This is a genomic window from Paenibacillus sp. 2RAB27 (genome assembly GCF_052115445.1).
Classification (GTDB): Bacteria; Bacillota; Bacilli; order Paenibacillales; family NBRC-103111; genus Paenibacillus_E.
This window is the reverse complement of sequence record NZ_JBFRGR010000003.1, coordinates 288358-346028: the sequence shown is the minus strand read 5'-3', so window position 1 is coordinate 346028 and position 57671 is coordinate 288358. Positions and strand designations below refer to the sequence as shown.

The 57671-nt window shown below is 43.8% G+C and carries 42 protein-coding genes and 3 pseudogenes (1 of these 45 running past the window's edge); 4 read left to right on the top strand and 41 right to left on the bottom strand.

From position 1 onward, the window contains the following. Positions 1 to 477: 477 nt before the first annotated feature. The 15 genes and pseudogenes from AB4114_RS06650 to AB4114_RS06580 all read right to left on the bottom strand — a co-directional run bounded on the left by AB4114_RS06650 (position 478) and on the right by AB4114_RS06580 (position 15453). Positions 478 to 2073, bottom strand: coding sequence for a response regulator transcription factor (locus tag AB4114_RS06650; RefSeq protein ID WP_441987718.1), 1596 nt, complete (start codon positions 2071 to 2073; stop codon positions 478 to 480). 7 nt (positions 2074 to 2080) lie between these two features. Next, the gene (locus AB4114_RS06645) at positions 2081 to 3715 is read right to left on the bottom strand and encodes a sensor histidine kinase (RefSeq protein WP_441987717.1); all 1635 of its coding nucleotides are present in this window, start codon (positions 3713 to 3715) and stop codon (positions 2081 to 2083) included. Positions 3716 to 3915: 200 nt separating this feature from the next. Next, positions 3916 to 5265, bottom strand: a complete 1350-nt coding sequence (locus AB4114_RS06640) for an ABC transporter substrate-binding protein (RefSeq protein WP_441987716.1) — start codon at positions 5263 to 5265, stop codon at positions 3916 to 3918. A gap of 115 nt (positions 5266 to 5380) precedes the next feature. Next, on the bottom strand, positions 5381 to 6211 hold the full coding sequence (locus AB4114_RS06635) for a carbohydrate ABC transporter permease (protein ID WP_441987715.1): 831 nt from the start codon (positions 6209 to 6211) through the stop codon (positions 5381 to 5383). A 15-nt stretch (positions 6212 to 6226) separates the two neighbouring features. Then, the gene (locus tag AB4114_RS06630; protein ID WP_441987844.1) at positions 6227 to 7162 is read right to left on the bottom strand and encodes a carbohydrate ABC transporter permease; all 936 of its coding nucleotides are present in this window, start codon (positions 7160 to 7162) and stop codon (positions 6227 to 6229) included. 220 nt (positions 7163 to 7382) lie between these two features. Continuing rightward, positions 7383 to 8417 carry a glycoside hydrolase family protein gene (locus AB4114_RS06625; protein WP_441987714.1) on the bottom strand — a complete coding sequence of 345 codons (1035 nt, stop codon included), beginning with the start codon at positions 8415 to 8417 and terminating at the stop codon, positions 7383 to 7385. 80 nt (positions 8418 to 8497) lie between these two features. Beyond that, positions 8498 to 9445: an alpha-L-fucosidase gene (locus tag AB4114_RS06620; protein ID WP_441987713.1), complete on the bottom strand. Its 948-nt coding sequence runs from the start codon at positions 9443 to 9445 to the stop codon at positions 8498 to 8500. 317 nt (positions 9446 to 9762) lie between these two features. Next, the gene (locus AB4114_RS06615; RefSeq protein ID WP_441987712.1) at positions 9763 to 10236 is read right to left on the bottom strand and encodes a hypothetical protein; all 474 of its coding nucleotides are present in this window, start codon (positions 10234 to 10236) and stop codon (positions 9763 to 9765) included. 177 nt (positions 10237 to 10413) lie between these two features. Next, entirely contained in the window at positions 10414 to 11394 is a 981-nt protein-coding gene (locus AB4114_RS06610) for an aldo/keto reductase (protein ID WP_441987711.1), read from the bottom strand. A 66-nt stretch (positions 11395 to 11460) separates the two neighbouring features. Then, positions 11461 to 11610, bottom strand: a pseudogene (locus AB4114_RS06605) (cupin domain-containing protein); the annotation flags it as partial. 15 nt (positions 11611 to 11625) lie between these two features. Beyond that, positions 11626 to 11958: pseudogene (locus tag AB4114_RS06600) on the bottom strand (carboxymuconolactone decarboxylase family protein). A 72-nt stretch (positions 11959 to 12030) separates the two neighbouring features. Beyond that, complete coding sequence (locus AB4114_RS06595; protein WP_441987710.1) at positions 12031 to 13068, bottom strand: zinc-binding dehydrogenase; 1038 nt, start codon at positions 13066 to 13068, stop codon at positions 12031 to 12033. 190 nt (positions 13069 to 13258) lie between these two features. Beyond that, positions 13259 to 13384: pseudogene (locus AB4114_RS06590) on the bottom strand (aldo/keto reductase); the annotation flags it as partial. A 401-nt stretch (positions 13385 to 13785) separates the two neighbouring features. Then, positions 13786 to 14223 (bottom strand): dihydrofolate reductase family protein, encoded by a 438-nt coding sequence (locus AB4114_RS06585; protein WP_441987709.1) that lies wholly within the window; start codon positions 14221 to 14223, stop codon positions 13786 to 13788. A 54-nt stretch (positions 14224 to 14277) separates the two neighbouring features. After that, entirely contained in the window at positions 14278 to 15453 is a 1176-nt protein-coding gene (locus AB4114_RS06580) for an MFS transporter (protein ID WP_441987708.1), read from the bottom strand. Between the two features lie 383 nt (positions 15454 to 15836). Here AB4114_RS06580 and AB4114_RS06575 point away from each other — a divergent pair, with 383 nt between their 5' ends. Beyond that, positions 15837 to 16382: a TetR/AcrR family transcriptional regulator gene (locus tag AB4114_RS06575; RefSeq protein ID WP_441987707.1), complete on the top strand. Its 546-nt coding sequence runs from the start codon at positions 15837 to 15839 to the stop codon at positions 16380 to 16382. Between the two features lie 1192 nt (positions 16383 to 17574). On the opposite strand, the gene AB4114_RS06570 is transcribed toward AB4114_RS06575, so the two are convergent. The 25 genes from AB4114_RS06570 to AB4114_RS06450 form a co-directional block, all read right to left on the bottom strand. Beyond that, positions 17575 to 18018 carry a hypothetical protein gene (locus AB4114_RS06570; RefSeq protein WP_441987706.1) on the bottom strand — a complete coding sequence of 148 codons (444 nt, stop codon included), beginning with the start codon at positions 18016 to 18018 and terminating at the stop codon, positions 17575 to 17577. Between the two features lie 113 nt (positions 18019 to 18131). Then, entirely contained in the window at positions 18132 to 18560 is a 429-nt protein-coding gene (locus AB4114_RS06565; RefSeq protein WP_441987705.1) for an SRPBCC family protein, read from the bottom strand. 778 nt (positions 18561 to 19338) lie between these two features. Further along, on the bottom strand, positions 19339 to 25461 hold the full coding sequence (locus tag AB4114_RS06560) for a rhamnogalacturonan lyase family protein (RefSeq protein WP_441987704.1): 6123 nt from the start codon (positions 25459 to 25461) through the stop codon (positions 19339 to 19341). A gap of 387 nt (positions 25462 to 25848) precedes the next feature. Then, positions 25849 to 26910 carry a glycoside hydrolase family 88/105 protein gene (locus tag AB4114_RS06555; RefSeq protein WP_441987703.1) on the bottom strand — a complete coding sequence of 354 codons (1062 nt, stop codon included), beginning with the start codon at positions 26908 to 26910 and terminating at the stop codon, positions 25849 to 25851. Positions 26911 to 26979: 69 nt separating this feature from the next. Beyond that, the gene (locus AB4114_RS06550) at positions 26980 to 28620 is read right to left on the bottom strand and encodes an extracellular solute-binding protein (protein ID WP_441987702.1); all 1641 of its coding nucleotides are present in this window, start codon (positions 28618 to 28620) and stop codon (positions 26980 to 26982) included. 50 nt (positions 28621 to 28670) lie between these two features. Then, a complete protein-coding gene (locus tag AB4114_RS06545) occupies positions 28671 to 29570 on the bottom strand; it encodes a carbohydrate ABC transporter permease (protein WP_441987701.1) in 900 nt (299 codons plus the stop codon). A gap of 15 nt (positions 29571 to 29585) precedes the next feature. Beyond that, positions 29586 to 30545 (bottom strand): ABC transporter permease, encoded by a 960-nt coding sequence (locus AB4114_RS06540; protein ID WP_441987843.1) that lies wholly within the window; start codon positions 30543 to 30545, stop codon positions 29586 to 29588. Positions 30546 to 30835: 290 nt separating this feature from the next. Then, on the bottom strand, positions 30836 to 33106 hold the full coding sequence (locus AB4114_RS06535) for a helix-turn-helix domain-containing protein (RefSeq protein WP_441987700.1): 2271 nt from the start codon (positions 33104 to 33106) through the stop codon (positions 30836 to 30838). 423 nt (positions 33107 to 33529) lie between these two features. After that, on the bottom strand, positions 33530 to 35200 hold the full coding sequence (locus AB4114_RS06530) for a glycosyl hydrolase (protein ID WP_441987699.1): 1671 nt from the start codon (positions 35198 to 35200) through the stop codon (positions 33530 to 33532). 216 nt (positions 35201 to 35416) lie between these two features. Beyond that, positions 35417 to 36883, bottom strand: a complete 1467-nt coding sequence (locus AB4114_RS06525) for a response regulator transcription factor (RefSeq protein ID WP_441987698.1) — start codon at positions 36881 to 36883, stop codon at positions 35417 to 35419. Between the two features lie 24 nt (positions 36884 to 36907). Beyond that, positions 36908 to 38689, bottom strand: coding sequence for a sensor histidine kinase (locus tag AB4114_RS06520; protein ID WP_441987697.1), 1782 nt, complete (start codon positions 38687 to 38689; stop codon positions 36908 to 36910). A 29-nt stretch (positions 38690 to 38718) separates the two neighbouring features. Next, positions 38719 to 39735 carry an SGNH/GDSL hydrolase family protein gene (locus tag AB4114_RS06515; RefSeq protein ID WP_441987696.1) on the bottom strand — a complete coding sequence of 339 codons (1017 nt, stop codon included), beginning with the start codon at positions 39733 to 39735 and terminating at the stop codon, positions 38719 to 38721. A gap of 87 nt (positions 39736 to 39822) precedes the next feature. Beyond that, complete coding sequence (locus AB4114_RS06510; protein WP_441987695.1) at positions 39823 to 41367, bottom strand: extracellular solute-binding protein; 1545 nt, start codon at positions 41365 to 41367, stop codon at positions 39823 to 39825. An 86-nt stretch (positions 41368 to 41453) separates the two neighbouring features. Next, the gene (locus AB4114_RS06505) at positions 41454 to 42314 is read right to left on the bottom strand and encodes a carbohydrate ABC transporter permease (RefSeq protein WP_441987694.1); all 861 of its coding nucleotides are present in this window, start codon (positions 42312 to 42314) and stop codon (positions 41454 to 41456) included. Further along, positions 42308 to 43168 (bottom strand): ABC transporter permease, encoded by an 861-nt coding sequence (locus AB4114_RS06500; protein ID WP_441987842.1) that lies wholly within the window; start codon positions 43166 to 43168, stop codon positions 42308 to 42310. The genes AB4114_RS06505 and AB4114_RS06500 overlap by 7 nt, the downstream gene beginning before the upstream one ends. A 221-nt stretch (positions 43169 to 43389) precedes the next feature. Continuing rightward, the gene (locus AB4114_RS06495) at positions 43390 to 44946 is read right to left on the bottom strand and encodes an MGH1-like glycoside hydrolase domain-containing protein (RefSeq protein WP_441987693.1); all 1557 of its coding nucleotides are present in this window, start codon (positions 44944 to 44946) and stop codon (positions 43390 to 43392) included. 19 nt (positions 44947 to 44965) lie between these two features. After that, on the bottom strand, positions 44966 to 46693 hold the full coding sequence (locus AB4114_RS06490; protein WP_441987692.1) for an FAD-dependent oxidoreductase: 1728 nt from the start codon (positions 46691 to 46693) through the stop codon (positions 44966 to 44968). Positions 46694 to 46805: 112 nt separating this feature from the next. Beyond that, on the bottom strand, positions 46806 to 47243 hold the full coding sequence (locus AB4114_RS06485) for an alpha-L-rhamnosidase C-terminal domain-containing protein (RefSeq protein WP_441987691.1): 438 nt from the start codon (positions 47241 to 47243) through the stop codon (positions 46806 to 46808). After that, positions 47240 to 47515 carry a hypothetical protein gene (locus tag AB4114_RS06480; RefSeq protein WP_441987690.1) on the bottom strand — a complete coding sequence of 92 codons (276 nt, stop codon included), beginning with the start codon at positions 47513 to 47515 and terminating at the stop codon, positions 47240 to 47242. The genes AB4114_RS06485 and AB4114_RS06480 overlap by 4 nt, the downstream gene beginning before the upstream one ends. Before the next feature lie 274 nt (positions 47516 to 47789). Next, entirely contained in the window at positions 47790 to 48506 is a 717-nt protein-coding gene (locus AB4114_RS06475) for an SDR family oxidoreductase (protein ID WP_441987689.1), read from the bottom strand. Between the two features lie 24 nt (positions 48507 to 48530). Next, positions 48531 to 49562 (bottom strand): NADH:flavin oxidoreductase/NADH oxidase, encoded by a 1032-nt coding sequence (locus tag AB4114_RS06470; protein ID WP_441987688.1) that lies wholly within the window; start codon positions 49560 to 49562, stop codon positions 48531 to 48533. A 34-nt stretch (positions 49563 to 49596) separates the two neighbouring features. Continuing rightward, positions 49597 to 50040, bottom strand: a complete 444-nt coding sequence (locus AB4114_RS06465) for an ASCH domain-containing protein (protein WP_028557746.1) — start codon at positions 50038 to 50040, stop codon at positions 49597 to 49599. Between the two features lie 138 nt (positions 50041 to 50178). Continuing rightward, positions 50179 to 51045 carry an SDR family oxidoreductase gene (locus tag AB4114_RS06460; RefSeq protein WP_173193804.1) on the bottom strand — a complete coding sequence of 289 codons (867 nt, stop codon included), beginning with the start codon at positions 51043 to 51045 and terminating at the stop codon, positions 50179 to 50181. 92 nt (positions 51046 to 51137) lie between these two features. Further along, the gene (locus AB4114_RS06455; RefSeq protein WP_102711436.1) at positions 51138 to 51554 is read right to left on the bottom strand and encodes an Rrf2 family transcriptional regulator; all 417 of its coding nucleotides are present in this window, start codon (positions 51552 to 51554) and stop codon (positions 51138 to 51140) included. 108 nt (positions 51555 to 51662) lie between these two features. Beyond that, positions 51663 to 52382, bottom strand: coding sequence for a 3-ketoacyl-ACP reductase (locus AB4114_RS06450; protein WP_441987687.1), 720 nt, complete (start codon positions 52380 to 52382; stop codon positions 51663 to 51665). Positions 52383 to 53675: 1293 nt separating this feature from the next. Between AB4114_RS06450 and AB4114_RS06445 the strand changes: the two genes are divergently transcribed. Further along, positions 53676 to 53924, top strand: a complete 249-nt coding sequence (locus AB4114_RS06445; protein WP_441987686.1) for a DUF3231 family protein — start codon at positions 53676 to 53678, stop codon at positions 53922 to 53924. Positions 53925 to 55602: 1678 nt separating this feature from the next. Here AB4114_RS06445 and AB4114_RS06440 read toward each other — a convergent pair. Continuing rightward, positions 55603 to 56103 carry a CBO0543 family protein gene (locus tag AB4114_RS06440; protein WP_441987685.1) on the bottom strand — a complete coding sequence of 167 codons (501 nt, stop codon included), beginning with the start codon at positions 56101 to 56103 and terminating at the stop codon, positions 55603 to 55605. Positions 56104 to 56351: 248 nt separating this feature from the next. Here AB4114_RS06440 and AB4114_RS06435 point away from each other — a divergent pair, with 248 nt between their 5' ends. Next, positions 56352 to 57458, top strand: coding sequence for a GerAB/ArcD/ProY family transporter (locus AB4114_RS06435; protein ID WP_441987684.1), 1107 nt, complete (start codon positions 56352 to 56354; stop codon positions 57456 to 57458). 22 nt (positions 57459 to 57480) lie between these two features. Then, positions 57481 to 57671, top strand: the 5' end (the start) of a protein-coding gene (locus AB4114_RS06430) for a spore germination protein (RefSeq protein ID WP_441987683.1). 1378 nt of this gene lie beyond the right edge of the window; only the first 191 of its 1569 coding nucleotides appear in the window; its start codon is at positions 57481 to 57483; its stop codon lies beyond the right edge, outside the window.

The window sequence follows — 57671 nt, the reverse complement described above, 5'->3', positions numbered from 1 at the left end:
CCAACAGGTGGTTGTTGGGTGACAAATAAGTTTTGAAGTGCAAGAAGCCAGCAAACGCAAGGGTTTGCTGGCTATTCTAATAAAATAGATTTTTTACAAATTAATTTTTGAAGTGGTATTTTGGAGTCAAATAACCTGAATTTTTGCTGTCACCGTGGCACACCTGTATGCATTGCAAGAAGTCCATTGCCGGTAATTTTGGCTATATTCAGGTAGTTTCATTCACTGTAGTAAAACGCTTTCCAACATTCACCTCCGCATAATCATAGAATACAAAAAAAACTGCTTTATGAATGTGTGAATATTTTACCTGTATGTGCAATCTCAACCCTTTCTGCTTTAGCAAAAGTCATATAAAAGAGAAGATTTGCAACAAAAGAAAATGCACCTCGCATTTGGTTAATAGGGATGGTCTAGCAACTTCCATTTCCCTATTTCATGCGTCGGTGCATTTTTTTTCGAATCTGTACGATCGGATCAAAGCCTTCCATGCTTCCCCTTATAGTCAACCGGGCTTATTCCATTATATTTCTTAAAAACCTTCGAAAAATACGTGCGATCGGAATAACCAAGCTTGGCAGCGATCATTTCGATCGTCAGCTCTCTGTTTTTTAACATTTGAAGTGCAATTTTCATCTTAGAATGATGTACATAATCAGTGAAGTTGAGTCCCGTCATTTTTTTGAAGAACCTTGAAAAATAACTCGGATTCAAATACAAATGATTGGCGATTGCGACCAAGGAAATATTTTCAGACAGATGCTCCAGTATATAACGATCAATCATTTGCTGCTTGTGTTTATCAATCCCTTGTGTTTCTTCTGACTCAACTTCGTGCATGATAGTACGAACCCGTTCTTTTACACTTTGCAATGTCTCTTGCAAACGTACCGTTTTTTCTAAGTCTGAGTGAAATGAGGAGAGATCCTTGTCATAACCTGACTCATTCTCTAATAGTCGTACCCACTGAGATATTTGTGAGATGAATGAAATAGACGATGACTTTTCAACTGCCGCTCGCTCTGCCGCACTATCCAAAACATCTGAAACGGCGACTATATCTTCTTCACGATAAGCATGAAGCAGCTTTTCTTTAAAATTCTCCTCTTTGGTCTCGAAACCATTAAACGTTAAGCCAGTAAATTTGGATGGCATCTTAAGGAGCGAGGCTCTTTCATAATAAAGTCCTAAATTGTACTGATTCAGTTCCTCATAAGTCTTGCCAATTCCCGTTAAACCCTGAAACTCATTGCTAAACACGATACAGGTATCAAGCCTAAGATACGTTTCAGCCTTACTCTGCAGATCTAATGCAAATCTACGAAATGACTCAGCAGGATTGACAGCCAAATTATGACGATAATTCATTATGCAATGTAACTCCAGCCCCTCTTCAGCAAAAACTGAAATGCCATCCATGCTTAAGGCTAATTCTTGGGCAATGTTATATAACCCGTAATAGATAAGCTGCTTATCCTTTATTTCATAGCACTTGATTAGAGTAGAATAATCAATATGGATTAGCCCAAGCATAAAGAACGGATCTTTCCACTCAATCCCAAGTCTCCTTCCGGTAGTCAAAGTCACTTCCGAGTGATCCCCAGATATGATCTGTTTCCAGAACGATCGTTTCAGCAAATCTTTGTTTCTGGCTACTTCCTCCTGATAAGACAATCTTTCGGTGCCTTCCTTCATTAAACTTTGGTGTCTCACAGCTTTTTCAACGCTTTGCTTTAGTGTATCGGCGGTTAATTCGTCCTTTATTAAGTAATCATCTGCATTTAATTTCACAGCTTTCCGAGCATAATGGAAATCTTCGTGACAGGTAAGAAAGATAATCCTCACATGGGGTTGAAGCTTTTTGAGTTGTTCAGACAGTTCGATTCCGTCCATTTTCGGCATACCGATATCGGTAATAACCAGATGAGGACCGGTGTCTTCAAATAACTGTAGTGCTTTAACTCCGGAATTGGCGGTCGCAACGATTTTCAAGCCCATTTCATTCCAGGGGATTAGATTTAGCAAATATTTGATCATCGGGGCATCATCATCAACAATCATCACATTCATCATCTTCCGATCACCTTTCCATTGTGCTATCTATATTTTTGAAAATGAAAATAACTGAAGTGCCGCCAAGCTCATTTGATCGAATATCCATCTTAACATCTTTGCCGTATGTCAGCCGAAGTCTGTTATATACGTTGGCCAAACCGATCCGTTGATTGGACGCCTGAGGTTCCAAACCAGATTGCAGCACCCTCCTCAGCAGTTCATTCATTTCCGTTTCGTTCATGCCTGTCCCATTGTCTTTCACTTCGATTCGACATTGCCCTTTCTGTTTTTCCGCGCTAACCCAAATAGCTGCTTGAACTGAAATGTCAGCAAATCCGTGTACGATAGAATTTTCGACCAATGGCTGAAGCCATAGACGCGGAACTTCCATATCCTCAAGTTCTTTTTCGATATGGATATCTAACTGTACACTTATATCATTGCGCATTTGCATGATTTCGATATAATCGCCTAGCAGCTTGCATTCTTGCAATAATGTACATCTCTCGTTAACGCGCATATACGCTCGCAGTAAGCTCATTAAAGCATCAATTTGCCTACTATTGACAGAGTCCCCTTCCGTCACCAAGTTGCACTTGATCGAATTCAGCGTATTAAGCAGAAAATGAGGCCGGATTTGCGAGAACAGCGCGTCAAGTTCAATAATCCGCTTCTCCTCCTGCTCCTGTTCAACTTCCGTAATAAGCAGATTGATTTGATCAAGCATATGGTTAAAGGCACCCCCGAGAACAGACACTTCATCTTTTCCACTTACTTGAAAACGGACCAGCCTGTTTCCGCCGCCGAATTGCTCCGCCGTATTTCGAAGCTTGTTCAACGGCGTATGCAGCGTTTTTGCGATGAAAAAGGAAATAATTAAAAATAATAGTATGCACAAGGATAAAATAATGGCATAAAAACTGAACACCTTGGAGATTTCCGCGGTAATCTCCTTTGAAGAAAATTGGTACACTAACCTCCATCCTGCTCGAGGAATTGTGGACTGCACTTCTAGTTCAGACATTCGTTCCAATAACGAGTGCTCTTTGGGGTAACTATAAATCAGTTCTCCCTCTGAGTTATAAAGCTGAAATTGACCTGAACCGCTTCTGGCGAACGAATGGTCAAAGTATTCAGCGGGTATGCCTACATACAATGTTCCGATCAATTCTCCATTGTCAGCATTTCGAATTACTTTCACGGCAAAATAATATGATTCTGACACATTGGTGTATACTTGTTTGATCCGTTTACTTTTTAACCATTGGACAGGACTCGTGGGTATATTGTTCAATTCAGATGGGTTTACTTGTGACAGCCACCGGGTTAAATCCGTGTAGTCCAAAGAGTTATTGGTAGCATAGCTGACAAAATTACTTTTGTTAACATAGAACACTTGTGCATTTAGCCCTGAAGTTTTCGAAAAAGCTATATCTAAATATTCGGAAATTCGTTTACTGGTGAAGTAGTCTAGCGATGTGCTCAGTTTCTGGACATCCTTGAAGGAAAACAAATCATTGTAAAAACTACTATCTTTGTTACTGAATAAATACGAAGCGTATATGATATCCTCCACATTTTTGTTCAAGTCGGATGAAATGACATTAACGACACTCTGATTCGTATCGTGCACTTTGTCTATGACCATGTTCTTTACCAAAGTATAAGACACTAAAGTAACAAACGTGAGTGGAAGTAAAATGAATATCGAAAATGATAGTTGGGTTTTCCTGTAAAAAGAAAATCTCATTAGCCATTTCATGCTCTCTTAACTCCAGTCTCAAATTCTTTACATCCACTATAGCATACATTTTCGGATACTTGAGAACAGAGAAAGGCAGCCTTTTGGCCGCCTTTAACCTACTTTTTGTTTTGTTGAATAATTTTATTCGCATCTTCAATCATTTTCTTTTGTGCAGCTTCCGGTGTTAGATTATCAAGCAAGAATGTGCTTAATCCGTTTTCCAGAACCGGTTTCAACTGACTGGAGTACGATGTAGAGTAGGACGGGTCGTAAACCGATTTAATGCGCTTGTCGAACAGCGTTGCAGAAAGGGAGTTAACATCAATCAAATCCGTTTTGTCACCGACGAGTGCTTTAAGAACTTTATCTTTATCGACATCTTTCAAACCTGGCAAGTCACGGATAAGGTCCAATTGCTGTGTCAAGTATTTGGCAAATTCATAAGATTCTTTCTTATACTTCGAGCTTTTCCCTACGCTTACAAAGCCTCCACCGAGATTGGAAGTTCCAACCTCTACATTTTTAGAGGAGACAGGCATCGGCGCGAATACGGTTTTGAATGTATGCGGGAATTTGGTTGTATCCTTAATCAGATTCAAGACAAAGTTTGCAGTAGGAATCATTGCTGCCTTGCCGCCCAGGAACTCGGAATCGTAACGCAGCTTGCCGCCAATAATGTCCGAGTAAAGCTTAACGGATTGATCGTCTTTCTCCATTGCACGACGAAGATTAAAGAAATTTTTGAACGACTCGTCTCCGAAAACCGGCGTTTGATCCTTTTTCAAATATGGATTTGGCAGCTCGGTATAGGCTGTCATGTTCGCATATTCTCCCCAAGTATGGAAGAAAGCGCCGTATTGTTTGGTATCACCGCTGCCTTTCGTCATCTTCTTCGCGTAATCGCGGAAATCATCCCAAGTCCAGCCCCATGTTGGAACAGGCAATTTTGCAGCGTCAAGAGCATCTTTGTTAATTGCAACCAACCAAAGCTGACTGCTATTTTCCAGTCCAAATACCTTACCATCGTATTTCGGTGTCATGAAGTAGGTATTATCAGCATTGATATTGTCTTTTTTCAGATATTCATCGAGTGGCTCTAATACACCACGAGCTGCTCTTTCAGTTACGAAGTCAACATTTGAAAAATCTGTTACGTCGATGCTTTCTCCGGATGCAGCCATGAGATCAAGCTTCTTGTAAAAATCCAGTGTGTTACCATTATTGACTAATTGTACATTCGCTACATGAATATTTGGGTTCTTCTTCTCAAAGTTACCAATAATTTGATTGATCTGCTCAATGGATGGGCCAGTAGCCCAGTTGTAATAATTAATCGTCACTGGATTGGCAGCGGTTGCAGCCGTTGCAGCTGGAGTCACCGTCGCGTTCGGTGTTTGCTGTTTTCCACAGCCTGCCAACATGGAGACTGCCAACCCTGATACTAAAATCATTTTTAAAGCTTTCATCTTTGTTCCCCCTATGAATTATTTGAATTGGACTGTGTTGATAAACCTATTGTATATGGTTATTTCTTATCGTTGTGTGCACTATTTTGATTTGGTTGTGCACTATTATTGTCTCTTATCCTTTGACCCMGCCGCCGGCAATTCCGTTAATCACTTGTTTTTGTAAAAGAATAAAGATAATGACAAGCGGAATAATCGCTGAGACTGAAGCCATCATAGTGATTGCATAGCTGGTGGCATATTCATCTTTGAAAGCTCCCATGCCCAGAGGAATTGTAAATAATTTTTTGTTCAGCAAGAAGATCAGCGGATTCTGATAGTCATTCCAAGTCCATAGAAATTTCAGGATTCCTACAGTTGCGACGATCGGCTTAGCCATAGGCAGTGCGATTTGCCAATAAATTCGAAAAAAACCTGCCCCATCGATTTTGGCTGCTTCTAAATATTCATGGTGAATACTCAACATGAACTGTCTCATTAAGAATGTTAAGGCAATCGAGAAAGCCCCCATCACAATTAAGGCAGCATGTGTATTGTAGAGACCCAGCCATTTAATCATAATGAATCGAGGAACCAATGTCGACTCTGCTGGGACAAGATAAAAGGATAACAATAAGATGAACATCTGATTTTTGAAAGGAAAATTGAGCTTTGCAAATGCAAAACCAGCCATCGATGAGAAAAGCAATGTGAGTAATGTCAAAATGGCCGCAATTTTAAAGGAGTTAAAGTAATTCAAACCGAATGGAACGGTTCCCATCCACACAATTTTGAAATTGTTGATAAAATTCCATTGCGTAGGAATCCACTGAATCGGGAACACCATCACATCTTTTTCAATTTTCGAGGCAGCAGATAACATCCATAGCAATGGCGATATAAATAATAAGGATAAGAGTCCCATGAATACAGTAATGACACTCTTCGTAATTTTGGTTGTACCCATCGTTTCACCAACTCTCTAAAATTGTTTCTTTTGAATCCGCCACGTAATGGCAGTCACAACGGAAATAATGAGAAATAGAACCCAAGACAATGCAGATGCATAACCCATACGAAAGTTTCTAAAGCCCTCTTCGTAGATATAATACACAAGTACGTTTGTGGAGTTATTAGGACCACCATCTGTCAAAAAAGCAATTAAATCGAAAACTTTAAAGGAAGCGACGATGGATGTGATACTAAGGAAAAACGTCGTTGGTCCGAGCAAGGGCAATGTAATATTTAAAAACCTCTGAACCCAATTCGCCCCATCGATGGATGCAGACTCGTACAAATCTTCTGGAATATTCGTTAATCCTGCCAAGTAAATCACAATGTTATAACCGATATTAATCCATACGGCTACAATAATAATTGCCCAGAGGGCAAAATCTGTGCTTCCTAACCACTTAGGCGGATCAGTAATCCCTATGCTCATAAGCAAATGATTGACTGGCCCTTTAGATGGGTGGAACAGCGCCGTAAACACAGTTGCTACAGCAACACCGGTTGCTATATAAGGAATGAAGAAAACTACTTTGAAATACTCCTTGAGATATACGGCCGAATTGATAATTACCGCAAAAATCAAGCCAAGCGCCATGCCAATTGGAACAGTTACAAGCGTATAGAGCGCATTGTTCTTTAGAGCGAGGTATAACTTCTTATCTGCTAACAATGCTTTGAAATTATCCAATCCAATGAAATGAATGGCTTTTACCCCACCTACCAAATTCCATTCCGTAAAGCTCAAATATAACGAGAATAGCAACGGGAAAACACCTAATAGTATTATGCCAAGAAATTCAGGTGCAACAAACATTAAACCTATAGCAGATTCTCTTCTCTGATTTGTCCAATAGGATCTTTTACGAACCTTTGGCTGCACTTCTACCTTGTTTATATCCAAATTCATTGCCACTTCGACTCACTCCTTCTCTAGTTGTTTCACGTTTCCGCGATCGATATACTGTAATGATAATCAAAAAAATAACAATCAACGAGATATGGATTTTACCCAAGTGTGCACAATGTTTACCTTTTAGGCTCATATCGCATACTCGCATTCGCGTGTTAGATAAGTGCTACATAATGACAAAGCAGCCAGGATGACCTGACTGCTTCTATAAAAATTATTATTTTAAAGGGATAACCATATTCCACGTATTTGAAGCACTTGTAAATTCCCCAGGACCGTCTGCTGTCGCGAAAAACATATGTGTCGGTCTATTATCCTCAAATAAGATGAATGGCCTCTCTAGACTTCCCATTTTTTGCTTCGTTCCATCATCCCACTTTATCATCCGCGTATATGATTTCTGGTCCTTAATAGCTTCCCATTTCAAGCCGTCTCTGGATCGTGCTAAAATCCCCCCATGGTACTCGCCGCAAATATTGCCGGTCATATCCTTGGCGATCATTTCATACCCGCCCGGCACTTGATAAATAAACGGATCCTCTAAATTAAAAGTTTCAGTAGGGAAAATGGATTCACCTGATAATGCCGTATAGGAACCCAAATAGTGATCGGCACGAGCCACACCAAATGACATTTCAAAACTATGTAAAAATGTCGGATACGGCTTTGATTTATACGTTCTCGACTTATACACGAGCAGAACGGAACCGTCTTCATGAATACAGGGTGCCGGATTGGAAGTGAAAAAGTTGTCAAACTTGTCCGGTCTAGGGTGCAAAATGGGGCTGTCTAACCTAGTCCAAGGTCCTGTTAAACTCTTCGAAGTAGCAATTCCTATTCTCTTATTGGATCGTGCTACGATACACCTTGGATCATTCATATCAAATTGTTCTTCCGAATCTACATCCTTAAAGGGGTGGGTTGACCCCATGTAGTATAAAATGTAAGTATCCTTATGCTTAAGAATCTGTGGATTATGGGTGCTTCTTCCATCCCAATATTCTGCCCCTCTAGAAGGCAATATAACTTCTTCAAATTGGTAAGGTCCTTCTGGGGTATCCGAAACCGCCCGTACAATCTCTGAAGCAACAAGCCAGCCAGGATGCATCGGCAAATCCTTGGACCATCTTGATGCGAACATATGATATCGGTTGTCATCACCTTTTATAACGGAACCGCACCAAACCCAGAATCCCTCCATTTTAAATCCGCCATTTCTTGGTGCGGGCATCATTTGTTGAGAAAGCATCATTGTAATCTTGTCCTTTCCAATTTTAAATTTAAAACAATCTTTCGAGTCAACCATAATTCCTAAATCCTAAAACGGAAATGTTATGCCCCCTTCCACTCATCCAATAAATTCGAGACTTGGTGCAGCATTTCAACAGATTGTTCAGCCATCGAACCATCCTCGTAAATGCCAATGTTGATCGTTACTGCTACACCTTTCTGCTTGCAGGACACTATATAATCGAATAGCTCCTCCAAAGAAACCTTAGGGGGAACAATCTCGCCAGGTGCATCCCAGTGTCCCCAAGCGCAGTCGAGCCAGAAAAGTGCATGCGGCTGCATGCCAGCCGGAAGCTCTTCATTAGGAAGTTTTCCGAAGTCTGCCTCTCCTGCTAGAAAATCCTCCATATCAAACACATACTTCATTGAGTTCGCACCCGGACACATCGAAATGGCTGCTTGGGGATTCCCAGATCTTACAGCAGCGAACCATAAATCCTGATCAAAGCGGGTATTATCCCATTCACGAGTTCTTAAGAATGATTTTTCTGTGGCATTGTAACAGCCGTCAAACCACCAGCCGTCTGCTAGATGGCCAAATTTATTGGAATATTCCTTGACAAACAACATGTACTTTTTCATAAATTCACTTTTATCTGGGGGATGGAGATCCCAGCCAAAAGCTTCGCGTAATTTTTCAATATTGGCATCAACTTCTGATGGAAGATATGCAATAAACTTATTACTTGACTCTTTCACGCGGATTGCAAGCTCCAATGCGAGATCGCGTCTTGAACAGCATCCTGGAGCGATTGATTCTAGATACCTATTATAAGAGCAATAATAACCCGTGTTTTGACCTAAGGTGAAAATTAACCAATCAGCACCAGTGTGGTTGAACTGTTTCATGAACTTTTCCATGTCAAAACGATCGATCATTGAATTGAAGTCTTGTTCATGCTCGCCTGATCTGGGTTGTGTGCTACTTAAATAATGAACCATTACACCGAAATGTCTCGCTTCCTTCATCCATATTGCTTTACTAGACATGTCCAGTTTCTCCTTTCAAATTATCAGTAAGTCGGAGGATTCAATAATTACTAAGACTTATTATAATTAGTAGGACATTTTTAGTGTGTGGTTAAATTCCACCTAAGTGTGCACTTTCATAACTACTTGTAAATTTTTGTTGCAATCATAAGAAAAGCTGAGCGTCTGCTTGGATAGCAGAGCTCAGCTTTTGTTTACATTTACTTCGAATAGATCAATGATTAAAGAGTGCTTTGAGTACTCATTTTTTAAAAATCTCGTTCTGGAGCATCTACATTCCCTTTTCTCAATTTCCGACCATATGAACAGGCAACCTCCTATTTCCAACGCATCGTCGGTCCTATCCGATTCTGCTCCTTAATCTGGTCGATCGCTGACTCAAGTCCGTCAGTAACAAGGTTGTATCCTGCAAGTCGGTCCACTTCAATCTCGTCGATATGCTTCCCGACTACTACCGACGGGATCACGTCGGCGAAGCGTTGTTCCAAGTCGAGGCATATCCGATCCGTCGCATGAGGAATGATTTGGATACCTATGATGACGTCATCAACCAAGGTAATAGTCACGGAGATGGACGAGTCGTGGCTCCCGTAATTACCTGTCGCCGTGTGGATGCCGTCAACATAGATAGACTCTTTACCTATTTTTGGACCCAAATTACTAGAATCAGCATTCAATGAAAATAGCGATTGCCCGACTGCCGTATCCATTGTTGAGAATGAAGGCATGACAATTGATAAGGAAATCACTAAGATCGTCGTTACTTTAATCCAGTTTCTCATTTTAGTCATAAGCGTACCTTTTCCTTTCCTTGCGAAATCACCTTTGTGGTCGAAAGGGTGCTGCAACATGCTCAATCGTCCATGGCGGCAGTGTCGGATACAKCATGTAAAAAGCGATAAATAGAAACAGGTTTCCTATCATCATTTGAATAAATGATTTCGTCCATATACGTTCTACAGTGTTCATTATTGATGACCTACGACCCGGTGAGGTACATACGGTTCTTCAAGCAACGCCATTTCTTCAGATGTTAACTTAATAGAAAGTGCAGCTTTTGAATCCTCAAGATGGGATGTTTTTGTTGCACCGACAATTGGGGCGGTTACCGGTTCTTTCTGCAGCAGCCAGGCAAGTGCGATTTGGGCGCGGGGAACGCTGTATTTTTCTGCGATAACCGCCACCTGATCGATGATTAATCGATCGGTATCCGCAGTCGCATCGTATTTCAATTTCACAATTTGATCGGTTTCCGAACGATTTGTTTTTTCCTGCGGATCTTTTGTCAATCTACCTCCTGCGAGTGGGCTGTAGGGAATCACACCAATTTTTTCAGCCTTACAGAGCGGCAGCATCTCTCTCTCTTCTTCGCGATAGATGAGGTTGTAATGATTCTGCATCGAAACAAACCGGGTCCATCCATTTTTCTCGGCTGTGTGAAGGGCCTTCAAGAACTGCCATGCGTACATGGCGGAAGCACCTATGTATCGTGCCTTCCCTGCCTTCACTACATCATGCATGGCTTCCATTGTCTCTTCGATAGGCGTATGGTAATCCCAGCGGTGAATTTGGTATAGGTCCACATAATCAGTTCCCAGACGCTTTAGGCTGTTATCAATCTCACTCATAATTGCCTTTCGGGATAGTCCGGCACCGTTTGGACCATCATGCATACGCCCATTAACCTTCGTAGCAAGCACAATTTCTTCACGTTTTGAGTATTCCTTTAAAGCTCTTCCAGTAAACTCCTCACTTGTTCCGGCTGAATAGACATTCGCCGTATCAAAAAAATTGATACCAAGCTCCAGGGCTTGTTTAATGATTAGACGACTGTTCGCTTCATCAAGAACCCATTGATGTCCACCCTGCACAACTACACCAAAACCCATACAACCTAGACAAACCCTGGATACATCCAAACCAGTATTTCCGAGCTTTACATATTCCATATGTCACCAAACCTCATTTCTTAAGTTTTCTCGGTGGAGTGATCTTCAAGTCAGTTTTGCGCAAAGGATATTGACGACATCGCCTTGTTTAAGGAGACGCGTAGCTTTCCCTTCTTCTTGATACCATCCTTCTCCACCTGTGACTAATAAAACTTGTCCAATTTTATGGGAATGCCAATTATTTCGTGCACCTGGTGCAAAGGTTACATTCCCAATAACTGCATATGCCATTTATTCACCCTCCTCTTTAGTAAAGATTTCTTTAGCTCTGTTAAATGCTGACCAAGCTTTTGGCCATCCTGCATAGAAGGCAAGGTGGGTGATGATTTCTGCCATCTCTTCTTGTGAAATTCCGTTCGCTTTTGCTCTTTGTAAATGAGCTGGTAATTGTTAAAGGTTCCCACCAGCGATTAAAACACTAACTGTTATCATACTGCGATCTCGAGGAGATAATTCATTCTCTCGGGACCATACTTCACCGAATAATACATTATCGTTAAGTTCTGCGAACTTAGGTGCGAATTTTCCAAGTAAATCTCGCCCTGCTGTTTGTTTTTCTGGCAAAGTTGTTATCTCCTTTGTTAACCACTATAGTAATGCTCTCTAATGTACAAGTTCTTTCTCTTACACTTCTCTTTATTGAGGTCTAATTAGTACTTTGAGCGCTTCGCGTTTGTCCATGGTACGATAACCTTCTGGAACCCCATCCAGATCAACAGTTACATCAAATACACGGCCAGGCTCAATTGTACCGTTCAGGATGTCGGGTAATAATTCTTCCATATATGCACGCGTTGGCGCTGGTCCCCCCGTTAGCGTTATATTACGCCCAAAGAGACTAGCAAAGCCGATGGGAGCATCCTCATACTGAGGTACCCCAACACGGCTGATAACCCCACCAGCCCTTACTACACCAAGGCTCATCTCATAAGCAGGCATTAGTCCGACACATTCAAGAACAACGTGTGTTCCTTCCCCATTCGTCAACTCTCGAACTTTCGTAATGCCCTCTTCTCCGCGCTCAGAAACAACATCTGTTGCGCCAAATTCAACACCAAGATCTGTCCTTACCTTATGGCGACCCATGAGAATGATTTTCTTGGCACCGAGTTTCTTCGCTGACAGGACGGCAAGAAGACCAACTGCTCCATCACCGATAACCGTTACTGTCGTATTTTCATTCACGCCTCCCTTCACAGCCGCATGATAACCAGTGCCGTATACATCAGACAATGTTAATAGGGAAGGCAGCAATGGAGAGTTCTCATCTATTTCGTCAGGCAATTTGAACATACTTCCTTGTGCTTGAGGTACTCTAACAAACTCCGCTTGGCAACCGGACATAAACCCACCGTGTACACATGAAGTCATTAATCCTTCTTGGCAAAAAGGACAAATGTTGTCACCAAAAGCAAAAGGAACGACAACCAAATCGCCTCTTTTGAATCCGGTAACGTCTGATCCCATTTCTTCAATTCTTCCGATCACTTCATGCCCCATGGCTTCACCTTTGCCATGCTCATGGGCATGCATGCTGTGATAAGGATGGAGGTCGCTTCCGCAAATACAGGCGGTAACCACTTTCAAAATGGCATCAGTCGGTTTTTGCAATTTCGGAACGGGTACTTCTTCTACTCGAACGTCACCAGCAGCGTACATCATATTTGCTTTCATTCCAATTAACCCTCTTTTCATTTATGAGACTTTATGTTTTGATTTGAACTTTCGGCAGAATTAGGATTTCCCTATTTGCCGGTCCTCTTCTTTTCTGCTTCTGGATAACGGTCACCAACAATTTGGATCTTGGCGATTTCTTCATTGATTAAAAGAATCCATGCAATTGCTATTTGTGCAGGAGTTACAAGGAGTGCACGACCTGAATCATTTCATTACGGTCTTTTGCCGGACCCCGATGATAGTTCAGCCCCATACACCCGAATCCAAGCAATGAAGTCTCCAAACCGTTGTTACCCAATGTTCTTTTCTTCATAAATCTTAAGTCCTCCCTTTCTTTAATCCGGATCTCATAAATCCGATGAAACGGTCCTATCTTCAACCAAACTTCCTGACATGTTTCAAGATAATCAACTAAATTGTCAAAGAAGCAAACACTGTATGGCGGATAGTTGCAGGACATATATTCGTATAGTAAAATTCCACCGTTTCCTAATTAATCAACTTGTGTTTATTATTATAAGATCAAGATGCGTTAATTCAATGGTTAAAGAAACGTGATTTGTTGATAAATCAACATAAGGAATTAATATGTTAAGTATCTTTAGAAGGTATGGAGGGTAAACGTTGGCTAAAGGGATCGGGGAACTCTTAAAACCCAGAAAGCTTAAAAAAGTGTCTTGTTGTTGAGCTAAAGTTCCTCGTCCCTCGTTTAGTTTATGGATTTATCACATAATTCATCCATAATCCACCATCGTCCAGTTTTTCAACGCTCTTTAAGATGAAATTCACTGGCTTAGTCTTTTGAAGATGAGCACTCGTTTCAAAAAGTGTCAAAGAGTTAGATGCAGCATCAACAATTGGGATTAAAATTAAGCTTACCTCGTCAACTAAACCTTCATTTAAAAAAGAACCGTTTATAACGCCCCCGCCTTCAAGAAGTAGTTTATCGATGGAAAATAACTTCTTTAGCTTTTCTACAACTACTGTGAATTTTAAACGTTCCTTTCCACCAAAAATATAAGAAATACCTAGCTCTCTTAGATGAGCTAAATAAGCATCGGCTACTTGCTCGGAAAGTACTTCTACAATATGATGACCAAATCGATCATCATCATCTGATATGGCAATTTTTCCATCTAATGACGTTAACATGTGACAAATAATCTGGTCTTTCCAATTTAATCCTCACTTATCCCAGATATATGTTTATTGACTAGAAAGCTGACGAGCGGGAGTGAACAGGTAATGTCTTAGTAAGATGGTTACAATACTAAAAACTAAAGAGAGTATTCCTACTAATGCAACGTATGGCGTACCCATTTGGGATATAAACACCCCGCCTACAGCTGCACCCACTGTTGTCCCAACGTTACAGGCCGATATAAATAATCCATTGGCAAAATCGGGTGCTTCGGGAGCTGAAGAGGCAATCAGATATTGATTAATATTTGCCATTATTCCTCCAGCCAGTATTCCCCAAATTATTGTTGTAATAGCCGTAGGAAGAGCAAACTGTCCTGTAAAGAATAAAATGATGTAGACAACAGTCAATAACAAAGGAAAATATATGACAGATTTGGCGGCACTATGAATAAGCAGCCTTCCTGCGACAATGTTTCCAATCATATTGGCTCCGCCGAAGAGGAATAACGTTAAGCTTATGTGGTTAGGAGACATATTGGTTACTGTTTTCAGATATTCGGTAATATAGCTATACACTCCAAATACAGCTGAGTTTAATAAAATGACAGTCACGATTGAAATCCATAAAATTGGTTTCTTTAATACGGAAAATTGCATGCCATAAGAAAGCCTTTCCTTAACAGGCATAGATGGTAAAAATACCAAAGTAGCAATAAATACAACGGCATTTACGATTCCAAAGAAGGCCATCGCCATTTCATATGAAACGGCGCTATCAATAAAGCTTGCGATCGGTACACCGGCTACCATACCAGCAGATACTCCTATAAAAACTTTGGACACGGCTTTTGGAGCTTCTTCTTTACTTACCGAGGAAGCAGCTAATGTAAACGCCAAAGAACAATAAATGGGGTGAAAAAGGGCTGGTATGATACGAGCAATTAATAGAATGTTAAAGTTAGATGTAATTAATGATACGGTGTTGCCTAGAACGAAAACTGCTAATACAAGCAACATGACCTTCTTGCGATCTATTCCTGAAAACAGTAAAGGCATGATTGGGCCGGAAATGGCAATGCCTAAGGCAAAAACACTCACCAACAGTCCAGCTTGAGTGACACTGACATCAAACCGCTCAGCAAGGGAAGGCAATAAACCAATAACCCCCATTTCAGTATTTAGAATACCGAAAACTCCTACTGTCAATATGAATATCAATAAATGATTTCGTTTTTCCAAAACAACCAACTCCTACCTTTCGAATGAAATAAACTAGAAGCTGCCAGCGTTACTTTTTTCTTTTCAATCATATGCCATATCCCCTTTATTTTTATTCATAAGCTTTTTAAAAAAAAGAACTCTTTGATCTCAACAACGATTTAAAGAGTTTGTTTAATCAATCCATTGGATCTATTAATGCGGGACGCAGTTATGATAACATCCCCTATTTTGGGTAAACTAAAACTTTAACTCGAAGCTGATAAACGATATAATTTGTTTAATCAACCTATGTCTATTATTATAAGGGTGAGCAACCTATATTCAATGGTTAAAAAAACGCAGTTTGTTGAGATCTCAACATCGCATTCGAAATTGTTAATTATCTAAGGGCGGAGTATACGATGGCAAAAATGGATCGAAGAATTGTAAAGACGCAGGAATCCTTGAAAAAAGCTGTTATTGAATTAATGAATGAGAAAAGTTTCGATGAGATTACCATTCAGGATATTGCAGACCAGGCAAACCTAAACCGCGGAACCATTTATCTTCATTATCAGGACAAATACGATTTGTTGGATAAACTCATCGAATCGCACATGGATGAATTAGGTGAGATGGATGAATGGGCATGTAAAATGGATTGGAGCAATGGACTTATCCCTTTTTTTGAGTACTTTGAGAAAAACTATTTATTCTTTTCAACTATGTTAGCCAGTAAAGGGGCCTCCGGTTTTAGGACTCGGCTTCTTAATTACACTATGGAAGGATTCAAAGGCGAGATTGATAGAAAAAGTGGGCGAAATGTGGACTTAAATGAAGATGTTATGTTGCAATATGCTGGCACCGCTTATGTAGGAGTAATTGAATGGTGGATTAGAAATGGAATGCCGTATTCGCCGCAAACCATGGCAAAACAAGTTGGAGCCTTATTGGAGAGAAGTCTATAGTACGTAGATATTCAATACGCAGCTTATTTCTTACTGGACTGAAATCCTGCATTCATGAGTCTGGATACTGAATTAATTCGAGGGAGTTTAATCGTCACCTCGTGGTCACCTATTGTCTACTTCAAAACTTATTTGCCACCCGATAACTTCTGTTGGATGACAAATAAGTTATGAATCGAGTAGGAGGGGACGGCTAGTCCCCGACCTCTCACACCACCGTACGTACCGTTTGGTATACGGAGGTTCATGTTCTTTTCCGCAATAAACTGTATCTGTCCGTCTTCTCTTTATGCCGTTTGTAAGCTCAGCCCTTCTGAGTACCCTCGCGTATTCACCGCTACTTTCCTCAGATAAGTTCTCTTGAATTGTCTGCTTTCATCGCTTACCCTCGAATGCCAAGTCGTTCAATTCCTAGTTCATGTTCAGCCCTTCCTCAAGGTGTTGCAACACCTTGCGTACTATGGCTTCTGTTGACTTGCGCTGATTCAACCTACTCTCACAAATAGGATTACGAAGTTCACTTCGCTTACCAACAGATCTCCCCAGGTAAGAACGCTATCTTTCTCTCCACCTATCTGCCACATTTACTTCCATTCGCCTTCGGCAGTATGGACTTTGGCTTGGACGAGCTAATGGTTACTACTGCCTTCACCATTCGGGATTTACACCCTATAGATAGCACCCATGCTGGGCGCACAGTGCAGAAAGCCAGCAAACATAAGGCTTTGCTGGCTTCTTCTTGATTAATATCCCGAACACCCCTGGCGAAATGCCGAGCGCGCGGTGCAAATCCTATTTCGGACTTCTTCGGTTTCTGGAAAAGACCACGAGCGCTGCGATCACCATCGCACCGAAACCCATGGTTTTGGCTGACTCGGATTCCATTCCCAGCAACATGCAAAGATTGGTAACCAAGCTTTTCGTTAGGAGTGCAACCACAATCAGCATGATAGGACGAATAATATTGTACTTTTTCAGATGTGCCACCCTTTCTTATGAGTCTGCTAATTTAATTCTTTTCTTCCATTAATTAGCTTGTATATTTCCATTTGACCCTTTATTAAACAAACCTGCCCATTTCTATTATAAACAAAAGAGGAGTTGCCGCGAAGCAAGCCCCTCAACTATCGTTCACCGATAGCTTAATGGACAAGTGAATGTGAATAATCCATTACAAATCCAGCCTTTAATATCACTGCGATTGCGCATATGTTTGTGTCGCCGTACATTTTTTCTTCTTCTTCGTCGCCGCCAATAATCCCATTCGGATCAGCGCGTCCTTGGTACCTCCCCTGGCAAGACTGATTAATATGTTCGCTCCTTGGGCGGGGATAAATGTGACTGGAAAGCATGATACGAGATCAATGCCGTTCTGTATAGGCGAATTTGTGGTGTCAATCTCCGTGTTTGCAATGGAGCGCAAAAAACAAAGAAAAAGCCCCGATGCTGTATCGCTACAGTTGGGGGCTAGGAGTAATTCATAAATTACAAAATCCTTAAACTTTTTACTCATATACTTACTTTGAATATCTGAATTCATAAATATCTCAACTACCCTAAGCTCATCTGGCAGCCTGAATACAAAGCTTTTGTCTCCGCCAATTTTAAGAACCTCAACTCGATAGTTATATTTCATCTTTCATATCACACCTTATTTTCTCATGATATTGTTTTAAGAGAGGTTAATATATAGGATACGCAGTTATAATTCTTCCTAAGGTATCCAACCCATCCGTGTTTTCAATGGTTCTAAAACTTCCGTTTATGATACGGAAGACCCTCGCCTTCTTCGCAATACTGTTTAAGACTGTACAAAAAAATAGCCCAATTATAATTACATACGCGATAAAATGCGGTCACTTCCTCCCAATTCATCTGACGAAAAATGATTGAAGTCTTCCCGTTTTTTTCCTCCATATCAAAAGAAATTGTCGTACTTATCCATTCTGGATCTGAATCCACACACTGCCACAAAATCTTTTTATCGGTAACAAGCTCATCAACTCGCATCTTTGTTAAGCCTTTGCCGCCGAATCGGAACTCATTTATACAACCGATCTGATTATTGACTATTAGTTCATTTGTCCATATTTCTGAAAGTCCTTTTGTAGTGGTTAATGCTTCATATACCATTGAAGCTGGAACATTCACGGTCTGTAAGTGCTCGATATTTGCCATATTGCTCATTTCCCTTCTTTATAAGGAATATGTAATTATTTGTATATGTATATCTTTGATTATACCATGGTACGGTGGGTGTGATTTCTTTTCGATTGCTCATTTTTGAAATAAAGCATTAGGGAAGGTTGTTTAACTAAACTGCCAGTTAGATCAACGATCGCCCGACATAAGTCATCAGTTATCAATATACATCAGGATAAAGAAAAACGGCGGTAAAATTGATCGCCGTTTTTCTTTACAACATAGTGGTATGGATATTCATAGGGATAATAAAACTGCATGTATACTAACGTCTAAAAGAAAGGAAATCCGAAGCTCAACGAAAAACAAAGGAAGCCGGAGGGGTAAGAGTAGACACACAATAAAGACATATACCTCTGTAAAAAAAGAAACCTTAAGGTCTGTGATAATTTCAAATCCGTTGAAGCAAATATAAATCGATGCCGGCTTTATTAACCAGCCTGCGTCGATTTCATTTAACTTCTTCTTTATAAAATATTATGTTTTCATTCTGTGTTACTCATTACATCCAGTCGAAGAGCAAAAAGGCATGATGTCACTGATATATAGCTATTGATGTTGGAAATGATCATATTGGATCGAATATTAAGCGGAAGAAGTGATCCTGAAATTTTGCGGTCTTCTGTCAACAATCCGACGTGTTTGATCAATTTGTTGAAAAAACAACCAACCACCGAGCTTTGAACGATTAACTAGGTGGTTGGCTGATTATTATGTCTAGGCTATAGCCCCTTTTCAGTACCAGTTCATAGTGCTATTGAGCTTTTACAATATCTCTGCCATTTTTTAGAAAAGAAATCGCGTTTATGATAGATGCTGCGAATTGCATATCGATCGTTTTACCTGATTGCGCACGAACGTAATTCTCGAGCATATTGAAATTATTCTTAGCCTGAGGCTTACTCAAATGTGCTTGCAGGGTCTCGATCTTATCTAACAAATTAGTGAAAGTGGCCGGGGCGTAGATCCAATTCTGTTGGTTCGCATAGCGCACAGCCTCATCCAAGTGATTCGCATCCATCTGGACTTTCAGCGAAAACGTTCCAATAGTTTCATTTCCTGCTGAATCAGCAGCCGTCACCTTCACGTTATGATCGCCAATCTCAAGAGAGAATGGATTGAATAAATAAGGAAGAATAACTTGCGTGCCGTCAACCTCGAAAGACTTGCTAACAACTCCACTTAATGGATCGGAGATATCAAACGTCAGACTGCCGCCATCCGTCCAGAATACTTGCATGGAGCTGGTTGGCACGATCACTGGTCCTGTCGTATCGATATTCACTTTGGTTGTTTTTACGTCTTCTTGATTGCCTAAAGAATCGACACTCCAATACGTAATCACATGCGAACCCTCATCTGACAAAGAAATCGTGGTGCCTTGCTGAGTCGGCTTCCCATCCAACGTGTAGAAAGTGCCGCCAACACCAGAACCACTGTCACTCACTGTAAGTGTGACTTTTACAGGGTGATTCACCCATCCTGTCGGTGCATCATCCGTCGTTACAGGCGGAATTGCAGGTGCTGGCTGGTTCACTATGGCAAGGTGAGGCTGAGCTGGCTCCGTCATACCAACGCCAAGATAGAAGCTTGTGTGCGGCGGTTGGTTATAACCTGTATTTTGCCATGCTACCCCTAAACGGTAAATCGGATCATGCATCAGTGTACGCAACCGAGTTTCGGTCAATGCACTCGTTGTATAAATCCGCAGCTCAGAGCTGTCTGTGTTGCGCCATACGACTTCTTCACGCCAATCGCCAAACAGGTCGGCTTGCAAGTTCGGTGTTGCTTTCGTGCTGTTGTTGGACAATGCGTCCTCAGCGGTAAACAAATTGTTGGTCGTATGGTTCACATAATCCCATTTATCGATGCGATTGGCATCTAACAACTCACGATTCAAGTCGCCATCCCACCAAATGCCGAAATTCGTGGAGCTTGGAATCGTCGTAGAGATCAATTCGCCTTTGGCACTGTATAGACCTGTGAGCGGAATATGTTCAGCATTCGTGATGGTAGCAGCCCATACTTCTTCACCTAAATAGGTCGGATCGATGTCTGCCGACATGCCGCGCCCGGTATCAATGCCTGTATGAATGCCCCATAGAATTTCACCTGTTTTCGCATCCCGGAAGTCCATACCGTAAGGGGAATCCGTATGCTCATGCACATTGAAGAACTCAAGCCCTGGTCTAGACGGATCCAGATCGCCTAGATGCTGAGCATCCCCGTGACCGAGCCCCGTATTGTAAAGCGGTGTGCCATCATCATCAATGGCCATAGCCCCGAATGTGATCTCATCCTTGCCATCGCCATCTACATCGCCTATGGACAAGTTATGATCGCCCTGAGCGGTATACGCTGCTCCAAGTCCATCGTCATTGGAATCAAAACGCCATTTTTTGGTCAAAGCACCATTCTTATAGTCGTAGGCTACAATGACAGTTCTTGTATAATACCCACGACTAAAGATCAAGCTTGGGTGCTCGCCGTCGAGATAAGCTGTACCAGCAAGGAATCGGTCCACACGGTTACCGTAAGCATCGCCCCAATCGGCCACGACTCCGCGAGGAGGATCATAATTGGTCGTCGCGATGGCTCTTCCTGTTAAACCCTCGAAGACGGTCAAAAATTCAGGACCTTGCAATACATAACCCGAGCTATTTCGGTGATCGGCGGCTGCTTCGCCAATCGCAATGCCTGTTCCATCAATCGTACCATCAGCTGTTTTGAGCGCGACTTCTGCTTTCCCGTCGCCATCCAGGTCAAACACTTGGAACTGTGTATAGTGTGCGCCTGCTCGAATGTTTGGCCCAAGGTCGATACGCCACAGGCGAGTGCCATCCAGCTTGTAAGCATCGATATATACGTTGCCTGTGTAACCAGCTTGTGAGTTATCGTGGGCGTTTGATGGATCCCATTTCACGATCAACTCGTAAGTGCCATCGCCATCTACATCGCCGACACTCGTATCGTTTGCGCTGTAAGTATAGGCTTCGCCTGCCTTCGTGATTCCGCCATCTGGCTTCTGCATTGGAATAGACAAGTAGTTATGCTGCCACACGGACGCTTCTTTCGAAGCTACGCGTTCAATGCCTGCGTTCACGATTTTCAACTGATACACCGATGTATCTGTGCCAGCTTCATCAAGCAAATTGGTTGCGCCTGTGATCGGTTCTGCATTTACTTTGACACCGCTGCGGTATAAATTGAAGGCAATATCAGACGCATCCGTGCCTAGCATTTTCCAACCCACATAAACACCTTTATCTTGTTTGACCGCCACAAGCGCGCGATCGAGATACTCGGCTTGACGACTCAACACGGTTACAGCTGGTGTTTCCAGCGTTTCGGATTGACCTGATACACCGCCTGCGCTTACTGCCGCCACTTTATAAAAGTATGGAATGGTAGTTAGCACAGTGGAATCGGTATAGCTGGTTTGGTTGGACTTGCCAATCAACTCGAAGCTGCCGCCAGCTGACTTCGACCGGTAGATGTTAAAGGTCTTGGCACCAGCAACCTCATCCCAACTAATGGTGAGATCGTTCTTATTCACGGCGCTCGTTTGTAGATGTACAGGTACTTCTGGGATCGGCACAGTTGGATCAATCATGGAAACGGTAATGGACCCCGATGGCCCTGTCTCCGTTAAAGCCAAATCCACGGTTGTCACTTGGTATTCGTAGGCCATCCCTACATCGACAGTGCGATCTTCATAGGTGTTCGTTGTTGTGCTGCCAAGAAGCTGAAATTTCGATGCACCGGCTACTTTGCGATAGACATTATAGGTCGCAGCATCTTCGACGCCAATCCACGACAAGGTGACGGAAGGATTCGCTGGATCTACTTGCTTGGCCTCAACCTTCAGCGCGGAAGGTGCCATAAGAATAGGAGTAATTTCCAATCCGTTTACGATGCCAGTTGAACCACCAAACTTGAAGTTCATTTGTCCATCACTCACGGAAGTTTGCGGAATTATTTTTTCAACCACAGACTTATTGCCTGCCGTTACGGTTCCATAATCGGTCCCCTCGATGGCAACGGTCGTTCTTGCACTTCCCAGATAGTCACCAACATATAGCTTAACGGAGTAAAGACCATTCGGCAGATCCAACATGAACTCCCAGCCGACATTAAAATAGCCGAGCCAATCGCGAAGCACATCCGTGCCCGTAGCCCGATCACGGCCTATCATGCCCGTTGGATCCTTGATTCCATAGCCTTTCTGTGCCGTATACACAGATGAAAGATTAATCCCCGTATAGCCTTCTTGAACGGGAGAGGTGGCCAAACCGAAGTCGTATTTCAAAGTTGCATGCTTCGTTGTGATCACAACGACATCGGACTGCTCCGATTCGCCTTTACCGTTGATCGCTGTTACCACGACATTATAAGTCTGCCCTTCCGTCATCCCTTGAATCGTATTGGTTGGCACTGTCGAAGTTCCCACTAAGAAGTACGCCGTTTCGGAGGCTAATTTTCTATATATTTTATAAATATCCGCACCTTCCACAGCATTCCATGTCAGGACTGCACCTGCATTGCTGACACTGCCTGCCACAACGCCCATTGGCTTGGATGGAACTGCTGCCGGTGGCGCCACATCCGTGACATAGTTAGAAAGCGGGATACTCAGATCTTTAAGTCCACCTGATAACAGACGCGCGATCTGGATGGCGCCATACTCTTGGAAATGCGTGTCGTCCGCACTGCCGCTCGGGAAGGCAGTATATGTACCTGCTGGTACATGGAGGAAGACTGCAAGTGTCCCGATTGGTCCGATCGTGTTATAGTACGCACGACTTAATGAACTGAGGTCCACCAATTTGACATCCATCTCTTGTGCTACTGCTTTCATCCCATCGACATACTCAGGGAAACTGATATTGAATAGACCCGTTGTTGCGTTAAAGTCTCTTCGACCAACAGGTGTTACCAGAATCGGGATCGCTCCACGCTGTCTAGCCCCGTTGATATAAGTCTTCAGATAGTTTTTGAAATCCGCAGGGGAAGCATATCGTTCTGGAACCGAGATCGTCGCATCATTGTGACCGAACTGAATCAGGAAATAATCATTCGGTTTAATCGCACGCAAAATGGTATCTAATCGACCTTCGGTGAGGAAGGTTTTGCTGCTTCGCCCGCCAATTGACTGGTTGCTGAACGTAATGTCAGATGTAAAATAGCGGGAAATCATCTGTCCCCAACCGGCTTGAGGCTTCCAGTACGGATCATAAGTTTGCACGGTAGAATCGCCCGCAATATATACTGTAGGCGTTTCTCCAGCTGCGCGATCCGCCAGCTTTGAAATGACAAGTCCATTAATTTTGGGCGCAGACCCGGAGAAGAAAATGTTCAATTGACCATCCACGAGAGCAACTTCGAACGATTGCTCCAAATATTCGCCAGCTGCTTTAGACGTGAGCGCAATTTTATTCGCTGTCATTCCTTCTACGGATACAGCAACTTCCGTTGCTGCACTAGCATCACCTGAGGTAACGGAAACCGCATAAWCCCCATTGGGCAGATCCACGTTGAAGGACGTACCTGCTGGTAACAAATAATCGGATTTCAGCGGATCTGCAGTACCGCTGTTACCAGAGCCAACAAGCGATGGATCGGCGAAGCCGTATTTGAGCTGATTGGAATACGCAACTGGAGCCGTGATCCCAAAGTAGCCGTCCGCTACGGCGCCAGGACCGAAGTCGATTTTCAAAGGTAAGTCAGATGGAAGCGCATTAGGAACAACAAATACTGTACTTGCTGCCACATTAGAGGCCGCAGAAATACCTGCAGTGTTGGAAGCTTTCACCTGATAGTAATGCACAACTGATGTATCAGCTGTTGTGTCGGTGAAAGAAGTCGATGCAACCGTACCTATTTCAGTATAGGTTCCAGCAGCAGAATCCGAACGAAGTACGGTATACCCTGTTGCACCCGCTGAAGCTGTCCATTGCAGGGATACTTGCCCTGCAGTGACACCGCTTACCATTACATTCGATGGAGGAGCTGGAAGGATGACGGTTTGCACCACATCCGCTGTCACAGATGTACTAGCTGTGGATTCAAGACCTCCTGCGTTTATAGCTGTAACTTGGTAGGAATATGTATTTCCTGCCGATACGGCTGTATCAATGAAAGAATTCGTTGGCACTTGTGAGATCAAATCATAACTTGTCGCGCTATTCGTCGCACGGTACATATTGTAATAGACGGCATCCGTGACACTGCTCCAAGCTAGTGATACGGATGCTGCACCAGCAGTCGGATTAATATTGGTCACCGCGAGCGCTGTAGGAGCCGAAGGAGCCACAGTTATCACCTGTTCAATGACGATACCGTTCAGATAGCCAGCCCCTGTACCGGCGTAGCCCGTTGTGATGCCAACCGTTAGTTGTCCATCCGTAACTGTTGTGCTATACGTTGTTTGCGCAATTGCAGTCTTCGTTGAAAGCGTCCCTTTCGCCACACCTTCCAGGGAAACCGATGTCTTCGTTGTCGACGTGCCCGCAAGGAGATCGCCCGAATAAATCGTCACATTATAGTTCCCGTTCGGTACGTCCGCTAAGAACGTGAACGGCGTTCCCAGAATGAAATCGTTCGTCAGATCCGTTCCGCCTGAACGGTTCCTTGAAGCGCCTGTTGGCAATGCCGTTTCAAGCCCGTAGCCTCTCGCCTGCGTATAAGTCATTTGATCATGAACTTGATTATACCCCGCCAAGACTGGACTGCTTACTGGACCAAAATCAAATTTACCTACATATGCATCTGCAGCATGTACCGTTGGTTGAGCGTTTGGCAGCACTTGGATTGCAGTACTTGAAATCATAAGACCACATAATAGCATAGCTGCTATTCGACTTGCTTGCTTTTTCATTAGACAAAGTCCTCGCTCTCTACGTGGTTTTCCTTCTACCCAGATGCTTGTTCTCGTTGCGTCAACTCACACCTCCCCTTTATTGGGAATGTTATCCTTCTCACATCATAATGGGTTTTCTTTGTCATTCACATGTAAAAAATCGATCTGTTTGTTAAAAAAACAGTTTTTTTGATTGCGCTTACATTTCATCTCTTTTCGAGTATTCAAATGAATTCACGAGATAAATAGATATATAGTCCTATTTATATTCGTATTTTACATTTTTTTGTCGAAAATCAGTGAATTTCGCCAATTATAAAGAAATACAACCCAATCTAATAGAGCTTTACTCTCTACTATTATGGGTTTGTTTCCAATCGTTGCTTTCTAGGGGATCTCTTACATTCAATCCCGAACTGATCCGGCTTCTTCCTCCGTTTCGGCCCTCTCGATGACCGCTGCGAGGAATGCGAGCGTGAGCCCTTGTCCCCAGCCTTGCGCCCACTTACGGTCAATCCGGAGATACCCTTCGATATCGTTCATGACGGCCGTCCCGCCGGATACGTTCGCGACCCGCCCGTTTTCGGTGATATTAGCCAGTATGCCGTCTAATGCCTTCCGAACGTATTTCGCATGCAGCGGATTGCCTTGCATCACCATCGCTGCAGCGATGCCCGCCGTCGCCGACACTTCGCTGTAAGCATCCGGGTAATCGAGCACTGTGCCCCAAAGGCCATCTTCCTTCTGCAGCTTTTTGATTGCTGCAAGCTGGTCGCGCAATGAACTCCAGATATGCATCATCGGGGGATACAGATAGCCTTCCGGCACCGACCTTGCCGCACGGGACATCGTATAGGCCGCCCAAGCATTGGCGCGCGCCCAGTGGATCCCGGACATGTGATCCTTGTTGATATGCGTATAGCCGTGGTACCATAGCCCGTTTTCCTCATCCTGCAAATAATTGATATGCCAGAAGAACTGATGCAGTGCATCATCGATCAATCGCTTCTCCTTCAGCTTGACACCGACGCGCAACAGAAAATAGGCCGCCATAAATAGCGTGTCCGCCCAGCATTGCTCCGGAAAATCATTGTTAGAAGACACCGTATGCTGCAGCACCCGGTCCCCGAAACGCAGCGCCTTGTTCTCCAGATAGTCCACCTTGCTGAGTATGAGATCGAGGTATTTCTGATCGTTTGTTTGATCATAGAGGGTTAGCAGCATGTGCCCCATGGCGCATGTGTTTACCGTCCAACCCGGAATTCCAGCATCGATATACTCGTCGCACCACGCCGCCATCCGTTCCAGATAGGCGCGTTCGCCCGTCACTTCAAACAATCGGCTGACGCCGTAGAACGCAACGCCGCCCGGCCAATCCCACGTCAAATCCATCCCGAAAGTATTGTCCGCCACACGACCGGCAATCTGTCGCAAATCGCTCGCTGTTGCATCAAGTTTCAGTTTCATGTTGCCCTCCATTAATTAGAGCCCCTACTTACGGCAAGGGCTCTGGAAGCTTAGATACGATAATTGCGATTAGCGGAATTGACCCGCATCAATCGCTTTTTTCTTCTCATCCAGAATCTCTTGGTAGCCTGCCTGGAGGAACTTCTTCTTGGCATCCGCATACAGCTTATCAAACTGATCCGGAGGAGACATAACAATCTTCAGGTAGAGTTCCTGGAAGAGGGCGTTCAGGTCCGCTTTATGCTCGGTTACATTCTTGAGTACAACGGAGAACAAAGCATCCGGCGTACGGTATTCTGCGGTAGCATTCCAATTTTTCATCAGCTGTTCGGTCAATTGCTCCTGTCCAGGAACCGTCCAATTGCGCAGGTTCGCCTTGGTTGTCAATTCCGGAGTGGAGAATTCCGCGATTTCGGTCACAAGCGCCCAGTAATCCTTATTGTTGTTGTTGGAAAGCTTCGATTCGCCTTTGAAATCCGCAACTTTCTTCGGCAAGCCATCGGCATCGAGGGTATAGTTCTGACCTTCGACCCCATTCTGCAGAAAGAACAAGTTCTTCGGCTGGCTCATCCACTCGAGATACAACCAAACGGCGACTCGTTCTTGTTCGGTTGATTTGTGGTTAATTCCCATGATGAACCCAAACGGCCAGTCGGCACGTCCCTGCGGCTTGCGACCTTGAGGTACTCCGGCCTCTGGAGGGATGACGGCAAATTGGGCTTTTGGATTGTTCTTCAACGTAGCGGCGAATAGGTCAGTATTACTGGCAAGATAAAGTCCATATGTTCCGGTCCTGCCCGCCACAAACTCGGCTTTGATCTTGTTGTCGTCGTCGCGTAAATAAAACTCCTTGTCAATCAAACCGTTGTTATATTGATAGTTTAAGTTCTTCAGCCAGCGCTCCGTATCAGCGGTCGTGAAATCCGCAACGGCAAGATCGGAATAAAGCGCACGGTACTTCGGATCAATCGGCCAATCGCGGAAGGCATAGCTGTAATTGAATACGTTCCGGGTTAAGGATCCGCCTGATACGCCGAGTCCCGCTGCCTTCCATTTTATGAGCATCTCGTTATATTTCTCTAGGGACGTCAGATCCTCCACCTTCATGCCGACCTTTTCGACCCAGTCTTTCCGGATGAGACTCACAAAGTTGTTATAGTTAGGGCGCTTAGCGAAGATGAACATATTCTTCTTGTCCACTACACCATATTGTTCAATCGTTTTGCTCGTGTTCTTCCAGTAAGTCGGAGCATACTTGGCAACCTCGTCCAGTTTGAGCGGCTGCAAGACCTCTTCGGAGTAGTAGGTAAGCGCCTGTGGCATGTCATAATGGAAGATCATATCCGGCGCCTTACCGGCTGACAGCAGCTGCTCGAAATCCCTCACTTCGTTACTGCGGGAGATCGGCACGAAATTGATTTTGACATTGTGTTTCTCTCCGAATTCCTTCTGGATCCATCGTGTATAGTAGTTGTCGGCTACGTTCCAACCCTCGAACGCTCGATCATACACCGGAATATCGAGGTTGACAGTCTGTGCGAAGCGATTCGAAGAATCAAGCAAGCTGGTGCTTGCGCTCGCGCTTGGATTAGCCGAGGTGGTCGCGGATGGAGATGCTTTGTTCCCGCTGCCGTTATCATTGCAGCCCGCCAAAATACTGGTGCTCATCACGGAGGCCAAAATCACAGGGACCCATTTCTTAATACTCATCGTATTTCCCCCAATATAAAATTAGTTACTATGCAAATGCCGCTTTAAGGTTATTCCTTAACGGCCCCAAGCATCGTACCCCGAACAAAATACTTCTGAATAAACGGATAGACGCAGACGATCGGCAATGTTGCGAATACAACGACCGAAGCCTTGAGCACCTCGGGATTGCTAAGCTCCACTTGGGTGCTCTCCAGCTGAAAGCTTTCGGTCGCTTGGATAACCAGATAATAGAGTTTCAACTGTAACGGCCGCAGGTCGGTATTCTGTTTAATGTAGAACAGAGCATCTTGATATGCATTCCAGCGGCCTACCGCATAAAAGAGTGATAACGTTGCTAAAATCGGTTTGCAGAGCGGGAGGACGATATTCAGTAAAATTCGGAAGTGCCCGGCTCCGTCAATCCTTGCCGATTCCTCCAAGCTAACCGGAATACTACTCGAGATGGAGCTCCTCAAAATCAGCAGATTGAATGCGCTGAACGAAAGCGGCAGTATGAGTGACCATATGCTGTCCAACATTCCCAGGCTATTCATTAACATGTAGTCGGGAATTATCCCGCCATGGAAGTACATGGTGAACACAAAGATAAAAGTCAGCAGCGTACGGCCTTTCAGCTGCTTGCGCGATAACGGATAGGCCGCGCAAATCGTAACGATCATCCCCAGAATCGTGAACAGCACAGTAACGAGGACAGAAACGTAAAGGGATCTTAGGATACTGTCGTCAGCAAAGATTTTCTCGTAGGCATGGGCAGTGAAGCCTTCAGGCCAGAGATACACCTTGTTAGCGATTACAAACGCGTCATCGCTAAAAGATTTGGCGACGACATGTATGAACGGCAGCGTGCACGCAAGGGAGGCAACAATCAATACCAGGTGGATCATCACATCCCAAATGTCAAAGCGAAATCTACGTTTTACGGCATTCGTGCCAGCAGATGATTTCATGGGTTCGCATCCTCTCTAAATCAATCCGTCTTCGCCCAGTTTCTTCGCAATCCGGTCGGCGACCAAGACGAGGACGAGCCCAATGATCGATTGAAATAAACCTAATGCGGTCGCACGGCTGAAGTTGCCGCTTTCAATCCCCCAGCGGTACACCAGAACAGGTATGGTCGTGGTGAACTCAGTAGTCGCCTTATTCTGTAAGGCCATAATCCGCTCGAAGGAGCCACCCATTACACCGCCCAAGCTCAAGATCAGCAAAGTCACGATCGTCATCCGGATCGAGGGTAAGGTAACGTTCCACATTTTACGCCATCGGCCCGCACCATCGACGATAGCCGCTTCATACATCTCTGGATTAATGCCGCTGATAGCCGCAAGGTAGATGATCGACCCCCAACCCATACTCTGCCACACGCCGATGGCCAAATAACTGATTACCCAATTGGTATCCTCCTGTAGAAACGGGATCCTGATGCCTGCCAGCTTCTCGATGAGATTATTCACCATGCCGTTGCCTTCGCTTAAGAGCTGATAGGCGATGGCACCGATAATCACCCAGGATAAGAAATGGGGCAGATAGAGCAGCGTTTGATTCATGCGTTTGAACATAAGGTTTTTGACCTCATTAAGAATAAGAGCGAGTACAATCGGCATCGTAAAGCTGAACATAAGGTCCAGGATATTCAACATCAGCGTATTCCGAATCGCTCGGCCAAAGTCGGGTTTGGCAAAAATCTCTTTAAATACTTCAAATCCTACCCATTCACTGCCCCAGAAGCCCCTCGCGATTTTATAGTCTTTGAAAGCGATCGTGAGTCCGAACATGGAGGCATACTTAAAGGTCAGTACCATTGCTAAAGGAATAAGCAGCAGCACGTAGAGCTGCCAATCCCTGCGCAGATAGTGATATATCCCCCATTTGTACTTCTTGGACAACGATAAAGCGGTTACATTTTTGGCATCAGAAGTTGCCATTGATTTCACAGTCTCACCTCCTCAGTACTTGGGGTTTCCGGTTGATTTACCTCATCGGTTCATTCCGGATCGGACTCATCATACCGTTCAGTTTGCTGATCGGTAAATCATGAGTATTGATTCAACCCGTCATTTTTGATTAATGTGCAGCAAAATCGCTATCCTGGGACTTTCTAATGATCAATTCTGATAGGTAGGAGCAAAAGTTAAGCTGCCTTCGACGGCCATAAGGACCGAAAAGACAGCTTGATGACCCCATGATTTACGTATGGAGTGCCGTTCATTTCTCTTCAGGATGTCCTTGTCTTCTCCGCCTTGTAACTGCTCGGAGGCATCCCTTCGAATTTACGAAAAAACCGGTTGAAGCTTTGTACATTATAGTAGCCAACCTCGAGTGCAATCTGCGTGATGGTCAACCTGGAATCGACGAGCAGCTGCTTCGCTTTCTCGATTCTCAACTGGTTGAGATAATCGATCGTACTCATGCCTGTCATCTCGTACACGATCTTGCGCATGTAAGAGTAGCTGATCCCGATTTCCTTCGCCATGTCCTCAAAGACGATTTCTTCCCGATAGTGTTCGTTTATATAGCTGATGATGCGCTCACCGTAGTTGTTGGTCTCGCCTGGTGAACGCGCCAGGTGCTGCACGATCTCCCCGTAGAAATCGCGAAAATAATCTTCCAGCTCGTCAAGCGTATCGATGGATGCGAGGGTCGCGTAAATATTGCCTCTTCCCGCGAAAATCCGCGCCGTGTTTACATAGTTCTCTCTAAGGTGCTTGATAGTCACGCCTACTAATTGATGGTAAATAAATAAGATATTATCGTAGGAGATGTATTCTGCGGAACGGATTTCGCCGCTTATGATTTCCAGTTCTTTGATGATGCTGTCGAGTTGACCATGGTTCAAGTAGTTTAGAATTCGTCTTTCGCTGTTGGCAGGATAAATATATCTCTTGTCTCGCCCCTCTTGCTCCTTCCAATAGATGATTCCACCACTGCCTGCGATCATGCGGTGCTTTACTCCCTCCATCGCTTCGATCACGCGTTCCCCAACGCTGTCACTCGACTCTGTCGGACTGCTTATACCTATCGTGACAGAGTGTTCCAAGAGCTCCTCCGCTTTATCACGAATATCGCTGATTGCGACGTCAATGCCAGCACCTTCCCTTTCAAATTCCAGCAGCCCGTAGTTAATCACAATAGCGAAGCAGCCATCTCCTTGATATACACATCGTGTATTCACCCCATTCGGAAACATACTGTCGCATTGGGAGATCAGCAGTTGACGATGGGTACTGCGCGTCTCGGGATTGTTCTTGGTCACATATTTCCTGTATCGATCAATCGAGACGACGGCAACTATAAAATAACGGGCCGGAAACATGAGGGCGGCCGGCGGGGTCAGTTCGCCCCGCAGCAGATTATGAACCGCCAGACTGCGGGCATCCTGTTCACGGACATAAAGCAGCCCATGGAGTGCATCCTCTTCCTCCTGCATTCGCCGGAACGCCGCATCCAGATAAGCGAGCTCGTTCCTGCCTTTTACACCCAAATGACCGCGCTTGCGTAATGTCCGGACCAATTCCCTAGCCGGCTTAGATAACCATGTTGCGAAAATGACGGTCAGAATGGTCCCTGCGAAAATAATGCCCGCCGTAAGGAAAATGATATTTTTCTGTAAGGTATGTGTCTTGGTCATTAGTTCATTGACCGAATAAATCTTCACGTAAATCCATCCGAACTGCTTCGACCGAGACCACGTGTAGAGCAACCGTTCTTCGTCAAGCTTGCGTAATACATATCCCTCTGCTTTGTCATGCCCTAAGATCTCACGAATAACGGTCTCCTCACTGCCGTTCTTAAACAGCATGCTCTTGTCATAGTGAGAGATAATGGTTCCCTTTGAATTCATGAGCATGTATCTTTGCTCACCGCTACTTGACGAGCGCATATTATTCTCCATTTGGGTTTCACGCAAATTCACGACAATCGTACCGCGCATGGTAGTTGAGAGCCGGTTGAGCGGCAGCACATAGGAGATAACATCCACACCCGAATCAAGCTTACGCGGATACCAGACCCCACTGATTCCTTCCCGCTCGGCAAGAGCTTCCTTCATCCAATCGAAGTCCTCGTACCGCTCCAACTTCGTGATACCTTTATCTGTCGACACGACATAGTCCGAATCGCTTACGTAAAAGAAGGAGGAATAAACTCCGTCGCCGATCCGGTTAAGACTCATCAGATCTTGCTGTACGGATAATGCGTTAAAGACATTTTCGTAATTCGAATTGATTTCTTCAAAGGTTTTGTAAGCGCGGATCTTGTCAAAGAAATGGGTCGCGGCAAGACGTATCGTGTTCTGGGCAAAGTTGTCGAGCGTATTCTCGTTCAGATTGCGGCTGGCATTCAATCCGGCGAGAGCAGATTCTGCAATGGCGTGCTCCGAATTCCCTAAAATCTGTGCACCGCTGTACCATGTTAACGTCGCTGTTGGAATGGCCATAACGCAGAACAGAATTAATGCTAATTGAAGCATCATCGGAAACCGCTTCATAGCGCCCCTCCTCATTTAAAATAATACATATTCTACCATAAATAACTACCAGATACTTCAATATAAAAAAGGAACAGTTACCGGCCCCGGCGATCTGCTCTCTGTTTATTTCACTATCATTTCCCGTTTCACAAGGTTTGTCCTCCTTTTCTCCCTATAAACTTGAGAAATATTTATATATGTAAAAAATTGTATATTTTCGCTCGGAATATTACTTTTCTTTTTTTTCATGATTATTTGCCACTTCAAAACTTTATTGTCTACTTCAAAACTTATTTGTCACCCGATAATAGTCTAAACGTCACCTGTTGGGTGACAAATAAGTTTTGAAACGCAAGAGGCCAGCAAACATAAGGGTTTGCTGGCTTATCAATATAAAATCAATTTACAAATAAGTTTTGAAGTACTTCTTACAATATACCCTTACTTCGTTATTCTTACATTATCAACATATAAGGTGCCTGTGTCATTGCCAGCAACACCAAACGCCAACTTGTTAAGATCTACTGCTGTCGTATCTTTGTAGCTGAATTGATTGGCCTTGATCGCGCCATTTACATACACATCGTACTTTTTCGTAGCGGTATTCATTACAACCTTAACATCGTACCATTTGCCATAGGTCATTGGCTCTAAAGCCGTAAGCGTCGCTCCATTGTACGCTCTCAAATAACCGTTATTTAAGCCAATTTGCAAGGCAATTTTACTTGTGCTGTCTGCGATGAGGAAATCTTTCCAACTGGCTTCCTCTGTGCGCAGCGTAGCTTTGAAGGTCAAGATGCCCGTTTGCGGACCGAATGTTTTCTTCGCATTTGCGTCATTCGTGTTGACGGTTTTGTTGATTTTCATGCTTCGATCTGGCCCCGCCAATCCTACGCTAGGCTCGTTCTCCACGGTAACGGCACCCCCAGTGGCCGCCGTTGTCCAGTTCGTCGGAGCACCGCCTGCTGCTGGATAGGTATTCATCGTATCTTTGAAAATAAACGTTCCAGGATCGATCGTCCTTCCAAGTGCAGGAACCTCATCTCTCGTAATGGTAACAGCATTGCCATACATGCTTTGAATAGTGGCAGGATCGTTGCCAGGTGCATTTGACGTAGGGTATGGATAGAAGTTATTGTCGGACCATCCAGTGGTCCATACTAGGAACCATGTATAATCAAAGTTCGTTTGAACTGATGATTCAGTCGGAAGGAGACCGATCTCTGCTAGACCGAACCGTTTGCTGCCAAGGAGTGTCGTCAACTCGCTATTTGAGCTCGTAAATTCTGTATCCGTACGACTATTGGTATAGAGGTCAACCCCGCCCAGATCCACATAGGCGTCCCCTGGGTAATATGTGCTGTTCTGCGTACCTGTCTTATCGGGAGACCAAACCCAAATTAGGTTGTTCAAGCCGTGATAATTCGTATATCGGTCATACATATTCTGCCATAGTTTTTTGAAGCTGGCACCGCTTTTTCCACCCCACCAGAACCAGCTGCCGTTCATCTCGTGATAAGGTCTCCAAAGTACAACAACACCTTGATCCCGCAAGGATTTCAGATAACCCGCTATCATATCGACATGCGTCAACCACTTGTTATATTGGGTAGTTCCAGGGGTCGTTATGGCATCAAAATCCGCTTGTGACATGTGACAGATGACACTATCCCAGCCGACATCATCGGGTATACACTCAAGAGGGTTGATCTCATGCCATGAAATCTGGACAAGTCCTCCCTTCTTCCAGTAATCTGCCGATTGTTCGACTATTGTACTCCGCTCTGTACTTAAATCGGTTAGGGACCCGTACGAATGTTTAAATCCAAAATCATAACCAATCATGGCAGGAAATTTACCCGTTAGTTCGGCTACGCGATCGATTTCGTTATAGCCATACTTATCTCCAGTTACCATTTGTCCGGAAATGATTTGATTATTCGTATAAACTGTATCAAAATAATTTAACACATCCTTTACAGCTTGTGTCGCATTCGGATTAGCCGGGGTTGCGGCGTAGGCATTGGTTCCGCCAATCCCTTGGAAGACAGGTGATACCAGGGCCACTAGAAGAGCACCTAGAAGGCACTTTGACATCCATTTGTTCATCATTACGATATTCCTCCCTTGAATTGTGGTCATTTTCGTTTCGTCCAATGCAAGAACTTACCAAATCGTCCCCTTACCTCCTTCCTACTACCACCCCCCCTTCATTATATAAAGCGCTTTCAGAATCAATTAGAAAACATGCTGCGAACTGTAAGATGGCCGTATGCGCAACTGAAATTCCTGGATAACACTATGCAACGGCCAAGTCATTTTAACAACTCATAGCTGCTCATTCATTTCTTGTAGTTTCTTCGAGTCTGTCTTTTTACTTTCACGGAACTCCGATGGGGTTACACCCGTTCGTTTCTTGAACTGTTTCAGGAAATAGTTGAGATGAACAAAGCCTGTTTGTTCGCATATGTCCGCAACGCGCAATTCGGTCGTGGCCAGGTAAAAGCAAGCCCTCTCGATGCGAATACGCTGCACATACTGGATAAATTGCTCGCCGGTTTTTTTCTTAAACAAACCGCTTAAATACTGCTCTCCCATGTTGACGTATTTCGCCATACCTTTGAGCGTTAGTTCCTTATCATAGTTGCTATTCACGTATTCGATGATTTTGTTGACCTCTGGATGATCCGAAGTTGTAGGCTTCATTCGGTGATCAGAATACAATCGGATGCGCTGTAACAGTTGTTCTAAAGCTTGCTGATGACTTGCCGCTTCTGCCCAGAATGCCTTTCCGGCAGGCAGTTGATTGGATAACCGAGCCAACGACTTATCCAATCGGTCGGCAGTTTCTTTAACTATTACTGCTGCCGTTTGTTGATCCTTGAACTCATGCCATGCTATTGCTAATGATTTCTCACACTCCGCCCATTGCATAGCTTCAAATAGCTGAAGAATATAACGCTCTTGTTTCCATGAAAAGCTTTCAACTGGCAATCTGCCCGCCTTACGCAACGTGGAATCTAGACCGTACCAATCTAGGCCAATCTGCTGAAGCGCTGATACCCATCCATCTCTCCATGCCTTGGAAGATAGCCATGTCGAAGAGATTGGTTCCGTATCTGCCTCGTTTAAAAGAATATCAGACTCATCTGCCCAGACAAATATGGTCACAATTCCCCAATCGACAAAACGATGCACAAGTAATTTGTCCTGACAGTCCATGCCAAATCGGCTAATAATCCGATCTTTTCCTAGGGATGCATCTGTTGCCAAACCGACGAATAAGCGTACATATGCGGGAAGGGGATGCCCCCCTCCCTCAGCCTCACTTGACTCCAGTTCCTCCTTGCCATGCATGGATCTCCAAGCTTTCAGATATAAATTAAACATTGGCGCTTTGGTTCGTTCATCGCGCTTTTTAATTAAACTTTGTTTGGTCTTTCGTAAAATGGCTTGCAGCTCATCCGTATCCATAGAGGCTTTGAGCAGATACCCCACGGCGCCGTATTGTAGGGCCAACCTCGCATATTCAAACTCGTTCACGCAGGTAAGCATGATAAACTCCACCTCGTGACCCTTTTCCTTAACCAGCCGAAGCAACTCGATGCCATTCATAACAGGCATCATGATATCAGATAAAACTACATCCACCTGATGGGATTGCATGTACTCCCAGGCCTCATTGCCATCCTCAGCTTCAGCCACGACCMTGAAGCCTAGTGCCTCCCAATCGATGGCTTGGCGAATCGAGCGACGCACGTAGGGTTCATCTTCCAGAAGCAGTAGATTCCACATGTCCTACACTCCCTTTCTTCTTAATCATACCCCATGTTCAGGTTGATACGGATTCGATAGTAATAAAGGTATTTGGATACGAACATGCGTCCCTTCCTCTTGGGGAATCAACTCGAGCTTGCCCTCTTCCTTGTAGAGGAGCGACAATCTCTCTTTCAGATTGCTTAAGCCGATACCTTTACGTACGCGAGGTAATTCGTTTGTTTGCTTTTGAAAACCTACGCCATTATCCTGTACATCGATGAGTAGAAAGCGATCCTCGCTAGCCACGGTCACCTTAATAATCCCCCCTTGCTTACGATGTACAAGCCCATGTTGAATGGCATTCTCGACAAGCKGTTGTAGACTTAGCTTTGGTACTAACGCATAGTCCAGCTCAGCCTGGACCTCATACTGCACATCAAAACGGTGGTCATACCGGAACGCTTGAATATACACATAGGAATGTAATAACTGCATTTCATCCTGCAGAAAAACCAAATCCCTGTCGGTATTTAGACTGCTTTCCAACAACTTAGCAAGTGCTTTGCACATTTCTGCCGTCGTTTCATTGCCAGCATTGCTGGCAGTCCATTTAATAGTATTAATCGTGTTGAGCAAAAAGTGCGGATTCATCTGGGTTAAGAGCATTTGAAACCGAATCGCTTCTTTCTGTCTCTCTTCTAATTTGAGCTGCCCGATCAAGCCTGTCACATCGTCAACCATCCCATTAAAAGCGCGGACAAAGGACAAGATCTCGCCCCGATGAGGGTGCTCGGGCTGTTTGATATTCATTCTTTTCTCCGCAGCCTCCTTCATCCGGGTTTCCAGAAGTCGAAGTGGACGAGTCAGTGTGGATAGTGTCAAGAAAGAGATGCCTATGAAAAAAGCGATAATCAACAGGTACGTAAGGAATACCTGGCGCTTAAGTGCTTGGATATCTCCAAAGAAAAAATCAAGTGGAAATTGACTGACCAAGTAAGAAGATATAGAAGGAATATAGGTAGCGTTATAAACGTAATGTCCAGATTTATCTATGGTATATTCATTTGGTTTCGTTTTGCCTTGATTCAGAATGAGAGGCTTCAAGAGCGAGTCTATCGCGAATGCCGTATTAGTTTGAGAAATGACTTTCCCCTGTTGATCTAACATGTAGTAGTTTTGTTTGACTTGTATGCCGCTTGCCGAATTCAACAACCATTGATCGATATCCACGCTCGCGTGCACGCGCAGCCATTCACCGCCGGCCATCTGTGAAAGCGAATATAAGGAGAGAACGTTCTTCCTCCTGGTATCCGTCAGCGATCCAGTAAGTACTTGCTCGAACTCCCACTTAAGCAATAAACCGTCTAATGGGAGTTTGGCCGACAATTCAGTAGCCATCCTGATATGCTGCGGGCCTTCGTTATTCTCTGCGAGAGGAAGCGAGGTATACGCCCTTCCTTGCTCATCGGCCAACGTATACTGAATATAGACACTAGTGGGTAAAAATGTACTCTTAATCGCGTCTAACTTTTCCTCGACGATACGGGTCTGTTCTGCTCCAGGTGAGCGATTAGCCCCAGCAATTAACTCTGGAATGCTGCTGTTGCGTTCAATTTGCAAAACCGAATTCAACGCGGTCAGCCGCAACTCATCCAGCTGGGATTTCATTTGGCCGAGCTGAATGACGTTCTGTTCACTAATTTTTTCCTCAATAATGGTTTCAATTTGGTTGTAGTTGTGAATTTGTAGAATCGAGAACGGAATGAAGATAACTAAGAGAAAGGTAAGGAAAATCCGATTTTGCAATTTGGCAGGCCATAGCCTCCGAATTCGTTGAAACATGCAGTTCCCCCTCTAGATCCGGCGCATCATTAGATCTTTTTTGGATATCTTAGCATGTCGTCAAGCATTGGGTAAATGACTTCAGCCATCCGCATGAATCCGAGATCATTGGGATGACATCCCTCAATCGTGCACGATTCACGATTCGTATCTCCAAAGAAACGTTCACCTTCCATAAAGTAGACGAATTCATCTCCTGCTGCTTTCGCATTGTGATAAGTTCGTTGAATAATCGCTCTTCTTTGGGCTGCCTCCTCTGGCCTCAAATCGAAGTCCGGCTTTGTAAGAAGGAGAACGGGAAGCTCAGGTTGATCTCGTCGAATTTCCTTGAAAAACGGTTCATGTGTGCGTTCAAGGTGTTCGATTGTCGGCGCATTGTGATCATAATCCATGATAAAAACGCTCATTGCCAAGCCGGCAATATAGGCGGCTATTTCGGGTTCCCCTTTTGCCGCTCCTGAAAAACCTAGATTTATATAATCCGCATCCAGCCATCTGGACAGCAGTGCCGTGTAAGCATTAGCTGGCCGGGTAGCACAACCTCCCTCCGTAATCGAAGAGCCATAGAATACCATAGGCAGTTCAAAAGTGTACGGAGTTGGAGATTCGAGATGGGCATCATCTTCAAGTTCAAATACCATATCTTCCAGTTCAACATTTCTGGGTAAATGGATGGTGATATCTTCTAGCTCATTATTTTTCTCAAAAGTAAGCAAAGCTGTTGTCTCTTCATAACTTTTAGGCGCAATTAAACCTGCATAACGAATATTCAGCTTTGAACCGATGTACACATCTGATCCAGCAGAACCCGATAGAGGTATCGCCCAGTCAACGTAATTGTTTTTCAACTTAACATGTATAGTAATCTTCGTTGAATCGGTGCGGAATCGGATACGTCCACCTACGGGAGACTTCGCTCGCTTTGCTACCCCATCCGACACTTCCCCAAGCATCTCCTCTGGCAGACGCCAAAAACGATGTGGCAATAAATGATGCTGCAGACCATAAATTTTAATGGGTTCCTGTGTGCAAGGGTATGGTTTCATGGTGATTTCATCTCCTGTATTGTGCTGTTTGCGCACACACTCGGTGGGAAAATCCCCCACCGCTTTTGTGTGATGGGGGCCTTCCATTTACTTGGTCAATCCGAGAGCCGCAGCTTGCTTCGTAACCGCATCGGTATACAACTTATAATTGTATGTCCCTTCTAACGTAGCAAGGAATTTGTTGTAGTCCGTGATCGGCGTTTTACCATAAACGAATTTCGTCATTTCTTCTTGAATGAATGTGTCCGCATCCGCTTTATTGAAGCCAGTCGGCAAATCGATCATCTTATCCACAACGGGCAAACGCGGTAAATTAGCTTCAAGATCAATAAAGGATGCTTGCCCAGGGAATTTCGTTTTTAAATACGGAAGCTCAGGGCGACCTGTGAATTGGTAAACAAATGTATACCCATTTTCCTTCTTACCTTGGTCTGTGATGCTGATCTTATCGCCGTCCACTTTAAAGTGAACATCTTTAACCCCGTAATCAACTAAGTTATTGCCTTCTGTTGTAGAAACATAATTGAGAAGCTCAATAATTTTATTCAGCTTATCCGGTTGTTTCTCGAGCGACTTCGGAAGAACGATCATCGCGCCTGAAGCACCAACATCCTTGGTACCAGCAAATTGCAGACCGTTCGGTCCCTTTAGCGCCGACAGTTGAACCCAATCTGCATTTGGATTGGCTTGCTTCCACACTTTTACCTGCTCATCACGAACAATACCGCTCCAGCCATCATAAATGATGCCAACTTTCCCCTGATACGCCTTATCCTTGGATGCATTCCCTTTGTTGCTCAAAAACTCTGGATCGACGATGCCAGCATCAATAAACTTTTTCACTGAAGATAACGCATCTTTCATAGCCGGGTCATAAAGTGCGTTAGTTAATTTTCCATTTAATAAAATACTTGGCGTTAACGACGAGGAACTATTGGTGACCCCGTAAGCGCCATATACAGGCGCAAAGGTATCCATACCTGTCCCCGTGATTCCGAGCGTATCCTTCTTGCCGTTGCCATCAGGATCATTCTCGGTAAATGCCTTTGCTACATTAAACAACTCATCAACTGTTGTTGGCGCTTTTAATTGCAATTTATCAAGCCAATCTTTCCTGATCCAGTATGTAAAAATGGTAATGCCAGGCGCCTTAGGCAATGCAATCTGCTTACCACCGACAACACCCTTTGGCAATTGGTCTGCGGTTACAAATTTCTTGTAATCGGCCAACTTGTCGAGATAAGGCCCCATATCAAGCAGCACACCGCTTTGGGAGAGTTTCTGTACCAGATCTTTCGATACCAGCATGAGATCTGGGGGATTTCCTCCCGCAATTCGAGTGTTTAGTTTGGTTACAAAATCATTGGCTTCCATCGTCATCATCAAATCGGTATTTAGCTTTTTATTCAGTTCGTTCTTCACAAAATCTTCCTTAGGAAATCCAGGTCCATCGGCAGAAGTGACAGTCCCTTCTTGCATGACTTCAATTTTCACAGGAGCTGCGGCTGGTTTCGTCGATGCCGTTCCTGCCGTTCCTCCCGTTGATACAGCGGTTTCTGAGGATTTGGTGCTCGAACATGCTGCAAGTAGCGTCATTGCAAGAAAAATAGCGGTTACAGATTTCTTTTTCATGTTTACCCCTTCTTTCACTTATTATTTTATATGTGAACGCAATGTCTCGTCTATCTGAATGCGAGATCTTGCTATACACTTTCGATTCAACCCTTAATGGCCCCGATTAGAACGCCTTTTGTAAAATATTTCTGTATAAATGGATACACCACTAGAATGGGTAGACTTGCGGTAATGACAGAAGCCATCTGCAAGGTCGGCGTAGGCACGATATTCTCCGTTGCGTTATCCACCGAATTACTTAAGAGCAGCAGTTTACGCACAACAATTTGCAGCGGATTTAAATCTGCGTCCGTAATGTACAGAACTGCTGGGAAAAAGCTATTCCAATTGGACACGGCATAGAACAAACCTATGGTCATTAGCGAAGGCACCGACAGCGGAACGACGATGCGGAACAAAATGCTCAAATCGCCAGCTCCATCGATTCTTGCAGACTCAAACAACTCCTCGGGAAGTCCTTCAAAAAACGTTTTCATAATCAACAGGTTATAGGTTGCGACTGCGCTTGGAATAACCAAGGCCCAGATGGTATTTAACATGCCTAAGGATTTGACGAGCAAGTACGTCGGTATTAATCCGCCACTGAATAGCATCGTAAATACGATCATAAGTAGAATAAAGGTGCGTCCTCGTAATGATTTTCGACTAAGCGAATAGGCGCCAAGCATCGTAATTAGCAAGTTAATAGCCGTACCCACCGTCGCAGTAAATAAAGACACCAGCATGGATTGCGGCAACTCTCTGGTCTGGAAAAGATATTTGTAAGCTTCAAACGTGATCGATTTGGGGAAAATAAGAAATCCCCCGTTTTTAATCACTTCCCCATAAGGTGTGAGCGACATAGATAACACAAAGAGAAGTGGGAAAAGACTTGCAATACCTACTACACAAAGAATTAAATTAATAACAGCACCTGCTGCTCGTTCCCCGCGATTGATTACCATATGCCCCCACCCCATCTTCTTGCAATCTTATTGGCGGATAGCACAAGCATCAAACCAATGACCGATTTAAATAATCCTACTGCAGATGCCAAACTGAAGTTCAATTGTTCAAGCCCCGTACGATAGACCCACGTATCGATGATATCGCCTACAGCGTAGACCCGAATATTATAGAAGATGAACACTTGATCGAACCCCGCATCCAAGATGTACCCCAATTTTAAAATCAAAAGCAGCATGATCACATTCGATATACCTGGCAGTGTAATACTCCAGATCCGTCGTAAACGTCCCGCCCCATCCATCATCGCAGCTTCATACAGCGAGGGATCTATGCCTGCAATAGCAGCAATATAAATGATCGCTCCCCAGCCAAGATCCTTCCAAATGTCGGTCCCGACGAGTACTGAGCGAAACCACTCAGGTTCACCTAGAAATGAAATTGCCTCATACCCTAGGTCGCTGATCCAGCGGTTCAACAGTCCATTCGTCTCGGAAAGAAACGCCACCGCGATCCCATACACGATAACCCACGACAAAAAGTGGGGCATGTAACTCAACGTTTGAATCCATCTTTTTAACAAAACGCTTCTACTCTCATTTAGCAAAATAGCTAACAGGATGGACGGCAACATACCGAAGATTAACTTGTAGCAGCTGATCAACAGCGTATTGCCAAACAACCGAGAGAAATACGGTGAACTATAGAACATATCAAAGTATTTATACCAAGGATGAGCCCAATCCGAACCCCCGATTCCCGATAAAATGTTATAGTCCTTAAACGCGATAATAGCACCGTACATCGGTATATATTTAAAAATGACATACCAGGCTATAAGCGGTAAAAGCATGAAGTAAAGCACTCTATTCTTCCACAATCCTGCCAATTGGCATTACCTCCATCAACTCTTTGTTGTACCTTCATTATCCCATGCAGCCGCTCTTCAAATAAGGAAGAGATTTATTCATCAGCAGTAACAAATTTACTTACTTTTAGGGATCATTCGGCTCTATATACATGCAAAAAGGCCTCCGCCATTCTTTCTGGCAGTGGCCTATTCGTGGCATCATGTTATCTGGCAAATGGGTAGTCAAAAGCCACTTGCTTCTTCTTGATCACGCTATTATTTTCGATGACATACACTTCATTTGGCTTGATTGTAAAGTCAAAGCTTTGCTCTTCGATTTGCAAATGAATAGCTGTCGCCTCCGTATCGATCCCGATGATTTCTTTGACTTGCCCTTGTAGATCGGTAACAATTCTAACTCCTGTTGTAGCGTTAAACATTTGTTTGTCATTTATATAGCCGCTGAAACAACCTTCTTTACTCTCAAGTGTAAAGCTATCTTGTGCCCATCGCTGGGTATATCTTCTTTCAAATTCCCCGTCCTGAAGGCCCCCCCAATAAACTTCATCCTTGGATATACTCACGCCATAAAGCCGTGAATGGTATTCTAATACGGAAAGTATGGCAGGCCCATACCCATCTTTTGCCTTGCTTGGTTCAGCTGTGAAAGGATCAAATTGCTGAGGAAAGAATAAGTGCTTTTCCAGCACACCCAAATAAATTTTTCCTAATAAAGTAATTTCCGCATAATGCCCATAGTTCTCCAGCGCCTGAATCGCTCTTTGGTAGGTTAGACTTTCCGGCTGCCCGCTCCAATTATTACTCGCAATATTCCTAAAAAGTGGATCATTGACTGCAATGGAGGAAAGGGGCATCGTTGTCCAGAACTCTTCAGGATTCAGCATATGGAAAGCAATAAATTCATCGGCCATGTCCTGGGTAAAGCCGCCATAATACATGACCCTGAGATTATTATGGGTAAGCACATCCATAAACTCGTTATTACAATCTCTGTCGTAACAAGCGTGCTTGTCAGGACGCCATAGGTAGGACCTTATTTTATGCCTGACTTCGTCCGCTTTCTCCTTCCAATAGGCCTCTTGTCCGTTCCCCAATTCTTTGGAAATGACAGCAAGGACATCTCTTCCACTACAGGAGTAACCCATGACATCCATGGATTCGTAAGGAACTTGACCTAAGCCAGATGGCGGTGTTTCGCCTGCCCAACTATCCGGCGCCCCCGCCAGGCGTGTACAGTGATCTTCTCCCGTATCCCACACACACCAGGTTTCCAGACAGCCGTCTCCATCGGAATCTCGGTATTTCCAGAGATAGCTATCAAATCCTTCTAGCACATCGTATAGCTTCTGAAGATAATTCTTATCCTTCTTCATCCAGTAATACATGTTCAACGCTGGCACTGGAAAACAATAGCCCTGGAACCAAGCAAAATCCGCTTGTAATTTTCCTTCTATGACCGAAATCATCCCCGGCAGCCGGCCATCTTCCCTTTGATTTTCCATAAAAATCAGTTGGTTATTCAGCGCTGCCTCCATATCGCGTTTGGCGTACATTTCTCCGCCCATCGGCTGCGTTTCCAACCACACATTGGGATAGTAAGACCCCTCTACCAGTACCTTTTTATCTGAAAAAGTTTGAATGTTCTTCTTTGCCATGTCTTCACACAGGTCGTATAGCGTTTGCAAGGAACGATTATTCGTAGCATAAATCACTTCTGTTTCCGGCAGCTTTGTTACATTGATATTCAGGCATCTATTCATCTTAACTCACCCCACCCTTTTATTCATTGATGTCCCATGAAAAAATATGTACGTGGTCCGATCCCCAAGTACATAAAGGGATTAGGCGCAGCGCTTTTGTTTGAATATCGACCTTCAGCTTCCGCAGCCTTTGATAATTATTGGTAATCGTCAGTAGTTCCATCCAACGGTCGTTATGATCCAGAAACTCCACTTTAAAATCCTTTAACATCGTTAATGGTACATGCCATTTGTTATTATTTAGTGGGTAGCTATTCGGCATATTTCTGATGATCCGGTTCAAATGGCTGTCAAAGACAAACCGCAATTCACTTATTTGTTGAGGTTGGTCAAAGCTGTAGGAAATCCAATCCCCTACACTTCCTGTCCATCCGTTATCATTGTCTCCAATCGATCTGTCAAAACCGTTCCTAAGTGCTTCCGCATCCCCGTTGGATGCCTGCAAACTGGCCATTTGCGTTATTAGCGGCAGTTTCCTTTGGTGCCAAGGTAGATAGCTGTCATCATCCATCAGCATTTGCTGCAGCTGTCGTATTTTAGTTTGATAGACGCCTCTTGGCGTCAGATTTTCCTTAACCGCTATTGCTGCTGCCGTGCCAATCGCCTGCCCCAGCATGGAACAGGTTCCCATGACACGGGTTGAACTAAGTGCCGCATGCGTGGCACTAAGATTCCTTCCTGCGAAGAATAAGTTTTCTATATTCCTCGAATACAGGCTCCGGTAAGGAATTCCGTATGGTGAGGGAGCACGATGGTAAATGGTAGGATGACCGCCTTTGTAATAAAAGCCTTCAGGGAAGTGATCATCCATGCTCCAGCCGCCATAGGCCACTAGGTCATCGAACTTCCCTTCTGCTTCGATGTCATTTTGCGTGAGGATGTGATCACCTATATAGCGGCGGCTCTCCCTTTTACCAGGCAAGAAACCGATCCAATCAATCACCCAGTTCTCTACACCATGATCGCCCTGATTTTTCATATGATCCCAGACGCCAAACACGACTTTTAGAAGCTCATCCCGTATTTCTTCCGTATCATGAATGGAATCACCATCGCCTCCCAGCTCAATCCACCAGAAATTCGTCCGTTTATCGTGTGGTCGATGCGGTAGATCCTCATCACTTGTAAAGGTATGTGCCCAGGTAGGCGGTATAAAAGGCTGCGGCTTATCCGTTTCGCGGATTTGGAATAGGCAGCTTAAGCCCATCGTTTTTTCATCTGCCACTTCTGGCTCAATCGATTCGTTGAATTCACTTGCCGCTTCTCTGCCGATTCGGTATTCCGCGCCAGTTAATGGAGCTAGGATGCCATCTCCTGAACAGTCCGCAAAGTAATTAGCTTCTATGGTATGCCAAGTTTCGGTCGTTAATTGCCAACCCTTTACCGATTTAATGGTAGTACCTTCCATTTCCGTACCCAAGCAGCTGCAATTTAGCAGTAGCGTAATATTTTCTTCAAAACGCACTTTTTCATAAAGCACACTATCCCATATCGAAAAGTTGGGGGTGTTATTTCGGTACAGGTTCTCCAGTTCAATCTCTTCCAGCAGCCCTGATTCACGATTGTTCTTACCATGGGCACCGCCTATATTCATCCTTATCTCTGAAGAGGCATTTCCACCCAGAACAGGTCTATCTTGTATCAAAACAACCCTCACACCACGCCTTGCAGCGGCTATAGCCGCACACATACCCGTCATGCCTCCGCCTATAATGCATAAATCTGTTTGATGATGTCTATCTCTCATACGAATCTATTCTCCTTTAATCGCGCAGTCGTGACTCCATTATCACCTGCAACCGTGCTTCAAATAAGGAATAGATTTATTGATCATCAGTAACAAATTTATTTACTTCACGTTAGACAAGGCAGACCTCCAGCCAACTTCCATCACTTGGAATCGCCACTTCAAATTTCTCACCATGTTTGTCATATCGAAGAACACCCTGCCCAACTGTTGCCCTTACACAAATACGTTCATCATTCATATCTAGCTCAACCTCCCCTTTGGCCGTTGGAACCGTTCCTTTCAACCACGCTAGACCGCCAAGATGGGGCTCCACGACAAAGGTTTCATAACCCTGACTTACTGGCTTCACGCCAAGGAAATACTTTCCAATTAAGTAAATTGGGCTAGCCCCCCAAGCATGACAGAGACTCTTACCAAAAGGCATCCCATACATCCCGTAATGCTCATCATCCGCCATAGTCGGGTCATACTCCTCCCAGAAGGACGTTGCTCCCCGTTCCATCATGCCGCCCCAGTAAGAAAGGATCTTCTCTGCGCACAACATCATGCTCCCCGCTTTCGCAGAAACGGAAGACTAATGAACTGCATTCCAGCTAACATCCATCCGGCGGTAGCGATGCTCATTCCCCGCTCATGAAGCAGCTCCGGTAACCAATTGGCATTGATATAGAACAGAAAAGATTGCAGACCCATGAACAAAGTAACTTGCCAGGCCAGCTTGGAGCGCCAGACAGAGCCTCCTTTAGCTGGAGTAGAGGCATAGGTGCGGCGACTCCGCAGCTGCGGCAGCCAACACAAAACCGCGAGTCCTGCTAACAATGCCCAGCACCCTAATGACCCTCTCCAACCTAATCCGGCTCCAACCGAGAGAGATATGCTTATTCCGGAGGCCAGCGCTCCGAATATATTAGGCTCCAGTCATGGGTCCAACTTGGTCAGGAAAGTCCCTTTTAATTAAACTAGGCAGAAGCACATTCCCAACCGCAATTGCAACCCCAATGACCAGCTTGTTTGAAAAATAGGCCATGAACTCTACTCGCGTAGATATTCATGACCTTCTCAGTGCATTTATAATATGTTTTACGTACTCAGTTTAGGACAGGAGCGCCCCGCCCTCAATCAGGATAACGGAGCCAGTGGTGAATCCGTTTTTCGCAAGGTAAACATAAGCTTCGGCAATATCTTCCGACTGCGCAATCCGTCCGACAGGCAATTGGCGCGCAATGGCGTTGAACATGGATTTCCGGTCTTCCTCCGGCATACCTGCGTAGACAGGCGTATCTACGATTCCGGGAGAAACCACATTGACCCGAATCGGGGCAAGATCCACCGTCAATCCCCGCATTAAACCCTCCAACGCAGAGTTGATCGCAGCCAACGTGGATGCCCCCTTCGGAGGCCGTTTGCCGTAAACGCCGGAAGTCAAGGAGATGGAACCTTCTTGATTCAAATAGGGGATAGCCGCTTTAACGGTGATATACTGGCCCCAGAACTTGCTGTCGAAAGCAGTTTGCGCCTGTTCAACCGGCAATTCGCGGAACTCACCCATCGTGCCTTCGCCCGCGGTGATCACCAAGTGATCAAACTTGCCAACCTTTTCGAAAAATTCCGCGGCTTTCTCTTCACTCCGAAAATCCAGCTCGTAAGCTTCAACATTCCCGCCAAGCGTTTGTTTGGCTTCCGAGAGCTTGGCAACGGAACGGCTTGCGATAACTACCTTTGCCCCTTCATCCAGAAATGCCTTGGCAGTCGATAATCCAATACCTGATGTGCCTCCTACAACTATGACTCGCTTCTCTTTCAATGACATTCGAATAGCCTCCCTATTTTCCCATTAATGATAAGCCCGCTCATATTGCTTTGGAATGGTGGTATATTCACTTCTAAGCGATTTAGCAGCATGGATAGTCCAGTAAGGATCTCGAAGCATGCCACGGGCGATAGCCACTAAATCCGCTTCTTCGCTGCAGATGACGGATTGAGCAAGTGCCGGTTCCTCAAGCATGCCTACAGCTACGACGGGCACCCCAAGAGCCTCCCGAATTTTACGCGCAAAAGGAACTTGATAACCTGGGTAGTTGCCAGGCTTTCTTTCCCCTACAGGTCCTTCCCCGCCAGAACTTACATGAAAGACATCTACACCTGCTGCATGGTAAGCTTTAGATAACTTAATGGCATGTTCCATACCATAACCCCCATCCGCGTACTCTACGGCAGTGATTCGGAAAAATAACGGCATATCTGCAGGCATTTCCTTTTTGACCGCCTGTATGACCTCTACCCCAAATTTGGTCAGGTCTTGTCCATACGCATCTTCGCGTTTGTTGGTAAAAGGGGATTGAAACTGATGAATTAAATATCCATGCGCCCCGTGAAGCTCAATCATATCTACGCCTGCCTGAACAGCCCGGCGGGCTGCATCAGCGTAGAGCTGTACCATCTGATTTACCTCATAAACTGTAAGTGCACGGGGCATCTTATAGCGGGATCCCGGATATGGTATAGCGGAAGGGGCCACTGGCTCTTTAGCATCTTCCGCTTTTCGGCCAGCATGAGCAATTTGAATCCCAATCTTGGCCCCGTGAGCATGAACCCCATCAATAATTCTGGCAAATGCCGGAATATGGTCATCGGACCAAATCCCTAAATCAAAGTCGGTTATTCGACCATCCGGCTCAACGTCCGTCATTTCCATGATGATCAAGGCTGCACCGCCAATTGCGCGGCTAAGGTAGTGAACATAATGCCATTCGTTGGGTTTGCCATCCCTAGCGGTTACGGAATATTGGCACATGGGGGCCATGACTACCCGATTTTTCAATTGTAAACCTTTAATTTCATAAGGAGAAAATAAGTGATTGCTCAAGTCAGAACCTCCATTAATTGACTGTTTACATAGGTCATATCATCAACTCTTCGCCTATCGGATATTCCCATAGTCCCAGTTTTCCCTTTACTGGAATATAGGGCTTCAGCAGACGGAAACCCGCTATTTCCCACGCAAAATAACCTGGACTGTAATCGCCTAACAGGAAGTCATCCCCCGTCACGACCTTCCCGCAATCCAGAATGGCTGACGTATGATTAGCGTCGATGACTTGATAACAATTCGTAAGCTCGCAAGTTGCAAGGATAACCCCCGTAGGGAGGTTTTGTTCCGTATAGCCATTCTTGGCGAGTAAAGAACGGATGGGTTCATATTTGCAGGCCTGCTTATCGACTTTCTGGCTTGCATGAATGGCCAACGGTCCGCGATACCGGGTCTTCCAGGATCTTGTTTCATAGAGAGTCTCGCCTTGGACAAGCAGAGTCGCCCACGGTTGAATCATGGATAATACTTTCATTCCTCTACGCTCCATTACTGTTCATAATGAAGTACTATTCCCCAAACATTCTCTAGACTTTCCATACACGCATAAAAAAGACGCAATCCCTCCGGTCGCATTAGACCTTCGGGAACAACCTCTGTTTCGCACGCTCAATTAAGCCTGAATTTCGTTTACGATTTGACGTAGACCCTCTTCGAGTGACGTGGCCGGACGTCCAAGCAGCTTCTGAAGATCATTGCTCTCGACTTCCAATGCGCCATCGCGAATCGCACTCTGAATTCCAACCAGAATCGGAACGACCGGTTCAGGTACACCTACGCTGCTCATTATGCTGGCATAAGTTTCGTCATCCACTTGTTGAACGGGAACTTCCCGGCCCAAGACACCGGCAAGGACAGAAGCTAGCTCTTCTTGTGTAGCAAGTTTGCCGGACAGCTCATACACGGAATTCTCATGGCCAACGCCCGCCAGTACGGCTGCAGCTGCCTGTGCATAATCGCGACGGGTCGCCCAGCCTACTTTGCCGGATCCCGCCGAAGTCAACCAAGGTGCTCCTCCAAGGACTGCTTGAATGCTGCTAGTCTCGTTCTCCAAGTACCAGTTGTTGCGCAGGTAGGAATAAGGAATCCCCGAGTTTCTGATGGCTTCCTCAGTGGCACGATGCACCGGCGCAAGGAATATCGTGTTCTCGCTAGCGTTTCCTAAACTGGTATAAGCAATGAAACCGACATTAGCGCGCTTAGCAGCCGCTACAGCCGCAGTATGCTGGCGAGTCCGAGTTTCGTTGTCGCCGTCCGTGGAAACGATCAAGAGGCGGTCGATACCTGCGAACGCTTTATCTAGCGTATCCGGCTGTTCAAAATCCCCAAGCCTTACATCAACGCCGCGAGCTCGAAGGCTCTCCGCTTTCTCCGGGTTGCGAACGCTGACGGCAAGATCCTTAGCCGGTACGGTTTCCAATAAAGTTTCTACTACAAGTGATCCCAATTTCCCTGTTGCGCCTGTCACCAAAATTTTCATCGTAATTCCTCCTATAGTATGAATCTAATAATCACAGTTGTTATAACTACTTTGGTTACAACGACGGCATAAAAAAGCTCTTAGAGCTTTTTTTACACAAACTGAGAAGCTAGCTGACTTAAGTTCACTTGAGCCAACCTTTGTTCCATCGCGGTTTGGGCTTCCTTCATTTCCGAACGAAGAGCCGCTTCAATATTCCGGCCAACCGGGCATTGGAGATTCGGTTCATCGTGAAAATTAAACAGTTGACCGTCCTCGATGACTTCCACGGCGCGGTACACGTCCAGAAGCGTGATCTGATCGGAATCCTTCAGCAAGGAAGCGCCGCCCACCCCGAGACGAATGTCTACCAAACCCGCCTTCTTAAGCATCCCCATTATCCTGCGGATTATAACTGGATTCGTATTCACGCTGCCMGCTATGAAATCGCCGGTACAATCTTTGGAGCTAACTGCGATCAGAGAAAGGATATGGACAGCAATGGAAAATCTGCTACTAATCTGTTTCACTTTAGCATCACCACCGTTGTAACCATTGTAGTTACTTCGCAACAGAATGTCAACCCATAACCCGGCCAAAGTAAATTTTCGAGTTCATAGTCCCATTCGATTCCAATCTTATTGAGGGTTGGTTGTCCAAATTCCAGCGGCTTTGACGAATACACGCTGTGGTAATTTTAAAGTCATCAGAATCAACTCTGCCACATCCTCCGGCTGCATCATCCGATCCTCTTCCCCTATTTTCAACCCTGCATTGGATGCCAGCTCGGTGTTAACGGTACTTGGTGTAAGGGCCGTTACCCGAATATTGGATTTCCGTACTTCCTGCATAAGGGATTCGGTCATTCCGATCACCGCAAATTTGGAGGCGCTGTAGGCGGAAGCAGTAGCGTTTCCGCGCTCGCCGGCGGAGGAAGAAATATTAATAATAGAACCGCTGCTTTGTTTCAGCATGGCAGGCAGAGCAGCACGAGTTACGTAGTAGGTCCCAAGGACATTCGTTTTGATGATATTCTCCCACACATCGGGATCCATATCGAGCAGTGTACCGAACTGCGCAATTCCCGCATTATTAAGCAAAATATCGATGGACCCGAGTCTTTCGATCAAATTGGAAACGGCGGCATCCACTTCAGCCTTAACAGATACATCAGCGGTTGCAATAAAAACTTTAATTCTATAAGTTCGGGTCAATTCTGCCTGTAAAGACTCCAAGTCGCTGTTCGTTCTTGCCATTAAACCAAGCTGTACGCCTTCTGTGGCCAAAGCAATCGCAGTCGCCTTTCCGATTCCTTTCCCCGCTCCGGTAATAATTGCTGTCTTATTGTGCAATTCCATGAACATCTCTCCCATTCAATCGTTTAATTGATCCAATCTGGACAAACTGAAGAAAGATGATTTTCAGCATCTCTCAGCTCCTGCTCATTAACAATCATAATTCCCATTTTTGGTGTTGAGCATGTGCTTCAAAATCATGCAGTGAAAAAGTAAGTAGCTACAGTTATTTTACAATAAGAAAAACCGTCCTTGCGGACGGCCTCTGGCGATTGAGTTCAGTTTGGCGAGTGGGAGTGCAGCAAGGTGGGCTACGATTCACCATATCTAGTTTTTCAGCCGCGCGACATATCCATTGGCATACCTTTTTCTATTTGAATGGCTATAGCCTTCGTTCTGCCGAATCTACCTGTACTTCACACCTCATATTCTGTTAAAAATGACGCACGCAGGAGTATTGGCGGGATGGTTTCGGGATACATGGTTCCGTCATTCCCATCCTCGGTTGTAAAGTTAATATTACTGCTGTAATCTTCTTATTCATAAATTCATTCCGATAGGTTTCTGAAAAGTTGAGTTCCTCTTTGTGTGTTGTAAAAGTACGAGTCTCATAAGGGGATTCATAAGCGATTAGACTTCCTTCATTCAAGATTCGTTTGCTCTCGCTTGGGCCGCTCTAATATTTCTTGATCTACATGAATAAATTACACTTTTAGCCATAAAAATATCCGCTCTCACGCAGACCTCAATAGATATATGTGTTTTAACAAAAACAGCGGATGCAATTTCTCCTTACAAGAAGTTAGTAGTCTAAACGACCATTCATTCCAAATATCCATAGTTTGGGATTAATCAAAGATTTTAAGAATAAGAAGATCCCCAAAGCGTTATAAACCATGGACTTTAATTTGTGGATTTTTCATCCTGACTTTATTTATAATCATCAGATAATGGGTACTTATTTATTCAATTGTCGAATTAGCTGTACAAATCTTCGGTAGAATTACGTACGAAATGGCTGGACTTATTGGCATTGTGTGATGTTTGATTGCATGATGTTTCCTATGCTTAGACTACATCATCTCAAACCACTACGTGCATACCTTTTTTCGCTAATAATCATTTTAGCCCTAATGTGGTACTTCAAAATTCCAAAAGAGTGAATAGTTGATTGGTTTTATCCCTTATTTGACTGTACCCTAATATAGAAAAAGCGGCAGCCGTGGACGAGAAAATAAAATCCTAGACTTTCGTTAATTAATTTAACTAACGATCTGCGTTTAGATGATAGTATTGCAAAATGTGTACTGCGCTACTTCTAGAATAAAGTAGAGGATACCGAAGTAAAACACATACATGAATCAGGACTTTCATATCTCCAATAATCATATTGAAGTACTGACTAACTTTTTTACTTCTGAAGATTTCCCTGTTCCTCAAGGTTTTACTGATAAAGATGTCAACGTAAATGCAAAGCTGTTGTTCTCGGATAGCTTCTTCCTGTATTCGCGGTCAGATACTAAGAAGCTCTTCCACGACTGTATTATGCAAACCGTGGCTCTTGACCAAAAGGTTACAGAAGTCATTCAATCAAAATGTTTCTAAATCTTCAACAATCTATCCTCTCAAAACAATCAATTTGGAAATCATTGGATTACCAAGATTTGTATTTTAATGGAATCAACACCAATTGAGACAGCTATAATCACTGTCCCGACTGATTTCGTTATTTGAAACTAATTTTTACTACCCTTCCCCACTTTTATTGAATATTCAACCTTTTTCATTCCTTGCTCGGCACTCAACAATTTCCGTGTCAGATGAAGAATAAAAATATACAAAATATAGGTAACAATATAGACAAAGAAGGAATACCATAATCTCCAACCTTTATATGTAAACACTTGGAAAAAATCAGCTAACCATTCAAAAAACAATGAAATTAGAGAAAAACCGATTAAAAAGAGGATCCGATTCATTCCTTTCAAATTCCATTTATCATAAAAGTACAAAAAAATGTACGTGTATAAAGGATAATTAAAATAATAAATGAAAATATCCATTATCTCTAATTTAGAACTATCACTTACGTCATACAAATCAAATGGTTTAACAGCTATAAGTGAATCGACTGTCTGCGAAATAAATACAGTAAGTACAAAAAATACAGTTATTGATAGTGAACAAAAGCGTTTTGGAAGCAATATTACTATGGTTAGCAATACAGCAAATGAAAGTAATGTAAACCATTCATTTATGTCGAATCGTTCGGGTGGGTATAGTATCACAGTTTTCACACTTTCTAAGCATTTTTCGGAACAATAAGCTAAAACAAAATGACTCAACCAATACTACATACCACAAGACGATTGAATACCCAAAATTCCATCCGATAAATTTCAAAATGCCTAAATAATGAAATACAACATACAAACCTGTCAAACCAAAAAACCATAGCCCTAAAAAAAGCATTTTGATGAGAAACCGTGTTTTATTGTGAAAAGAAAATAAAAGCCAAATAGTTGCACTAGGCATAACAATTAACTGATTCATCTTATAAAAGAAAAAAGTGGAAAGTGACCTCGAAAACTCGATCAGATTTAAATTATCAAAAATTGCAGATTGTGACTGCTCAATCACAACTACTATGACCATATAATATATGATTTTCTCAATAGGTCGGAAAATTTTACGCATAAATCGCAATGTATACAAAATCCCAATGCATATAAAAAGCAAAACAATATTCAATATCACCACGAACTTAACCTCCACGGATATAAAAAATATATATTGTTTACGATTCCCATGTAAGCGTACCGTATACATTTTTGACAATCATAGATATTACTATTATGAAAAATTGCAGGTGCAGCATTATAGAGAATTACAAAATTTTTACTGAAATCATTTCACTTGCCAATCCCTTAATAGCTGCCAAATCCGTTAACAAACGGACTCCCCACCCAATTCGATTCATCATTTGAATTGTACACCTCATAGCCACGGTTTATTCACTTCTGCCTTTCGTGTCCATGAAAATCAGAGTAATCATTTGTGCTACACCATGTCTAAGGTGAAATATTGACCTAGCACTTGCGCATCCCCTATGCTCCATCGCATTAGTAATCCACATGTTAGATATAACAATGGAGCTTATAGGGTTGGAAGTCACGGTCCCCCCGACATCGTCCCATTGTACTCACTTGAGCAGCTTTCTCTTTTCATTCCAATCGAAAGTAACACGGGGTGTAACAACATAGCATCTTGACCAATCGACTATTCAATTTAGTGGAACTTTGAAATACCACATTAGTACTACGATAATTATTAACGATAAAAAGTAGGCACGTAGTGGTTTAGTATGATGCAGTCTAAGCATAGGAAACATCATGACATCAAACATCACTGAGTGCCAAAAAGTCCAGCCATTATCATATGAGATTCTACCAGAGATCTGTAAAGCTAATTCTACAAGTGAATAAATAAAAACCCATTTGAATAAGTACTTAATCTGCTTTAATTTAGTCGTAGTAGGGTATCTTGAGAGGAACAAAAGAACGCTTAGGGGCATTGTTATTACTGCATATACAATGACCGTTATCTGATGATTATAAAGAAAGTCGGGATGAAAAACCCACAAAGTAAAGTCCTTGGTTAGATATTCATACAGAAGACCACCAGCCAGGATAAAGAGCATAGTTGTGTGATACTTGTGCCAGTTCTTCCAATCTGCCCAACGCCAAACTGAATAAATAGTAAATAGAGTTATTACAACATGCATAGAATTTGACCACCTTCGTATCTTATACAACATATCGCATGTTGTAAGCTTTATTTTACCCACATTTTTTTGATTAATCCAAATTATGGATATGAAATAACAAGTAGTAGAGTACACCCCTTTGCAATTCGAAGAGGTGTATTTTCTATGGCAATCATCGTGCAAACAATTGGGTAAGCTGTCTTTATTGATGATTTTTGGAAATATGGGGAATAGTATCAATAAATTGAATCATTAGTGAGGGAAGTATGGAAGACGTTAAAATATCCGTGAGCCAATTTGCAGTACTCGTAATGATATTTACGATTGGAACTACAATCCTGGTTATTCCATCGGGGCTTGCTGTGGATGCTAAACAGGATGCCTGGCTCGCCGCTATAATCGGAGTTGGCCTTAATTTGTTAGTCGTCTGTTTATACAACAAGGTTGGAGATTATTTTCCGAACATGAGCCTTACTGCATATAATGAAATATTAATTGGGAAATGGCTGGGGAAGCTGCTCTCCCTCGTATTTATTTTCTTTGCATTTGTCGGGGCAACTACGGTCTTGTTTTATATGGGGAATTTTGTGAACACACAAGTTATGCCTGATACACCCATTCAAGCTATCAATCTTATTTTTGGCATCGTCGTTGTTATGGGTGTGCGTCTTGGACTTGAAGCCATAGTCCGCGCGGCAGAGATTTTTTTTCCATGGATCATTCTGCTATTTATTATTTTGGTTATATGTCTCATACCGGAGATTGAATTTGATAAGTTGCAGCCCATGTTCACAGTTGGATATAAACCCCTGATAAAAGCGGCCTTGTCGGTTGCTGGTACTTCTTCACTTCCTTTCATCGTGCTGTTCATGGTATTCCCAGCCCATGTCAATCAAAATCAAAAAACGAAAAAAGCTTTCCTCATTGCTACCTTATTAGGCGGACTTTGTTTCGTAATGATCACCTTTCTATGCATATCCGTATTGGGAACTAACATAACTGCAAGTCATATGTTTCCAAGCTATGTTTTAGCCAAACAAATAAACATTGGTAATTTATTGGAACGTGTTGAAATCCTAATTGCTGGGATTTGGTTTCTAACGGTTTATTTTAAGACAACTTTTTATTTTTATGCTTTTGTTATGGGGCTAGCTCAAATATTGAATGTAAAAGATTATCGACCGCTTGTTTTACCATTAGGAATGATTATGGTTGTTTATTCACTTGTTGTTTATCCCAATGTTGCTTATATGGCAGAGTTTGATTCCAAAACTTATATCCCTTATGTAATAACTATTGGGCTAGTGTATCCACTACTCATACTAGGGGTTGGAGCCATTCGAAAGCCAATGTCAAAGAATAAGAATACTTGAGTAGGAGGGGATATCATTTATCATGGATTTCATCGAGAAAATTTTTCGGAATAATAAGAAGCGCGCAGTTGAAACAAGGCCCGATCAGATTAGTTCGTCGTTCTCAACAGAATCACTTGAGCTGTCGCTTGAACTTAACATGGACAGAGTCAAGAAAACCTTTGGAAATAGTAAAGATATCATAACGCAAACCATCAATCTGAATGAATCGGA

Coding starts and splice junctions, on each gene's coding strand:
- AB4114_RS06540 (WP_441987843.1), bottom strand. CDS start 30,545: ATGGCAACTTCTGATGCCAAAAATGTAACCGCTTTATCGTTGTCCAAG.
- AB4114_RS06475 (WP_441987689.1), bottom strand. CDS start 48,506: ATGTCATTGAAAGAGAAGCGAGTCATAGTTGTAGGAGGCACATCAGGT.
- AB4114_RS06545 (WP_441987701.1), bottom strand. CDS start 29,570: ATGAAATCATCTGCTGGCACGAATGCCGTAAAACGTAGATTTCGCTTT.
- AB4114_RS06450 (WP_441987687.1), bottom strand. CDS start 52,382: ATGGAATTGCACAATAAGACAGCAATTATTACCGGAGCGGGGAAAGGA.
- AB4114_RS06620 (WP_441987713.1), bottom strand. CDS start 9,445: ATGTCTAGTAAAGCAATATGGATGAAGGAAGCGAGACATTTCGGTGTA.
- AB4114_RS06535 (WP_441987700.1), bottom strand. CDS start 33,106: ATGAAGCGGTTTCCGATGATGCTTCAATTAGCATTAATTCTGTTCTGC.
- AB4114_RS06550 (WP_441987702.1), bottom strand. CDS start 28,620: ATGAGTATTAAGAAATGGGTCCCTGTGATTTTGGCCTCCGTGATGAGC.
- AB4114_RS06630 (WP_441987844.1), bottom strand. CDS start 7,162: ATGAATTTGGATATAAACAAGGTAGAAGTGCAGCCAAAGGTTCGTAAA.
- AB4114_RS06440 (WP_441987685.1), bottom strand. CDS start 56,103: ATGCATGTTGTAATAACTCTATTTACTATTTATTCAGTTTGGCGTTGG.
- AB4114_RS06445 (WP_441987686.1), top strand. CDS start 53,676: ATGAATCAGGACTTTCATATCTCCAATAATCATATTGAAGTACTGACT.
- AB4114_RS06565 (WP_441987705.1), bottom strand. CDS start 18,560: ATGGCAAATATCGAGCACTTACAGACCGTGAATGTTCCAGCTTCAATG.
- AB4114_RS06485 (WP_441987691.1), bottom strand. CDS start 47,243: ATGATGTTGTGCGCAGAGAAGATCCTTTCTTACTGGGGCGGCATGATG.
- AB4114_RS06530 (WP_441987699.1), bottom strand. CDS start 35,200: ATGATGAACAAATGGATGTCAAAGTGCCTTCTAGGTGCTCTTCTAGTG.
- AB4114_RS06595 (WP_441987710.1), bottom strand. CDS start 13,068: ATGAAAGCAAATATGATGTACGCTGCTGGTGACGTTCGAGTAGAAGAA.
- AB4114_RS06640 (WP_441987716.1), bottom strand. CDS start 5,265: ATGAAAGCTTTAAAAATGATTTTAGTATCAGGGTTGGCAGTCTCCATG.
- AB4114_RS06500 (WP_441987842.1), bottom strand. CDS start 43,168: ATGCTTTTACCGCTTATAGCCTGGTATGTCATTTTTAAATATATACCG.
- AB4114_RS06575 (WP_441987707.1), top strand. CDS start 15,837: ATGGCAAAAATGGATCGAAGAATTGTAAAGACGCAGGAATCCTTGAAA.
- AB4114_RS06585 (WP_441987709.1), bottom strand. CDS start 14,223: ATGTTAACGTCATTAGATGGAAAAATTGCCATATCAGATGATGATGAT.
- AB4114_RS06650 (WP_441987718.1), bottom strand. CDS start 2,073: ATGATGAATGTGATGATTGTTGATGATGATGCCCCGATGATCAAATAT.
- AB4114_RS06625 (WP_441987714.1), bottom strand. CDS start 8,417: ATGATGCTTTCTCAACAAATGATGCCCGCACCAAGAAATGGCGGATTT.
- AB4114_RS06495 (WP_441987693.1), bottom strand. CDS start 44,946: ATGAATAGATGCCTGAATATCAATGTAACAAAGCTGCCGGAAACAGAA.
- AB4114_RS06615 (WP_441987712.1), bottom strand. CDS start 10,236: ATGACTAAAATGAGAAACTGGATTAAAGTAACGACGATCTTAGTGATT.
- AB4114_RS06515 (WP_441987696.1), bottom strand. CDS start 39,735: ATGAAACCATACCCTTGCACACAGGAACCCATTAAAATTTATGGTCTG.
- AB4114_RS06510 (WP_441987695.1), bottom strand. CDS start 41,367: ATGAAAAAGAAATCTGTAACCGCTATTTTTCTTGCAATGACGCTACTT.
- AB4114_RS06570 (WP_441987706.1), bottom strand. CDS start 18,018: ATGAAATATAACTATCGAGTTGAGGTTCTTAAAATTGGCGGAGACAAA.
- AB4114_RS06505 (WP_441987694.1), bottom strand. CDS start 42,314: ATGGTAATCAATCGCGGGGAACGAGCAGCAGGTGCTGTTATTAATTTA.
- AB4114_RS06490 (WP_441987692.1), bottom strand. CDS start 46,693: ATGAGAGATAGACATCATCAAACAGATTTATGCATTATAGGCGGAGGC.
- AB4114_RS06465 (WP_028557746.1), bottom strand. CDS start 50,040: ATGAAAGTATTATCCATGATTCAACCGTGGGCGACTCTGCTTGTCCAA.
- AB4114_RS06610 (WP_441987711.1), bottom strand. CDS start 11,394: ATGGAATATGTAAAGCTCGGAAATACTGGTTTGGATGTATCCAGGGTT.
- AB4114_RS06460 (WP_173193804.1), bottom strand. CDS start 51,045: ATGAAAATTTTGGTGACAGGCGCAACAGGGAAATTGGGATCACTTGTA.
- AB4114_RS06435 (WP_441987684.1), top strand. CDS start 56,352: ATGGAAGACGTTAAAATATCCGTGAGCCAATTTGCAGTACTCGTAATG.
- AB4114_RS06555 (WP_441987703.1), bottom strand. CDS start 26,910: ATGAAACTGAAACTTGATGCAACAGCGAGCGATTTGCGACAGATTGCC.